The following is a 57,101-nucleotide window of genomic DNA, read 5'->3' on the forward strand; positions in this document are numbered from 1 at the left end:
GTGCCGAAGCCGACGCGCTGACGGATGAGCTTGGCGAGGGGGACATCCTGCTGGCCGACAAGGGTTATGACACGAATGCCATTCGGGCTAAGGCCGCCGAGCGAAAGGCCTGGGCCAACATCCCGCCGAAGAGTAATCGCAAGGGCTCTTTCGTGTTTTCGCGCTGGGTCTATCGGCAACGCAATCTCGTGGAACGGTTCTTCAACAGGATCAAGCAGTTCCGAGGCATCGCAACCCGATATGACAAACGCCCGGAAAACTACCTCGCCGCCGTAAAGCTCGTCGCAACAAGAATATGGTGCCAAAGTTTATGAGTCGACGCCGTAAGATTTGCGCAAGCTCGTGGGTGGCAAAATCCGCGACGAACTGATCGTTGCGAACTGGCCTGATCTCTTCCGCTGTGCCGCCACTATGGCCGCAGGCAAGATCAGGCCGAGCCAGTTGCTGCGCAAACTTGCTTCATACCCGCGCCAAAACGATCTGGCGGTGGCGCTGCGATCTCCCGTCCGCTGGAAGCGCCGATCCACAAAAGCCCATAGCTCAGAGAATGCCGACCGCGGGTTCCTGCATGAGAGGCTTTCGTACGCCTGACGGCACCCGAAACCCTTCACCATTTCGGCCGTTGACTAATCATGGCGGCCGCTCGAAAGCGGACACCGAACAACTGGACGAGGTGGCAGCTTCGCGCGATGTGTGGCCATGACCTTTCTCGCGAAGTCGCCGGTAGTTTTTGTGCGACGCGCGGCCGTGGTATGCTCGCCGACGCGAGGTAGTTGTCATGTCGGATATCACCGCTTGGCTGGCCCGCCTCGGGTTGGGCAAGTACATAGAAGCGTTCACCGCGAACGAAGTCGATTTCGATGCGCTTCGGCACCTCACCGAGGAAAACCTGAGAGAGCTGGGTTTGCCCGTCGGCCCGCGCCGGAAGGTTCTTGCGGCGATTGCGGCGCTGAATACCGACACGCTGTCGCCACCGAGTTCCGTGTCGGCCCCAGCTCCGCCCAGACACGAAGCCGAGCGCCGGCAGTTGACCGTCATGTTCATCGATCTCGTTGGTTCGACCGAGCTGTCACAGCGACTCGACCCGGAGGAAATGCGCGACGTCTTCCATGCGTACCAAAGTGCCGTGTCTGCGGAGATCGCACGCTACGAGGGGTATGTTGCAAAGTTCATGGGCGATGGCGTGCTTGCCTATTTTGGTTGGCCGAGCGCGCATGAAGACGATGCTGAACGGGCCGTGCGGGCAGGCCTTGCGGCGGCGACGGCGACCGCCAGCCTAACGCCCGGATCGTTGGACCAACCACTTGCGGCACGTATTGGCATTGCCACCGGTCTGGTCGTGGTCGGAGACCTGATTGGTGAAGGATCCGCACAGGAGCAGGCCGTCGTCGGCGAGACGCCCAACCTCGCGGCTCGCCTGCAGGCCCTGGCCGAGCCAAACGCCGTCGTGATCGCTGGCGGTACACATCGGCTGGTTATTGGATTGTTTGAGCTGATCGAACTCGGTCTTCAGGAGCTGAAGGGCTACGCAACAGCCGTCCCGGCGTGGCGGGTCATCGGCGAGGCCGATACCGAGGGACGTTTCGATGCGTCGCATGGCGTCTCGACACCGCTCGTGGGCCGATCCAAGGAACTCGATCTACTGCTTCAATGCTGGCAGCAGGTTCGGACAGGAAGTGGCCACGCCGTGGTTCTGTCGGGCGAGCCCGGCATTGGCAAGTCGCGGTTAGCTGCCGCACTGGAAGAGCGATTGAGGGCCGAGCCGCACGCAAGGTTGCGCTACTTCTGTTCCCCATACCACACAAACAGCGCGCTCTACCCGGTGATCGAGCAGCTTAGTCGCGCTGCCGGGCTTCGGCTAGGCGACAGCACGAGTGCCAAGCTCGACAAGCTTGAGGCGCTAGTGCTCCAATCGGCCCCAGACCTGAGTGAAGCAGGACCGCTTTTGGCCTCCCTGCTTTCGATCGACTTCGCTAACCGCTATTCACCGATCCAACTGACGCCGCAAGCGCAGAAGGCCCGTACTCTAGGGGTGCTCATCGAGCAACTTGAGAGGATCGCGGCCCGCCAGCCTGTTTTGCTCGTTGTCGAAGATATGCACTGGATCGACCAGACGACGAGCGAATGGCTCGCCCTGCTGGTCGAACGCCTGCCAGACCTCCCTGTGCTTCTCGTCGTCACCTTCCGGCCCGAGGTCCATCCACCTTGGCTGAAACAGTCGCATGTGACGGCCGTCTCGCTCGCCAGCCTCGGACGAGATGAAGGTGAGGCGATCATACGACGCCTAACAGGAGGCAGGAGCCTACCTTCGGAGGTCACCAACCACATCCTGGCCAAAACCGAAGGCATACCGCTATTTGTCGAGGAGCTGACCAAGACGGTTCTTGAGTCGGATTTCCTCGTCGACGCTGGTGATCACTATCAGTTGTCGCGTGCAACCTGCTCAACTGACGAGGACGTCAATGGCGGTTGGTACTGTGAAGTTTTTTAATCAGGACAAGGGTTACGGCTTCATCTCTCCGGAGACCGGTGGAACGGACGTGTTTGTCCATATGTCAGCGGTGGCCACCGAGAGGCCGCTGCAAGAAGGCCAAAAGGTCAGCTACGAGATTGGCCAGGACCGCAAGACTGGAAAGTCGAGAGCCGAAAACGTCAGGTCAGTCTGAACCGCGTCATCGCTGCGCAAAGCTCAGTTGTTCGGGCGAGAGACTGGCAACAGAGCCATCGCGGTGCCCAACAGATGACCGCTTGGCGACCAGCCTTGCAGTCAGGGCGCCAGGCACTCTTCACAGATCCCACAGCCGTCTGTGTCCATGCTCGTCACTCGGCGCTGCTCTTGACAACAGACGCAACTGACGGTGTTCCGAGAGCTTCTGTCGAACCTGGGCGATATGGTTTCGATTGATGGCCGCAGATAGCTCGAACGTCCGTCGGTTTGGAACAGCCTGCCCCGCCCCCGTTTTCGGGGATGAACTCCAAGCAGTCTGGATGGAATTTACGGTTCATAGAGAGCCCGGCTTCACACAATCGGAGGCAGGATTTAGTGCAGCCGTTACCTTCAAGCCCCACCCGTCGGTCCCGACGGAGCGGTGGACCAGAGACGAAAGTTCACGTGGCTATTCCGTCAGCGCTCAAGAATCACCTTCCAGCATGATCCGCAACGCGCGAATGATCTCCGCGGCATCGAGAAGAGTATCCCTCGCGTCTTCAGGTGAAAGGTCTCGGGCCCGCGACGATGCTATTTGCAAATCGATCAGCACGTCTCGTGCACGACGACTACCCGCGATTTCCGTTTGCCCACGCAGATCGCGGATAGTGTCGACGGACCGGTCAAGAAGACGGCTCATCTCACGCGCGGTCAGCTTCTCTACCTCGTTGGCGGCTCTGATCAATTCGCAGATGAAGGCGTGAATGGAAGACATGGCGGGAAGTGGTCTTGCTATGTCACTTGAATGTTACGTTGGCGAGAGGGGGCCGAATTTGATCAAGGGCGAGCCGCTCAGATCACGAGGTGTCAAACCGCTTCAACAATCTTTCAAGCTGCTCGTTCTGCAATCGCAGCTTTTCCGAGAGCTGCCGTCTGAGCTGCCGGACCTCTTCATCCAAAGCAGCAACTTGCTCGGATAAGCTCGGCGTCGGACGCACAGCGACTGGCGCTTCTTTGGGCTCAATCGCGTCAACCACAGCAACGGGTTTCGCGCTTGTCATCCTGGCGCGCCGCTGCACTGTCTTCGGTTGCGTCGACGGTGCGCGTCCAGCGCGTGAGGGCTCGTTGCGACCGATAGGTTCCTCAACAACGGGAGCTGTTTCGAGTAAACGATTGTTTGCCGATTCATTCGCCACGGTATCCGCCGAGGTAACGGCCTCATCAAGCGGGGCTACTGGCGTTTCGACAATCGGGGCCGGGAGTTCTTCCGGTTTCTTGGTCTCGATCCCGGGCGCGCTTTTTGCTTGCCCGGTGGCTGTCCCTCGAGACGCCAGATCAAGCAGAAACTTCCATGGTGATTTCATAATGCCTCGTCACCCCGGGCGTTGGCGGCCCGGTCCTTGAGATGGGATGACGAAGGCCGATCGCCGAAGCGATCGACCTCTCGCGGAATTCTCAGGCAAGCCCGAGCCGTTTGCGGAGATCGGCATTCTCCGTCCGCAGTTTTTCAGCCAGCGTCTTGCGCAGCCGCGCATTCTCTTCTTCGAGCTGCAGAAGATCGGCGATTTCGTCCAGGGCGGAAACCGGCGCTTCTGCGGACGATGTTGATGCAGAGCGCTTTCCGGTGGCTTTCGCAACGCCCTTGGCCCGGGTCTTGGAAACGGCCGAAGACGGCTCGGCGACCTTCAGGTCAGCCGGCTTTTCCTTGGGCTTCCTGCCTCTCTTGACCTTCGGCGCACTTGCCTCTTGCGAGGCCACGTCCGAAGCAACCTTCTTCGCCCGCGGGCCGCGCTTCTTCGGCGCTGCCACCTCTACCGGCTTGGTTGATTCGGCCACGACAGCGCTGTCGTCCGGCTTGATCTCGTCTGCCATGAGTTTCTTTCCTTCTCTAAGCCTGCATACTTTTCCGATGGGTGGAGCGCAGTGTCAATGATTGCACTGGCCAACGCCGGGCATCGGCAATATCGGTGCTACATTGCGTGGCGCTGTTGCAGACGAACGACCCTGCGCCAGCGCGCATGCGAGAGCGAATGGAAGACAGATGACGAACCGCAAAGACATCGCCGATCGTGTTAGTGCCAAGTGGCGCGATTTCGGTTTTCCGATGGACGATCACCCCGAATTCCAGGCCCTTTTAAAACTCTGGATCAATGGTGACGTATCCATTGACGATATCCGGCGTCGATATGTGAAATTACTCCAGCAGCGCATCCGTAAAGGCAAGCCCGAGTAACCGCGACTGACATCCGCTTTGCCGCTGCCCGCTTCCGTCGGGCGCAGATAACGGAAAGCGCTCTGATCAAACTGGCACCGGCCCGGCGGGGCCGGAATGACGCGCGGTTTCGGCGCATTGGCGTCGGGGCTTCGCCGAACAGGGTCGCTCGTTGGCCCCGTCGAGATGCTATCCTTATGTTGCGGAACCTCCCGCCGCATACGCAGTTCCTTCTCAAGCCATCGCAAGGAGGAAAACCATGGCCAAAGATGATGAGGCGAACGCGGACCTGACCTAGACACCTTCGCAGCAGTCCGAAGGTGTCCGAAAGGCCGCTCAGACCGCAACGGAAACCATAAAAAGGGAAACGCGTGCCGTCGCCAACGCCGCGGCCGACCCCCCCACACAGTCACAAGCTTAAGCGTTCTTCTCGGGGCTCTCGCTTTTACCATTGGCTATGTTATGGGCCGATCGTCGGTTGACACGAGGCGGAGCCATTGGTGGTGAGCAGCGCCAGAACGAGAGAACCATCGCCGGTGTGGCGCGTGATCCCTTGCACCGTATTGCGCGACATATGGAGTTCCCAGACGATCTTCTTCACCGACCAGCCCTGCACATGGAAGGCCCGTCGAACACGCTCAATCGTATCCGCAGCGCCGATCCCAATTCAGCGCGAAACTTCGAACTCGTTGTGGCTCGATGCGGACGCGACGGTCGGGGCGAACCCGGTGGCCGCTATTTTGTCACCAGCACCGGCCGAACCGTAATCCGGGATTGCGCCCTTCATGCCCTTCGGCGTGAAGGGTATAGCCGTTTCGATGACGTCACCGTGATCTCGGACGGCGCCGAAATCCTCAAGCGGCTGCCCCGGGCGATGCCGAAGCCGACAGCCCACATCACCGACTGGTCCACCTCGCCATGAAGATCCAACCCATGCATCAGATCGACCGCTACCCCCCTCCGCCAGACGGGGTCTCCTTGCCGCTTACCGTCATTTCCGCATCGTTGGCGTCGATCGTCGAAACCGAGGCCTCCAGGTCGCCAACGCGGTTGAGTCCTGCGAGACCGACAAAAGCCCCAGCGATGCTCTTTCCGGCGGAGTCGACAACGACCTAGTCCCAACGAGGCAATCGACGAACTGATTCAATCTGCTCAAGGTCTGCAGAATCGCCGCTTGGCGATGTTCATGGAGCGTTGCGGATTCGAAATTCATTCATTAGCCATACGTGAAATACACGGCGAGGTCATGTACTATGTTCGGCGGGAAAATTCATGTTGGGGGACGAAGACATGGAGCGCAGATTATCTGCAATTCTGGCCGCCGACGTGGTCGGATACTCCGCACTGATGGAGCAAGACGAAGCGGCGACCTTTGAACACCTTCGAACCCGACGCACCGAGCTGTTCGAACCAGAGATTGCGCGGCATCATGGGCGGATCTTCAAGCTCATGGGCGATGGGCTCCTCGCGGAGTTTGGAAGCGTTGTCGACGCTGTTGAATGTGCCGTGTCTCTCCAGCGCGGAATGGCAGAGCGCAATACTGCTGTCCCCGAAGAGGACCGATTTGACGTCCGGATCGGCATCAACATCGGAGAAGTAATCGTTGAAGGCGACGACCGGTATGGAGACGGCGTCAACATCGCGGCTAGGCTGGAGCAGCTCGCGCATCCAGGCGGCATTTGTGTTTCAGGTAAGGTGGCAAAGGAGGTCGAGAAAAAGCTTGCGTTTGGCTTCGACTCCGCTGGGCGACAGAAGGTCAAGAACATCGAAGAGGCTATCGACGTCTACCACGTGCGCATCGATGCGCAGCCACACCGACGCGTTCTGCACAAGCACCAGAGCAGGCGGCTATGGTGGTCACTTGGAGTCCCGGCAACCATCATGGCGGCAATGGTGGCGCTATGGGTGACGCTGTACAATCCAGTGACAATGTTCTCTCCAATGTTCTCTCCTGGGCAATCCAGTACGATCCCGACTGTCGCCGTGCTTCCCTTCAAGGATCTGAGTGCCGACAAGAGCCTAGGGTATTTAGGAGAAGGACTAGCGAACGACGTTATTGCTATCCTTTCGCGCTTTTCTGACATTGCAGTGGTATCGCGAACCTCGTCCTTTGCCTACCAAGGCAAGGAAGGTGACATCCGCCAGATCGGGAAGGAACTGAGCGTTGGCTATGTCGTCGAGGGAAGCGTACGCAAGGAAGGCGATAGGCTCCGCGTTGTTGCCCAATTGATCAACGCCAACACGGGCGACCATGTCTGGGCAGACCGCTTCGACAAGGCCGGAACCGATCCGTGGGCGCTTCAGGATGAGCTGACCGGCAAAATCGTCGGGGCGATGACCGGCGAATTCGGAGCCATTCGCAAAGCTGATTACAGTCAGGCTTGGGGCAAGGACAGCACCAATCTGGCCGAATACGACTACTACCTGCGTTCGGAAAGCCAGTTGAACCTTTACACGAAAGAAGGTCTCGATCGATCAGCTGAAATTTCCCGGCAGGGTCTACAGGTGTTTCCTGGCTCCCCGCTGCTGACCGTGGAGCTGGGGTGGGCTCACTGGTTAAAGGTAGGACTGCTCTACAGTTCTGATCCCCAGGCTGACCTTCGGGAGGCAGAGCTGCGGGTTAACCAGGTCCTCGCCGACAAGAACCTAAGCCCGCAGGTAACGAGATTGGCAAACTGGCTCAACGCTTGGCTCCTGACGCTCAAGCGGGACCATGACGGCGCTGTTGCCTCAATGAACAGGGCCATCGCCGCTGCACCCTATAATGCGTTCACCCTCACCGATGCTGGAAGTATCCTTCTGCAGGCCGGTCAGCCAGAAAAGGCGCTGGAACTGACCGACGCTGCTGCTGCGCGGGACCCCGGACTGTCCTGGTTCTTTAACTACGTAAGAGGTTTCATCTATATCGTGCTGGGCAAGAACGAAGAGGCCGTCGAGGTACTGAAGGCCACGGAATTTGCCGACGCTCCGTTGCAGCTAGCCATCGCCTACATGCGACTTGGACGCGAAGCAGAGGCCCGTGCTGCCGTTGAGAAGATGCTGAAGGCAGCTCCGACTGCGACGGTCCAGTCGTGGCGTCAGGCCTGGAACTTCCGAGATCCTTCGATCCTCGATCGGGCCGGCGCTGATCTTGCGCGCGCCGGCCTTCCGCCGAAATAGGTAACAGGCACCCTCGACGCGCCTGCTTTCCACCCACGGGACATGGCTTGGCGGGCAGCGGCCAATGGTCATCTGGGCCGCATAGAGGAGGCGCGCCAATGCGCCGAAACATTCGTGCGGTCTGTCCGGAGCTACTGGCGCGGCGACCCGTCGGCAGGTTCAAGCGAATACGTGAACTGGCTCGTGGATGTCTCGTATTTGCAACGGGAGGTGGACATGGAACGATTGCGTGAAGGCTTGCGTCGCGCCGGGTTGCCAGCCTGAGGATCACTCTCTGGCCGCTCATTGTGGCAAACAGGTCATTCCGCCAGCCATCCCATAATATGCGCGAAGCATGGCATTGAGTTCGTCGATTAAACAGAGCGGCGACCAACGACCGGGGAGGCGCAGAGGCGCACTGACAGGATGCCTGCGTAGGACTGAAATGGGACCGTGCCGATCAGGATGCCCCCGAGCCGGGACAGCCCCCGGACCCAACGCCGGGTCCATGATATGGCTGCGTCTGAGTAGATCGAAGAGGCTAAATCAACTTCGCACAGCTGTGTTCGTAGGTGTGGCCTCATGAATCTGCTGGGCCAGTATCATCGCTTTGGCCGATGCCACAATTGTTGCGATCAGCGGCGTCGCTGATGAGCGATTTTGAGCGCCGGTTCTCTGCGCAACTGATCGTTGCGCAAATTCGAAGAGTTGATCAGGCAGTGACTGCACTTTGCCAGCTTTTCGCCGAACTCCTTCATGCTATGTTCGACATCGCCGACACCCGCGCTGCCAGCGGCTCGACTTTCGCACGCAAAAGCGCCTCGCGCGCGCATATCGGCTAGGAACGCATCCTTCGCCAGCCGACAGTTTTCATAGCGGTAGACCTCGAACCCCAGGAAAAATAGGTCAGAGCTCATTTAGCGTTTCATGCTATATAAGCTTCCTGCTCAGCGACAGGGGAATGATATGGAGAGCGCTCGCGATCCAACAGCTTTCCGAGAATTTGAACATTCCGGTTGGGAAGAGGTCAGCGAAGGATACGAACAGCATTTTGGGCGCCTAACCAGGCAGACAGTGCCCGCTATTTTGGCAGCCGCACGCATCGATAAGGGAATGCAGGTGCTCGATGTCTGCACCGGCCCTGGAATGCTAGCACAGGCCGCGATGGAGCGGGGGGCGCAAGTCGTCGGTCTCGACTTTTCAAGAAAGGTCATCGAAATCGCCGAGCGCAATGTGCCGAGCGTCGAGTTTCAAGAAGGTGACGCACAGGCGTTGCCATTTAATCCAGAGAGCTTCGATAGCGTGATCTGTGGTTACGGCATCATCCATGTTCCGGATCCCCGGAGGGCACTTTCCGAAATGCACCGCGTGCTGAGGCCCACAGGGTATCTCGCCGTCAGCGTTTGGGAAGCGCCAAAGCCGACCAACGGCTTCGGCGTGCTCTTCGGCGCCATCAAGACGCATGGCAATCTTGACGTCCCCCTGCCCCACGGTCCAGATTTCTTTCAATTCAGTGAGCTTCAGAAATTGAGCGCCGCGTTTGAAGATGTCGGGTTTGCGGATGTGCGCGTCAAGATCGTGGATCAGTTCTGGGAAGTAGGCGAGCCGTCGGGTTTGGTAACGGCGATTCTCGAAGGCGGAGTGCGGGCCCGCGCGTTATTGCTGGCTCAAACCCAAGACGTGCGCGACGCCATCTCCGCTACGGTCGCAAATGGCATGGAGCAATTTCACTCCGCCGATGGGTCTTATCGAGTGCCGATGCCGGCCCTCGTGGGCTCAGGGAGGAAGTGATCTCTTACCTCCATTTACGGTTTGTGACCAAGCACAGGTCGAATTTGCTCCGACTGCCGCCATACCAGGAGGCCGTTTGCGCGGGGCGCGCGGATCCTGCACCTTGACGTCGACGCCATCCGCAACACCATCGAACTATCCTTGAGCAGCGGCCAGACGGAAGACCAGCTCAACCGCCTGAGACGATCAAACGCGCGATGTATGGCAGAGCAGGCCCGGAACTCCTCAGAGCACGCATGCTGCCGCTCAACAACGCTCCTCATCACGCAAAGTGAGGAAGACCTATTTAATGTGAGATTCGCCGCATCTTGGTTATAGGCTAAGCTTCGACGTGATCCCTCGGGGGCTTCATTCCCAAGAGATCTGGCGGCCGAGACCTCAGCCTATAGCGCGGCGATCAGGGGTTCTTCCGCAATTTTGGTGCAGGGTCGTGCTGTCATCGCTCATGCTGAACCAGCACTGGTGGCGATCTCCCTCAAGCCCGGGCCAGCACCTTGCTTTTCAGGAGGCTGTATCCCGAGCGCCCGTACATCTGGCGCTTGATCATTTCGAGGCGGTTGATTTGCCCCTCAACCGGGTGGTGACTGGTCTTTCGCTATGTGTAGTGCATCGCGCCGTCGAAATGCAGATCGAACCCCATGCCTGTATTTTCGGCGGGCGCACCTTTTAGAAGAAACGGGAAGCGATTACCCCCTGGATTCCGTGTGTCACGCGCGGCTGCCCGGAGCATGGTGGCTACTCGGCACCCGTATCGGTTAACTCGCCGATCTCCTCGCGAGATGGTTCACCAAACGTGCTGCTTCCTCTGCAACCCCCGCTATGATTCCCGATTTCCGTGTCGAGGCAAAATCGAGGCCGGAAAAATATAATCCGGGAACGAACCCGATCCCGTCCTGGTGAATAGGCTCGCCGCCGCCGTCGATGGTGTCCGGGATTTTGATCCATCGGAAATCGCCTCGGAAGCCTGTGCACCAGATTACCGACGTTATGCCACTCGTCGCCAATTCGATTGAGAGAATTGGTGGATCGACGAGGTTTGGAGCGATTATCTCGGCAGGATCATCCTCGGCAGGCGGCGCGTTCAGCCCGGCGCGCCCGATGTAAGCGTCAATAAAGCGCTTGACGTTGGCTGAGCTCTCGTCAGCAAAACGTATATGCTCATCAAGGTTGTCGCCGAATACCAGGCTGCCATTCTCAACACCCAAGAAGCGACCAAGCAACACGGCACCCTGGGCGCTCAGCGACTGCAGGCTGATCGTATGAGTGGCACCAAGCAGGCCTCGCGCCGGCAGCTTCCCGGAAGGTAGAACGAATTCTTGGCGCGGCAAGTCGAGAAAGCCCGATAGGGTCATCCAATTGAACATGTCGCCGCCGCGATAATGGCGGACCAGACGGCCGGCGCGGCTCGTCGCCAGAAAGACCGAGCGCCCCGCAAGCACCAGGTCCTCGGCAATCTGACCGCCCGACTGGCCGCTGCCGACCACCAAAACAGCACCTTGCTCCAGGTCGGCGGCATTACGATAGGCCGAGGAATCGAGTTGGCGAACTGTTATCGGCAGCTCCGCCGACGCAGGCGGCCGCTTCGGACAATTCAGGCTGCCGCTGGCGATCACGACGTTGCGGGCCCGAAGCACACCGCGTGGCGTCGCCACGAGAAAGAGTCCGTTATCTCTAGACAGTTCTTCTACCGGAGTTTTGGTTATCACCGGCAACTGATGCCGCGCGGCATAGTTCTCGAGATAGGAGACGAATTGGTGCTGCGTGCTGGCACCCCAGGGGTCAGGCACGTCAGGGGGATCACCGGGCAACAGCGAGCGGATGTTCGGCGAGTTCAGGTGGAAGGAGTCCCAGCGTTGGGTCCGCCACGTTTCGCCAATGCGGCCCTGTTCAAGCACCTGATGATCGCGCCCTTGCTGCTTGAGAAAATAGCTGACCCCGAGCCCGGCCGAACCCGCTCCTATGACAACGACATCAAGCGTCCCCGCCATGGACCCACCCCTCCCCAAAGAGACCGCCTCGCAGGCGCCGAAACGTGAGGACCTGGGGCAGCGTTCAGGCGCACCCTACTGGCCGTTTGTTCCGCCATCTGCGTTCCCCCCCGGATATGCTTTGACACACGGATGGCCCCGACCGCTCGATAGTCGGCGAATGAACGATCACGTTCAAAGTAACATGGATGGCGATCAACGCTAAGGACGAAGGGTCGTGCGCATCGTGCGCCGGGGGGCGGCCGCATCGCAAATGTGAAGCAGGCAGAACGTCAGGAGCCGCTGAATGCAGGAAACGCGCTGCTACCGCTAGGCTCGACACAGAACGACCAGCTTCGACTCATGTCTCCCTATTTGTGCTTTAGTGCCCTGCGCAAGGAGCCAAACCGTAGCCGATAACTCCCGGGAGTCAGGCCCGTCTCACGGCGGAACAGACGGCCGAAGAAGCTCGCATCCTCGTAGCCAACGTCGTTGGCAACGGCCTCGATCGGCAGATCGGTGGTCTCCAGTATCTGCTTGGCTTCCTCGAGACGCAGCGCGTGCACATAGTTGAGAGGAGTCATGCCTGCGGCCTTGGTAAAGCGACGGATGAAAGAGCGTTCCGGAAGGCCGGAAAGTGCGACCATCGCGGCGACCGGCGCGTGAGTCTTGTAGTTCATCGCCAGCCAGTGCTGGCATCTGTTGATCACCACATCGGTTGTCTGCCGGAGGCTCACGAGCGACGCGAATGGCTGCTGTCCCATGTCATGCCATTGCAGCATGTAGACCTTGGCGACTTCCATTGCTTCCTTCAGACCGACAAACCGCGCGATCAGATACAGTGCGAGGTCCTGCCAGCTCGATCCGCCCCCCGCCATGACGATGCGCTGCGCTTCGCCGCTCAGCACGAGAGACCGATCCACTCTCACCCGGACGCCCGGATAGTTGTTGGTGAGCGTCGCGACGTAGCCCCAGTGGATTGTCGCATCACAATTGACGAGCAGCCCGGCTTCGCCGAGCAACACCGCGCCTGAACAGGCGCTGGCCAACATCGCGCCATCTTCGTGCGACCGCTTCAGCCATCTCGCTTCAGGTTCATACTGTCCAGTGACGCTTGCGCCCGGATTGACGAAGAAATCCGGAATGCAGACGATATCAGGGCACGGGCATCCGTTGAAATCATAGTCCGGCTTCACCCGGATGCCATTCGCGGCTTCGAAACTCTCGCGGGATCGGGCAACGATGTAGGGCTGCATGCGCTGTTCGCCGGCTTCGCCGCTTACGATGTAAGACCAGTCCCGGCCCGGTGAAGAGAACAGGTCAAACATGCCGAACAACGCCGAAGCGGTGACCTCAGGCACCGCGAGGATGGCAACATTGATGCGGCTCTTTTGATCGAGCATGGCAGAAACGACCGCCTTTCAGCATTTTTGACTTTAGTCCCAAACGTCCGGCGCTACTAGGCTCATACGATGTAGAGGAGGTCTCGACATGACGGATGAAGCACTCCGCAATGAACTGCGCGGCGAACTGCTCGCACCGGGAAGCGCCGCTTACGACGCTGCGCGGGTGGTGTGGAACGGGATGATCGACCGGCGGCCGGCGCTGATCGCCAGATGCCGCAACGCCGCCGACGTCGTCGCGTCGGTAAACCACGCTCGCGCCCGCGGGCTTGCCATTGCCGTTCGCGGTGGCGGACACAATGTCGCCGGCTATGCCGTCTGCGATGGAGGGCTGATGATCGACCTATCTCCGATGAATGCCGTCCGCATCACCTCTGGACTTGACCGGGCGTATGTTGAAGGCGGTGCCACCTGGGGCGACGTCGATGCCGCAACGACGCCTTTCGGACGCGCCACGCCCGGCGGACTGATTTCGATGACGGGTGTTGCGGGGCTTACCTTGTCGGGCGGCATCGGCTGGCTGCGGGGGACCCACGGTCTTAGCTGCGACAATCTCGTTGCCGCCGATGTGGTTACCGCCAGCGGTGTCCTAATCCATGCGAGCGAAACGGAAAACGCCGACCTGCTATGGGCCCTGAAGGGAGGCGGTGGAAACTTCGGCATCGTCGTGAACTTCGAATTTCGGCTACATCCGATCGCCGAAGAGCTGATGTTCTGCGCTCCCGCCTATTCCGAAGAGCGTGCCAACGACATCCTTCCGCAATGGCGTAACTACATGGCCTCGGCACCGGACGAAGTCAGCGGCCTCGCCGAATTTTCCACCATACCCAGTGATCCGGCTTATCCCGAAGAGACATGGGGCAAGCGTGTGCTGACGCTCGCCACAGTCTATGATGGTCCGGCTGAAGAGGGCGAGTGCGTCACCCAGCCTCTGCGCAACATCGGCGAACCGCTACTCGATTTTAGTGGCCGCATGCCATACGGTGTGCTCCAAAGCATCTATGACGGGATTTTTCCCAAGGGTCGCGATCGCTGCTACTGGAAATCGACCTATCTTTCGGGCCTCGACGACGGCGTTATCGCCGATATCACCAAGCGTCTGGCGAAGCGTCCGTCCGAGATGACCTTTGCCTCGATCTGGAAGTTTGGCGGCGCGGTACAACGCATTGCCGCCGATGCCACCGCCTTTGGCGACCGCTCCATGCCCTTCATGCTCAGTCTCGATGCAATCTGGTCCGATCCGGCGGGGGACGATACCAACATCAAGTGGGTTCGCGACGTCTGGCAGGATATGGAGTCCTATTCCACCGGCCGCCTGTATCTGAACTTTCCCGGATTTGGAGAAGGTGAGACTCTGGTTCGCGACGCGTTCGGTGCTGAAACCTATGCGAGGCTTCAGACGGTCAAGCGCGACTACGATCCACACAATCTTTTCCACATGAACCAGAACATTCTGCCGCAATGACGGCTGTTGGCGCATCGTGCCCATTCAGCTCCCGTCGTCTAGCTTCCGCATTCCACCCAAAAGGTCACTTCAAGGATCACCGTTGGGCCGCTTAAAGGATGAGCGCTGCGATTACAGCCTCTTCAAGAAGCTATTGTTGGAAGTCTTCAGGCAATATCTGCGACCTGCTGCTCGTAGTTCCCGACGATACATTATGCGATTATTTTGGGCCACAAAGAGAACAACCTAGGAACACGCCTTGCGTTCACCTCATAAGTGATCGGCACATGGGAGCAAGGCTTTTGGACATCGTGGCGATCTCAGATGTTGTCGACGAGGCTCACGCGAAGATCGTTTATGACGGTGGCAAGGCCTGGTGCTCCAATCAATGGCACCACACGTACCGCCGACAATTTTGGGATGGCGCGGTCAAAGATCGCGAGATTTGTATGTCCATTCAGGCGGGATGGGTAAATTATGCCGTCCGGCATGGATCGGTGCTGATGGAAGGCAAGCGACCACGCCCGCGCAAGAGTTTGGCGAGAAGATTTCGCGACATCTGTTGGCACACCCATCCTGATCGCGTGGTCCGCGCGGAGATCAATAAGACGGAGACCTGCAATTGTCTCGATCTCTGCATAGCGCCGCGTGTAGATCTCCTTCTCCTCGATCGGGAGATCGCCCACAAGACCATCGCGCCTATCACGCAGGACCGCTTCCAGGAAGCAGACCTTGAGTGTGTCGCCCAAATAGACGACGCCAAACCGCCTTCCCGGGTCACGCCGGCGGGGATCACTGAACCGGCTCGGCGTCTTTCCATATCCTAACGGGTCGGGAAAGGCGCTCGCATAGATACGTCCAAATCGACGACCGGCAGGAATGGTTTCGATGTCGAGAAAGGAATTCTCGAAACCCGGAGGCGGCTTGATTGCGGCCATTCAGAGAAAATCACCGCGGGCGACACTCTCAGCCGCTGCAACCACTTCATCGTCCTGACCGCGTTTCAGCGCATCGAGAGCCTTCCGGCCATCCAAAGCGCCATGCGGCGTGACAAGGAAACGATAAACCGCCCATGCACCGCCGAGGATCTCGTGCAGTTTCGGAAGTACGGCATAGGGCCGGCCGTCCCGATCAAGTTGCCATGACGGAAAACGGAAGCCCCGCTTGGCTCCGTCGAGACCAAGAACCTGGCCGTTCTGGCGCTTTGTGTTGACCGTGACACGCGAAACGCCGAGCAGGTCCGCGAACGTTTCGGCGCTCAGCATATCATCCTCCGCGAGAATCTCCGCCACCCGACGCCGGCCGCGCTCCCGTGCAGCAGTCAACGCTGCTTCGAGCTCGTCATCCGGCTCTCGTGCCTCTTCTACCGGAAAAGCATCCTGATGAGACAGTGGTTCTTCTTCAACAACGGAAATCGTCTGCGCTCCGGCCAGCGGATCCACGACGACACGGAAACTGACCTGATGGCCGGCCTTTCGGCTCAGCTTAATCGCCTTTGCGTATTGCCTGATCAACGCCTTCTCGAAATCTGCCTGCCGCGGCAGCTTCATCGAGAGCGCAATGTTGGAAGAACCGTTTCGGGGCTCGTTGGGAACAGTTTTCGTAGTGGTCATGGGCTTCAGCCTCCTGCGCTACAATTTAGGCAAGATGCAGAAGTTCGTCAAGTTTGTAAAGTTCGTAAACATCCAGCAGCATTCGGGCCGTGCAGGTTCGAGTCCTGCCGGGCCCACCATTGCAATCACGAGAAACCCAGCCCCCTGACGGTTCAGTCCGGCAACCACCTGGCGGGCAACGGGCCCGGCGACACCCCAGTCGATCTTGAGATCGCGGCGCATAGGCTCCGCAGCTAGAAGTCTCTGTCCGGCAGCGCCTCCGCTACACCGGCGCGCCGACAGTCGGCGGACACGAACCGTTCGAGCATCTTTCGAAGCTGCGCATTCTCATGTCGCAGCCGTCCCGCCAGGAGCCGCTTTAGTCGGCCGTCTTCGAGCACGGCAAGATCTTCGACCGGAACTTGCTTTGGCGCATCCAGGGTCTTGCTTCGTGGCGGTCAACGGCGCGCCAAAGCCAATGTTTTCGGCCACCGATGGAAATCACCAGCGGCAACCGGGCCACCGCACTAGAACGGCTGTACTAGTGGCGCCCGCATACCCGGTTTGTTACTATAGGTGAAAAGAATCCCGAGAGAGGATGCGGGCGATTGGATGGAGCCGAAACGATAATTGTTGCCGACGACCACCCCGTTTTTCGGGATGGTCTCGGCTCGCTCATCCAGGCGCAAAATCCCGCCGCGACCGTTCACACCTGCGACACGTTCTCGGACGCACTGGCGCTGGCCAGGTCGCTCCCCTCCCCGCCCAGCTTATTCGTCCTCGACCTCTTCTTTCACCGTAAGAGCATCAAGTCTGAGCTGGCGGACTTGCGTCGGGAGTTCCGCCGGGCAGCCATTGTCGTCGTGACCATGTCCGACGACACCGCAACAATCGACGGGGTCATGGCCGCCGGCGTCAACGGCTTCATCAGCAAGTCGGCGCCGCCGCAACAGATTTCTGCAGCCGTCGCTGCGGTGCGGGCCGGCGAAATAGTCGTTCCGTCTCCGGCCAGTGGCCGAGCGCGGGCGGGAGGCATGTCGACCACGCTCAGCGAAAGGCAGCTAGAGGTCCTGCAGCTCATCGCGCAGGGCAAAACAAACAAAGAGATCGCCCAGCACCTCAGCCTTTCGCCGTTTACCGTTCGCCTTCACGTTTCGGCGATGTTCCGAAGCCTCGGCGTGACGACCCGAGCCGCGGCCGTGACCAAAGGCGTTTCTGACGGAATCCTCTGACAGGGCGTCCGCCATTCCCACGAACTCCACCAATCGCGCGGCCGCCAACGGCGACCGCCTGCGATGTCGCAGATCGGGCGCATTGCGCGCCCGTCACCAAGAAAGGATCCACCAATGAAGCGAACTCTCATCGCGGCTGCCGCGATCGCCGCCATCTCGGCGACGCCCGCTCTCGCCAGCACCTGCGCGAGTAATTTCAAAATGGAGGGTGTACCTCTCATCTCCGCGTTGACGTTCCGTAGCGCGCAGACCTTCCCGAAGGTCGCGCCCAAGGCCGCGCTCGCCCAGCTCGCTGCGGCCGTCGCCGCCGAGGGCTTCGACGGTATCGACGTCGACCACCAACTAGGCGCGATATCGGCATTTCAGGAAACAACCGGGACCGGCCAGCCACAGACGCTTCGCATCGTGGTCCGCCGCAGTGGCAAGGGCTCCCGTGTGGATGCGGTCTTCACGGTCCAGCAGGGCCAGGTTACCGGCAAAGACTACATCCGTCAGGCCATGTGCCGAGTCGTTGCGGCTGCCGGTGAATAATCGTTGGTACGTCACGACGAAAGCCGTGCGACTTCAGAGCGGCCCCACTTTCGGGTCCGCTCTGACAGCTCCAGCGTTTCCGTGAGCTGCGCAGCTTTCTCCAACGTCATGGCGGCGTCTTGCCGCAATCCAAGCTGAACCTCTGCATCTGCGAGCAAGACCGTGGCGGCCAGCTGCATGTCGGCCGGCTTCCCCGCCCAATCCTCACTCGCGACAGCTTCGCTCAAACCTGCGCGAGCAGCCCGAGCAACAGCCTCGTTGCCCCGCATCGCATGCAGGGCGGTCACGGCAAGTTTCGTCTGCACCGCAGCATCCCCGCGAAACCGATGCGCCGCACAGCATAGTGCGCCGCCGCCTCGGGCTCGCGGTCGCCCGCCCGGGCAAGCACGTCGAGCTTGATGCACGCGAATTGCTCATCGGCAGTGATCGCCGGCGATGAGCGCTCCGCCTCGGCGATGGCTTCGGCCGCATCCGCCATCCTGCCGGCCGTCAGCGCGTCCATGACCTCGCGCAGCGCTTGCTTGCGCACAAAGGCGTCATCGCTGATCGCTTCCCGCCAGGCCACACGGGCGGCCGGGAAATCCCAGGTGCCATCGAGCACGGCCGCGACCACGGGCTTTGCGTCCTCCGGATCGCCGATCCAGGCAAGCACGCCGGCGCCGTCGATAACATTCGTCGTAGGAACGCCATCGCGGCCGCTGGCCTCAAGCCATTCACGCGTTACCGCGCCCCGCGATAGCCCGGACGTGGCGGCCGGCCGGTCCTCAAGCGCCAGCACCGTTTTGTCGTTGCCCTGCGCTGCTGCGGCCGCAGTGGCTTCCACATCGCGGACCAGCACGGCAATGCCGTAGACCGGCACGCCCAGCGGTTCGGCGAATTTGGCAAGCTCGCCGACTGCGTGCAGGCATCCGACGCAGCCGGCGTTCCACAGCACAACGATGCTGGCCGATCAAAGACGACAGGCCCGAAGGCCTGTCGGTTGAAAACCTTCGCCAGCTTCAAGCCGGGGGCCACGTCGCCCGGCAACAAACGAAACGGCATGAAGCCTCCCTGTTACGCCCCCGGCCCGAAGCATTGTCTATAACGCAGATCGCGGATCAGACTTGGCAAACTCCGATCAGCGGGCCGGGGCCGTCCAGATCGTGGCAGATGCAGCCCGGCCCTTGCGTGGTGCATTGGAAATCGAACGAGCACGAAATCGAAATGCACAACAGCTTCGCCGCCTCGTCCTGCACTTGCAGGCCTTGGACGGACTTCGAAACGCCGCCCGAGACTTTCAAGACCGCCGGATCGGCGGCCGCGCCAATGCCCGGGCCGCGCAGCGGATCGGCGATCACCGCACGATCACGAACGACGCCCTTCGTGCCGGCGACGTGCGGCAACAGCGCGACGTTGTTGACGCTGTAGAGCGGCGCGCTGGATGCGCTCGGCCGCGTGGTCGAGACCGTCCAGGCCTGCCGGTCGAGTTCGACCGCCGCCGCCACGTCGCGGAAGCCGGACGCGAGCTTGTAGCTCACGCGCATCGCCTTCGTGTCGCCCGATGCGCCGATGGGACCGGCGGTCTGCTCGTAGACGAGCACGCCGTTGTTGAGGCTGACGCTCACGCCGGGTTCCAGTGTCGCACGCGCACCGTCGCCCGCGTCGGCCTGGCCGTACTCCACATCGAGCCACGTCGTGCGCCGCTCGCCATCCTTGAGCTTGGCCGCGTTCGCGCAGGTGCCGATCTTCGCCCGCGCGCCATCGAACACGGCGAGCTACATCCGATGGCCGTCGCCGTCGTTGCGGCTCTTGATGCTGAACTTTTCGTTTACGTCCACCGGCGCGTGCCGCTTGGCGGGATCGTAGAGCGCGTGGACTTCGTTCGCCGCCCACATGCTGCCCGGGCTGGACTGCGCCGTCTGCGTCCGCTCCGTGCCGACGCCTGCGATGGCGGCGGAGACGCCCAACGCCATCGACGCGAACACGATCAATCCTGATTTCAACATGACAGTCTCCATTTCGTGATGAAACAACCGTCGCGGATCGCAGGGACTCCCAGGCTGCGAACGTGCCTGTCCGCAAGACCAGCCGATACCTTGGGCGGCGTAAAGTGGGCGTGATGCCAAAGTGCCTGAATGGACAAAACCCGCCGGTGGTGCCGGCCGGGGTTAAGCCTGAATCGACTTCATGCTCGTGCGTCGAGTGCACTCGCAAGGACGACTGACCGCAGTTCAGCCGGACGGACGGGCTTTGTAAGCAGTGGAATATCGGGATCTCCCAGCTCGTCACGGACGCGATCTGCGTCGTGCCCGCTCATCACCACCACCGGGATGTTCCACTGCTGCATATTGCGAACGACTCCGATGCATTCCTTGCCGGTAACGCCGCCGCCAAGGTCGTAATCGGTGATGAGCAGATCGCAGTCCTCGAATGTCTCCGGGATCGTCGTCGAGGTGTCGACCTCGCAGCCCCAACTTTCCAGCAGGCTCGCGGTTGCGCGCAAAACCGCCTCGTCGTCCTCCACCAACAGCACGCGCAAACCGTCCATTGCCGACGCTGGCCGAACCACTTGCTGTTCGCGTTCCGCGAGCTGCGGCTCCGCGATCGGAAGCCCGCTTAAGGCTACACGGGTTCCATGACCAGGTCTCGACGCCAGGGCAACAGCGTGTCCGAGCAGATTGGCCAACCGCTTGACGATTGGCAGGCCAAGCCCGACCCCTTCCACGTCGCGATCGCCGCGCTCACGTACCTGATAGAACTCTTCAAACACGTGCGGCTGATGCTCCGCGGCAATCCCTGGTCCGCAATCCAGGACCTCGACCGACACCGTCTGACCCCGTCGCCTGCAGCCGATAACGACCGGCCGACCCGGCGCGTATTTAATCGCGTTGTTGACCACGTTTTGCAGGATCGTCGCCAACAGGCTTGGGTCGGTTTCGACCCAAACCGTCGACGCGACCGGCCGAAGCTCTACGCCGGCACGCTGCGCCGCCTGGGAGTTCTGGCGGACTACATCGTCAATAATCTGCTGCACGGCAACCGGCTCGACCTTCAGCGTTACCCTGCCGCTGTCCAGGGTCGACACGTCCAGCAGTGACTTGAAGAGGCGCGAAACGCTCTCCAATGACCGGTCGATGTTATCGACCATCTGCACTTCGCGCGGGCCAAGGCCGGCGTCGCGCAAGACCGAGGTAAACAGGCTGATCGCGTGGATCGGCTGCCGCAGATCGTGGCTTGCTTGCGCCAAAAACCTCGATTTGGCCAGGTTGGCCTCCATGGCCGCGTGATAGGCCTTGTGAATGCGCGTGATGAGGGTGAGCACATATGCCGGGACAACCGTCGTCGTCAGGACGAGTGTTAGCACCATGTCCGGGTTTTCGCGCCAGTAACTATTGAAATAGTACGTAATCCCGAGCGCGACGAATGCCGCGGCCGTGGCCCCGATGAGGTAACGAGGGCCGAAGCGTAGACCGTTTGCCAAAGTCACCCATAGCAGAGTCGCGTAGACCGGCAGGGTCGCAGCGCCGCCGACCGCCATGGCCAGCAACATGCAGAAGTAATCGTTCGCCATGCCGAACAGCCGGCGGCCGTGGAACTGCCCGGGCCGTTGGACAATGTCCCGGTACAACAACACGGACACCGGTATATACGCGACCAAATACGCCACAGTGAGCTTGAGCCAGATCTCCGCGCGATCTTCGCTGCCCAGCAGTTTCGGGACCACGTAGAGGCATAAGAGAGGCACGAGAACCAGGCGCACCAACGCCTGCCCGCGCTCGGCGTCGTCGCCACGACTGCGGAGCACGTCCGCGACGCTACCAAATACTCTGCCCTGCCACGCCATCGCCGCTGCAGTCATGCGAACCCCCTCCATCGAGCGAGGCGCATACGCACGTGCTGTCGGCCTGTGGCCCGCCCGAACCTCGCTAGCCGCGGCCGAGGCGGCCGGCACCTAATGAATCGAATTAATGTCCCAAACACCACTAGCACAATCATGGTCAATGCGAAGCGTGCGATCGCCTAGCGCCCTGCGGATGGCCGATGCCTTGCGACGAAAACTTTCCGGCCATTCAGGAGACCAGTCGATGATTTCGATTTTACCGACGGGGAACATCAGCACTCCTTGTCCAGCGCCCGCGGGAGCCAGTTAGCTTGCGACCACGACGCATCCGCTCTTCAGCGGGTGATCCGCCATGGAGGATCGACACGGTTCGGTCCAGCATAGTACAGAATGATGCGGTTGCCGCCCGGATCAAGCAGTTCTGCCTCGCGCCAATGCCAGCTCTTATCCTCGGGACCGCTGACGAACCCAAGACCAGCCTCCTTGAGGTTGCCGACAGTCTCGTCCACGTTCTCGCACTCGAAATATATCGAGGTCCCGCCGCCACCGTTCGCACCCTGATGTAACGAGAAGGTGCTGTCTCCGTCCGGACAGACGAAACGTGCATAGCGAGGACGGGCGTCCACAATGGGTCTGAGTCCGAGATTGCAGTAGAACTGCCACCCCGCATCCAGGTCGGCCATCGTCACGGTCACTTGGTTGAGGCGCATGATTTTATATCTCTCGGCTGCCGAATGGGCCTGCCTTGACTTCTGCTACGGCCATAAATGTTTAAGGCGCGGGTGCTGTTGAATGTCCCGTGCCGAGGTGAAGGTGGCCGCATCCCATCCGGCACGACTGGCCAGCTCGACAATTTCTGGCTGATCGTCGAAGAACAGCGGTCGCTCTCCGGGCTGAAGCTCGAGCGCCAGATTGATGGCTTCGAAGAAGCGTGGGTCTTTCTTCGGCACGCCGAGCTCGGCGCTATAAAAGAGCCGATCGAAGTGGCTTGCGAAGCCCAGCTCGTTCCACAAATATCCCGCTCGATAATGCTCCTGGCCAGTCGCAACGAAGGTTTGTGCCCCACGCCCGCGCAGTTCCCGGACCAGGTCAAACACCTCCGGATTGACGCTCGAATCCTTCTCGAACCAATAGCGCACGAAGTCATCTACCTCGCCCTTGTACCCGGCTCGGGGAAGAACGGCCGTCAGGGCCTCCTTCAGGTCACGGCGTCCGGTGACACATTCGAACATAGGCGAGGCAGCCCGGTTGCCGGGCGTGCCAAAGAACAGGAGCTGAAACGCATCGCGGTCGACGCCCAGGTCGGCTTCGATCGTTGCATCCCAAGGTTTGCGACGGGTAACATCGGCATGCCAACCGTCGATCAGCACGCCGTCCACATCAAAGAAGACCTTCACGTGTTCCCTCACTTTCCACGACAACGAACAGTTGCTATCCGTTCAGTACTTCGCCATCACGCTGACTACAACCCGAAATTAAGCTTCCCGTGGGGGCGAAATCTGACGCTTCAATCGCGAAGGCCATGTCAGGAGGAACCTTATGAAAGACCTCTTTGTGGTGACGCACACCCAGTCTGTCCATCACCTCGAGAACAAGGTGGGCGGCTGGTACGACACCGGCCTGACCCCGCGGGGCGAGATCGATGCCGCGGCAACGGCCGAGCGACTGGCGAGCATGGTCGGTGGCGGCGACGTCGAGATTTTCACTTCCGACCTTCTGCGCGCATCTCAGACCGCGGCGATCATCGCAAAGCGCCTTCAGCGGCCCTTCGTCTCGACTGCAGACTTGCGGGAGATCAGCTATGGCTCAGCCGGCGGCATGCCCAATGACTGGTTGGCCGAGCGCCAGACACCGGCACCCGACGACAACAGAATGGACCATCGCGGCGGCATCGAGGATGCGGAAACCCGCAGAGATATTGCGAGCCGTGTTTACCGGCGCGTGGAGTCCATCGTCGAGCGCCCGTGCGACAGGAAGATCATCGTAACGCACGGCTTTGCGCTGACGTTTGTCATCGCAGCTTGGATCAAGATGCCTCTCGATGCCGCGGGCTATTTGAGCTTTCCGGCTCGATCGGGAAGCATTACCCATTTGCGTCAGGACGATTTCTGGAAGAGCCGATCGGTCGTCAGTCTGGCCGACGTATCCCACTTGAAGCCCGAGGCGACAGATGGCTGACATCCCCATACGTTGTTTCGCAGTGTCCGTCGTGCTCCTGCGCGCCGTCGACGGTCAGCCCGAGGTCCTGCTTCTTCGCAGGAACCACACTCTGGTCGGGGAGTGGTGCCAGATTGCAGGAGCTATCGAGGAAGGTGAAAAGGCTTGGGAGGCCGCTCTCCGGGAAGTCAAGGAAGAGACCGGCTTGGCATGCCGACAGCTTTACACTGCCGACATTTGCGAGCAGTTCTATGAAGCCGACCGCGACGCGATCAGCTTGCTGCCGGTCTTCGTCGGCTTTGTGGAACCTCAGGCGACCGTCGTCATCAATCACGAGCACAGCGCATATCGCTGGGTTTCATTCGAAGAAGCATTGACGATGGTTCCTTTTGCGGGGCAGCGCCATGTCCTCAGGCATGTGAAGGCAGAATTCGTGGAGCGGGAGCCGGTAGGTCACCTCCTCATAAAGGGAGCCTCATGACGGGACTTCAAACGTCGTATTTTCGCCAATACGGACCGATAGCGACGGCAAGCCATCTCAAGTCGAAATCCGGTCAAGGAATTCCTCCATCCCAAGACCGTGTAGGGGCTTTTCCCGTCTGCCGCGAACTCAGGTACCATTCGATTTTGTGCGGCCCATGACTTCCCCTCCTCCCAGGAGAGTACAACTCTTGCAGTGCCTAATCATCGGACCGACTGTGTGAGCAACAAGCATGAAGAGGGCTTACGAAAATTGCTCACACCAAGTGTCACCCGGCAAATCCTCTGTCGGTTCGTCCCCGAACGGCGACCTGAGAAAGCGACAGCGAACGATTGCTCACTCGAAGGCCAGGAAATGAGACGGATTTTGATCGTAGGATGCCCCGGCGCGGGAAAGTCCACGGTAGCAAGACAATTGGCAGAGATAACCGGCCTTCCGGTAATTCACCTCGACCGACATTATTGGCTGCCAAACTGGACCCGGCCGGATAACTCCTCGTGGCGGAGGACGACAGAAAGCCTGGCATCGCAGCCGGCCTGGATCATGGGCGGCAATTACAGCGGCACGCTTGAGCAGCGGTTGCGGTCGGCCGACACGTTAATTCATCTGGATTACCCGACCTGGCTGTGCGTGTGGCGGGTGATAAAAAGAACCGTGAGCGGCTGGGGCCGTAGTCGTGACAACGAACTCGCTCCAGGATGCCGGGAGCGTTTCGATTGGGCGTTCCTACGCTTCGTCATCAACTATCGGAAAGAGCAAAGAGACCGGGACTTGGTGCGTATGTCGGGCTTTTCCGGTCGAATTTTCCGCTTCACGTCTCCGCCTGAGTTATCGGCGTTCGTTGCTGCGCTGAGAGCCGCAGCTCGCAAAACGGCCTGAAACTCGCCTACCGTATATCTGTGCCCCTTTAATGTTCAGGGGCCATTACGAAGAGGCGATCAACCGCACCTTGGCCCGCGCTCGACAGCCTTGAGAGCGGCATAATTTATGATGGGCTCATATGAGCGAACACCACAGTTTCGCCCCCCGCCGCCATTAGGCAGCCACGGCTACCGTTCATTGCCGACGAACACTGTGAGCGCGCGGAGCATTCAATTGCACCATTGCGCTCCTCCTGGCTCGAAGGACCACTGTGATGCCGGATAATCCACCTTCACCACGGACATCACGCCTTTGAACTTGGGTGGCAAAGTGAAGCTCGCTGTGTTTCGCCGCACATCGCCAGCGTAGTTGATCGCGTACTCGGCCGCGCAGTTCCAGCTTCGGTCGTCCGGGTTGATCGCATAGATCCAGAATCCCTTGTCATTCCAGTCCCACCGCACGAGAGGCTCTGAACGAGCTGGCGACGATTGCACAACGAGCATCAGACTGGTGGCCAATGCAAGACGTTTCATTGGGTCTTCTCCGTGGCATGGCGATCGGCGCCCTCATCCGCTGTCAACGCGCCTGAGCTTTCAGCCGCCGGCAGGATGCACTCGGCCGCAGGCCGCGTTGGTCTGTCGAGACGAATGATGCGATCGGCCATCTTGAGGGTGCTCGGTCGATGTGCAACGATGATCCGCGTCATCGGCAAGGTGCGCACGGCCCCGTTGATGGCAGCCTCGTTGGTCTCATCGAGGTGGCTCGTGGCCTCATCCAACAGCAGTATGGCTGGGCGTCTATACAGGGCTCGCGCCAGGATGATACGCTGCCGCTGCCCACCAGATAGCGAGCATCCCATATCCCCCACGCGTGTCTCGTAGCCCATTGGCATGAGCAAGATCTCGTCGTGGATTGCTGCCGATCGCGCGCAATGTTTTATCCAGTTGCGATCGGCGGCTGGGTCAAAGGCGCAGATATTGTCGGCAATTGAACCCGCGAAAAGACGATCTTCCTGGAGCACGCAGCCGATATGGTTACGATAATTTGCGACCCCTATGGAATTCAACGATGCGCCGTCGAACAGGATCTGACCTGAGGTTGGCTGTATCAGGCCCGCCATCAATTTCAGAATTGTCGACTTGCCTGATCCTGATGGGCCGCTGATCGCCACGCACTCGCCCGCGCCGATGACCAAGTCGAGGCCTGAGAGTACGTTTGTTTCATTGTCGCCATAGCGAAACTGAACTTCCTTGAACTCCAAGCTGCCTGGCTTGTCGTCACGATCCGTCATGTTGATGATCGCCCTCCGCTCCTCCGGGGATTCCAGTGCGATCTCGGCAACACGTTCGGCATGAAGCCGCAGCATCGCGAACTGTGCGCAAGCGTCAATAAAGCCCTCAACACGTATCGCGAACTGATCTTTGTATGCGAGGAAGGCCACCAACATTCCAACGGAAAGGCTGCCGTGTAAGATCGCGTTTGCACCGAGGTAGACGATCAATATCCGGTCAATTCCGACGAGTGCGCTTCTCAACGCCGTAAACGTCGCATCGAACCTTTGGACCCGCAATTCGGCATTCACCCGATCGACGAGATGGTTGACCCAGGTAACTCGCCTGCGCTCGGAGAGATTGAGCGCTTTGACGCTGGCCATCCCCCGTGCAGACTCCATGAAGTGGGAGTTTTCTCTGGCGGTATGAACAATCACCTCTTCCGAAATCGATCGATAGGACGCGTGGAAAACCACGCGCATCGCCACATACAAGGCGGCCGAAGCCAGCGCCACGGCCAGGAGTCCTCCACCGTAGGCCCACATCAAAAGCACCAGCGCCATCGACATCAGACCATCGAGGAAGGCCTGAACAACGTTCGCCGTCAGGGTTCGTTGCAAGGCATCGAGAGATCCGAAGCGCGATACGACATCGCCGACGTGTCGTTTCTCGAAGAAAGCGAGCGGCAACTCCATGAGACGATCAAACAGCGCCACTTTCCATTGGAGGATCAGACGTGAACCTATGGACACCGTTGCCCACGCTCGCACTAGTCTCGCGGCGACCTGCATCGCCAGCAGAATGCACAAGGCCAGGATGATGACCGTAAGCAGATCTTGATCGCCAGCGACGACAACTTCATCAAGAATGAGTTGAAAACCGGCGGGTACCGATACGGTGGCGACTTCCAACAGCAAGGATATCGCTAGCAGCTGCAGCGCAATCCGGCCAATTCCAGGTGTCTGTCGAAGGAGCGACCCTAGCTTTAAACGCGGGCGATCTTTCTTTTTTTCAAAGCTTGCGGTGGGCCAGCACTCGAGCGCCACCCCTGTGAAATGTTCCGACACCTCATGAAAGGTGTATTTCCGTCGACCAATCGCAGGGTCATGAACGGTAATCGTCCCACGCCCCACCTGCGTCAGGACGACAAAATGATTGTGGTCCCAGTGGAGAATACAAGGAAGCCGCAACTGTTGGAGATTGCCAAGATCCAGACGCAGCGCCCGAGTTGCTAAATTCAATCTTGCGCCCGCGTGGACAAGGTCCTTGAGCGTATTGCCCTTGAGGGACACTGAAAAATGCTGGCGAACCGCCGCTACGTCCATTCGGCGGCCGTAGTGGCTTGCGATTGTTGCGAGACAAGCCAAACCACACTCGGCGGTCTCGCTTTGCAGAATAATGGGCGTCGCGGCGCCGGCGCGTGTGGGCAGGACCTTTCTAAAATCGACAGGTCGCATCGCTAGGGCCGATCCGTAGGAGCGACGATAGAGCCACGCAAGCTATAGATTGGCTGCAGCAGCCATTGATATAGCGGACGGGATTCCGCCAGTATGTGGGCCTGAACCTGCATCCCTGCCTGAAGGGGCTCTTTTTTGCCGTAGGCGATGACGAAGGCCTTCTCGGGTTCCACGGTGATGCGATAGGCCGATTGGGGTTTCGACGCGATGGCACCATCAGTATTGAACTCCGTCGCTTCGTTCGGGTGCAGTGTCGTACGCGAGATCAGTACGACTCTGCCTCGGTATTGCCCGAATTTCTGATAGGGAAACGCTTCGTACCGCAACAGCACGGGATCTCCCTCTCGTACGAAGCCGATCGCGTTTGTCGGCGCGAGTAGTTGTATGGTGAGCGGATGATCATCAGGAACGATCGTTAGCAGGGGCGTGCCTGCCCCCACCGTTTGTCCTGTCTGGGTGATTATGCTCGTGATCGCACCATCGCGCGGAGCGGTGATCTGCAGTTCCTGCCTGGCCTGGCTTTCGGAAATCTGCTGATCGATATCGAGTATTTGTCGCCGTATGCTCGCAACCCTTTCCGACGCTTCGAGATCAAAACCGAGAAGTTCGTTTCGATGTTCCGACAAACGGCCGGCGAGTTGCAGGCGGTCCCGACGCAGAGCCTCGAGTTGGGTGCGCTGCTGGTTATAGGCGAGCAGACGGGCCTCGTATTCGCGCGAGATCGATACGCCACTGGTGACCAGGTGCTGCTGGCGTTCAGCAAAACTCCGCATGGTATCAGTGAAGTTCTCCAGGAGCGCGATCTGGGTTTCTACTTGCGACATCTCCTTCTCGACGCTTGATATCCTGTCGCCCAAGGCTTTCTTGGACATCGCGTCAGCCGCGGCCTGACGCAGCGTCGCAGCATTCAATTCGCTACGTTTGTTTCTCAGCAACCCGACAATCGCATCCTGGGTATTGCCTAGTGAAGTCGTGCTATCGATGCTGAGCGTGTACAGGACTTCGCCTTTGCGCACCGATTGACGCTCATGGACATCTAGGCTTTTTACCCAGCCCGCCTGTGGCGCGACGAGGCGTGTCACGCCCCCCACGGGCAGAACGACGCCCGCAACCTTCACGCGGCGCGTATACTGCGCGTAAATCATCAGAAGGACCGCAAAGGCCACGAACATCAATGCGACCATAGATACCGCAGCGAGAGAGAGCCGCCCCTGGTCGTTAGTCGGGCGACCCAACCATGAAAGGTCGCGCGCGTTGAAAGACTCTGGTCGAAAGAGAGCAGTTGGTTCCATCAGCCACTCGGGATAGCTAGGCGGCCCCGCTCTGGGGCGCGGCCCGACGCGCATTGCGACGGGCCGACCAGGATTAATCTGAAGACCTATTGAACGCAGCGGCAGTCACTGATTGATATAAAACTCGTGCGTGCTGCTGCTGTATCCAACTGTCAAGCCGCCGTTGACATGCCCACCGCCCCACGTGGCAATAGCACCATAAGAGCCAGTAGCGAAGCGGAACTCGCCCATCTCGAAGTAAAGGCCGCCGCTAACCGCATCGAGTTCCTTCTCGTTGAGTTCTCTCAGGCCGGAAGCTTCTGCAGTAATTGAATCGTAGTCCATCTTTTCCTCCATCGATAAACGCGTGGCGGATGCAATCTGATGGCGAAGCCTAGGGAAAAGAAGCTGTCAACTTTGACAGGGTGCAGGGCCTAAAGCGTGATGAGACCGAGCGCAATCGCTCGTGCGCAGGCAGCCTGCCGCCCATTCACTTCCAGCTTGCGAGCAGCCCCTTGCAGATGAAAATTGACGGTCCTTTCACTGACGGAGAGTATCGCGGAAATGTCCCACGATGTCTTGCCGAGCGCGGCCCACCGTAAGACCTCCCTTTCTCGTTCGGTCAAACGAGGTCTGGCTTCATCCCAACCCTGTAGGCGCCGGGCGGAGACATGGAGGCAACTGGCAACGTATGTCATCGGCGCGATCGTGCAAAACAGATCGCGCAGATCAAACGTGGCATCGGTCGTGAACGTCATAAAAGCCCAACTAACGCCCGGAGACGAGATCGGCACGGTGATTCCGGCCCGCAACCCATACTCTCCAGCCCGGCGCAGGATTTGGCCCGCCTGCTTACCAATCATCTTGTCGGTGAACCCCACTTCACCGCGAACGTTCCATGCCGTGCTTGGCATTCCCGCTCTCACATGCATTACGCGGGCATCTCGCGAGGCGATTTCCGGGTCGCGGAGTGCCTCGTATCCTTCGGCCCATTCGGAAGTGAAATCGTTGAAGGTAAGAAAATCAGAGCGATCACGCCCATGCAGATCCTGCAGTTTAACCGCGTAGGCTTGATGACCAAAACCAGTGGAAGTCGCCCAAGCCTTCGATTCGCGAACGAGCTCTACAAATGAACTGGCGCGAAGAATTCGTTCAACCTGATCCCAGTACTCCATGGGTCGTTCCTTATTTGGTTCGCCCTCAGTATCCAGCCCCGCGCGAAACGGCCAAGGCGTCGCAATCTGCGAATGTCAGATCAGGGAGTTTTTTGGCAAGGAACCGTCCCATGGAACACATCGCTCGAATTGGTATGGATACGTCCAAGCATGTTCTTCAGCTGCATGACATCGCCACTCCCCCTGCTCCGTCAGGGGAACGCAGTAATTGGAACTGCGAGCGCCGCGCCACCGCATCAGTTCGGCGCGTTGCCGCAAGACGTGTCGGTGCCTACGCCTCGGCTCGTCCGATTCTCAGGGGCATCTTCAGAGATACGCGATAGCGCGTCGGCTCAATATAACCGGCGGTCAACGATGCGCCCTCTGGAAAATGCGTTTTGACCCGATGGGCGACATTGGCAAGGCCAATGCCGAGGCCGTCGCCGGTCTTGTCCGAGGCGGCAACGTCGTTTTCGACGGACAGATAGAGCGTCTCACCGACCCAGCCCGCACGGATGTGAATTTCGACCTCGTCGGCAGAACCGCCGACGCCGTGCTTTACCGCATTTTCGACCAACGGCTGCAGGATCAGACTTGGAACCATCGCGCTCTCAAGCTCGGTAGGGATGTCGATCCGAACAATCATTCGATCCGAAAACCGCTCTTTCTCGATATCGAGATACTCTTTCTGCAAGGCCAGCTCGTCAGCAAGCCGCAATTCGCGCATCGGATCGAGTTGCAGCGTTGACCGCAGAAAGGCCGAGAGCGACATGATCATCCGCTCGGCCCGTTGCGATGCCCCCTCCTCGACCACGCCAGTGATTGAGTTGAGCGTGTTGAAGAGAAAATGCGGGTTTATCTGATACTGCAAAGCGCGCATCTGGGCGGCGAGCGCCTCTTCGCGCGAGGCAATCAGTTTCAGATCCCGATCGCGCACGTCCATGTGATTGAGCAGCGCCACGAAGAGGAACGACCAGCCGAAGAAGATCGACATGCGATAGCAGACCGCATAGCCGTAATCCATGATGTTAAACGGCACGACAACGGGCGACATGATCAGCGCATAGAGGTAAGAGTCCAGCAGGGACATACCCAGCGAACTGACCAGGGAAAGCAGCAGACACGCGAGAGTCTGCGTGGCGTAGGGTTGATCTCTCATTCGGCTCAGCAGTTGCGCAAACAGAATGGCCAGAACGACGAAAACCGCTTCAAGGACAAGCTTCCCAAGAAACGGCTTCAGCGGATTGTCACCGATTATCAGCCAGATCGGACTGGTGATCAGCAACTCGGCGGCCGCATAGATCAAGGCCAGGCGCAGGGTCGTCGCACGAAATCTACCGTCCAGGAAGCTATCGGTGGGAATGGCGATGTGCTTCATGCAAACTCTGTCGTGTTGAATTCAGGTGGTTTTGTCCGAGCGGCGGAGTCGCCGAGGTGACAAACGTCTGGGCTAAGGAGAAAGCAACTGAAAGAAGATATAATGCATTTAAATCGCGTATCGAATTGCAAACAAAGTCGGCCGAGGTCGATCACGGCGCGCGGTAGAGGCCGTCCGCTGAAAACGTTGGGTCCCCGGAAGCCATCATCGCCATCAGGAGCGAGGCAAGTATCTTCAGATACCACACCCAGAACGGCTATCCCGAACGCACCGTGGAGCGGGTCCGCCAGCCCCCTGCGGGCGGTAACATACAACTCTCCTTCACTTGAACTTTGTCCGAGAGATGGACAGCGACGCATCAGATAGCTCGACTTTGCGCACGAGGACCACTAGGACAGATGTCCTAATGTGCTACGAGGTGAAGACATGGTAGAGGTTGACGGCACTCGCGATTCCATTCGCGCAGTGCGGCGTTACTTCAGGGTTTTACCTTGCCGTTTCAAATCGAAAATTGTCTTATGGCCGTTGGGTTTAGACGATAAACGCCGTACGATTTTCCGCTAACGATTTCAGCGCGCCACTTTTTGCCGGGCCATTTGCAAGACCGAACTTCGTCGGCAGCTTAACCAGTTTGCGACCAGCAATAGTCGACGAGCGCTATTCTAGAACACCCGGGCGTGCCAGTGCGGCCCAAACCACAGCGTCGGCCACCCCTTCCGGCGCAATTTCCCCGATGGCACCCGGGCTTTGAAAGCTCCCTACTCTGCCTGGTGTGAAGTCGTTAGGTCAAAGGCCCGTGTCGTATTTACCGCTAAGCCCTCAAGTGAAATTGCAAAGCAAAAACCGCATAATCTGCCCCGGTTACTGTCGTTTTGCATTTAGCCGGGTTCATCCTCAATTTCTGTGATTCAGCGGCAGCATTCTCGCCCTCATCAGTTCTGGACCGGCGCGACCGTACATTGCTCGCTTCAGCATCTTGACGCGGTTGATCTGCCCTTCGGCTTGACCGTTGTTCCACGGGAGTTCGATTGCATTTTTTACGGCATCAACCGGCCTGAACATTCTGCACGATGGCGGGTTTACCCGCGGCTATTGAGGAGGATGACGCCAACGCCCATTCCGCCCCGGCCGACGCGACACGCCAGTCAGCGGAGCCCAACGCCCCGTCAACCCGATCGACCATCGGATTTCGCCTTCCGTATCCAAACAAGCACGCCGCCCCCTTTACGCCAGAAAGCGGTGCGGCTTTCCATGTGACAACGGCGTTATCAGAATGATAAACGTCAATTCGGTTGCAATTGGGAATCGCGGAAGAAGAACTGATGCTCACTGGTCGGACCGGCTTAATGCGCACCATTTCGGATTGCGTGCTCCGGCGAAATTCGTCACCCACCAAAGCTTATGGCTTTGCCGCGACCGCTGTTCTGATTGCCTTTCTCCTTCGCTATTTCCTCATGGGTGTTCTGGATGATCGGGCAATCTACATTCTTTTCGTACCCCCCGTTCTCCTTGCAGCCGTTTGTGGGGGTTTTGGTCCAGGAATGCTGGCTGTCATCGCGTCCATCGGTTCGGCAGCCTATCTTAGGTCACTCACTCCCGGCGGGATCCAAATACCTGAAATGGTTGTATTTGCCGCCGTGGGGGTTGCAATTTCCCTTTTGGGAGAACTGCTCCGGCGCGCTCAACATGACTTAACATCCGCTGATGAGGCCTTGACTATAAGGGAGGCGCACCTCCGGTCGATCCTCGACACTGTTCTCGACGCCACCATCGTGAGCGAGCAAGACGGTACGATCGTGTCGTTCAACGCCGCGGCTGTCAGACAGTTCGGCTACGCCGAAGATGAGGTGATCGGCCAGAACCTGAGGATGCTGATGCCGCAACCCTATCGCAAGGAACACGACGGCTATCTCGAGCGGTACCTCTCTACGGGCGAGAAGCGCATTATCGGAACCGACCGTGTGGTTGTCGGTCAACGAAAGGACGGATCCACCTTTCCCATGAAACTTGCCGTCGGGGAGATGAGATCGGGTGGTCGAAGGTTTTTCACGGGTTTTGTACGCGACCTGACCGAGCGTGAAGAATCGGCCGCTCGCCTGCAAGAGGTTCAGACTGAGCTGGCGCGACTGGCCCGCCTCAATGAAATGGGCGAAATGGCCTCCACGCTCGCCCACGAATTGAACCAGCCGCTCTCCGCTATAGCCAACTATGTCCACGGTTGCGGACGGCTGCTTCAGTCATCCGAAAGCCCGCGCGACATCCAGATACGCGATGCCCTCAAGGAAGCCGGAGAACAGAGCCTACGTGCGGGGCAGATCATCAAGCATTTGCGGGAATTCGTCACAAAGGGCGAGACCGAGAAGTCGCCTCACAACCTGCGGCAACTGGTCGAAGAGGCCGGCGCGCTTGCATTGGTCGGATCGCGCGAGAAAGGGGTGCGCACTGTATTCGACTTTGTATCTGGCGCCGACCACGTCATGGTTGACCGAATACAGATACAGCAAGTGCTGACCAACCTCATGCGCAACGCCGTAGAGGCGATGAAAAATTCACCCAGGAAGGAACTTTTGGTCACCATTCAGCGCTTGGGCCCTGCAGAGGTGATGATAGCTGTCGAAGACTCCGGCCCTGGCATACCTGAGGAAATTGCGGCTGACTTGTTTAAGCCGTTCACAACGACCAAAGCCGGCGGAATGGGCATTGGCTTGTCGATCTCCAAGCGCATTGTCGAGGCGCATGGTGGGGACCTAACCGTGTCCACCGGGGGCTTGGGTGGCGCATGCTTCCGCTTTACCCTGCCGCAATACAACGAGGAAGAAAATGCCGATTGACGACTTCACCGTGCATATTGTCGACGACGAAGAGGCGGTCCGGAAATCGCTTGCCTTTATGCTGACGATGAACGGATTAGCCGTCCGAGTGCACGAGTCCGCCACTGCGTTCCTTTCCGTTGCTCCAAATCTGCGGCAGGCCGTGCTCATTACCGACATGCGCATGCCCGACCTGAGCGGACTGGAGCTCATTCGCCGTCTGGCAGCCCTCAAGACAACGATCCCGTCGATCATGATAACTGGGCATGGGGATGTGCCGATGGCGGTGGAAGCGATGAAAGCAGGAGCCGTCGATTTCATTGAAAAGCCTTTTGACGACAACACCATTGTTGAGGCGATCCGGCGCGCCTCTGAGCGCCTGAGCGATGGGTCGTCGCCGATTGAAAGCGGTGAAGACATCCGGGCGCGCATCAGCATCCTCAGCGACCGCGAGCGCCAGGTTCTGACCGCCGTCGTCGCCGGACAGCCGAACAAGGCGATTGCGTTTGCCCTCGACATTAGTCCGCGCACCGTTGAAGTCCACCGCGCGAACGTCATGGCGAAGATGCAGGCCCGCAGCCTCCCAGAACTTGTAAGGATGTCACTCGCAGCAGAAGCCGCAGACTAATCGCGGCATCGTCTTGATCTGGAACAAAGCCCGGCCTGCCCGTCTGTGCGAAGTTTGAGGAACCATCGCGCCTCGAACCCACGGAACCACAGTGTCCAGTCCGCCCCCTGTCGTCACGATTGCGAACGACGAAGCCTTGCTCCGCTCCCTGGTCTTCGCGATGGAGGCGCATGGATACCGGGTCGAGCAGTTCGGATCATGGATAGCAGCAAAAGAGCGAAGCTTGGTGGCCGAAATCCTGGTCCTTGACGGATCGCTTCCGGCGCTGGACATCGAAGCATGTTTGGCGTTGGCGGCCGGCAAAAGAGTGGTATTGCTTGCAGATGAAGACACCGAACAGGTGAGACCTGAGAACATTCTCGTCCTTCACAAGCCACTCTCCGGTTCTGATGTCATCGCGGCCTTGGCCGCATTACGTAGTAATGCGTAGTGGAACGAACGAATTTCGCGCGTGGCCAAACCTCGTCATGATCTGACCGTCAACAAAGGGTCGGTCATATGCACGCTTCTACCGCTTCCATCGCCTCCTTCAGCTTCAATGCCGCCGCCGGCCTTGATGGCCGTTCGTTCGCTCGGCCTCGCGCGATCTCATTCTACGAGGCAGAAACCGAAATCTACGCCCAAGGCGAACTGGCCGGCGCGCTCTATCGGATCGAGTATGGGGCTGTTCGGATCTTCCGCCTTCTCGCCGACGGCCGCAGGCAAGTGGTTGCGTTTCACATTGCGGGAGAAACCTTCGGCTTCGAAGCGCGGACCATGCGCAGCTTCTTCGCTGAAAGCATCGTACCTACAGGTCTGACAACGGTCACCATCGAAGAAAAAGGCCGCAGTTCTTCTGAGTTAATGGCACTGGCGCTTGAGAGCATGGTGCGGGCGCAGGAACATCTTCTGGTCGTCGGAAAGCAGAGCGCACTTGAAAAAGTGGCCGTCTTCCTCGTTGACCTGTACGACCGTCAAGGCGCAGATGGCACGATCGACCTTCCAATGACCCGAACCGACATCGGCGACTATCTTGGCATGACGATCGAGACGGTTTCACGGAGTTTCTCCAAGCTGCGCTCCATGGGGGTAATTCGACTCAAAAGCGCACGCGCGGTCGAGGTGTTGAACGTGACAAAGCTACGAATGATGATCGAATAGGCGGTCTAACTGGACCCGCGGCCGCGATACTCCGCACAAGACCCGACTGAAGACATCTGAGACCTTTATTGATCTCGCGCAAAGAAGCTTTGTTCGATTGAAATAATGTGCAAAGGCAACTTCTATCGTCGATCCGCCGTAAGTTGCCGCTCCGCAATACGCTGACGCGTTCGAGCCGCATGCCCTGCCGCGGCTGGACCTCTTACGTCACGGCGCACGAAACCTTTCACAAGGTTCGCGCCCCCCGGGAAGTCGGCTTTTCTTCAGATACGGCAGTGTAAAGGCCTCACTTCTTTCGCTTATATGCACGATCATCGTCGTGGTTTCGACTTCTTCGATCATCTCGCTTCGAAACATTCGGTCGATCACGCTGTCTGCGGAGAAAGTCGGCAACTTCTGGATAGAGCGCCTACTTGCCTCGCGAGAAGTCAAAGGCAACTTCGCCGATGTTCGTCTCTCGCTGGCCCGTTTTGCCACGATGGTTAGCGAGACCGAATTTGAGGCGGAAACTCAATCCCTTGACGCGGCGAAGGCCAAACTCGCAACATCGATTACAAAATATCAGGCGGGCGTCTTCTCGCCGGTCGGGCGGTCGCTCATCACCGATATCAGCAGGTTGACGAGTAGGTATCTCGCCCAAGCGGACCGCTACATCGACCTCGTTAGAGCTCATGACATCGAGCTCTTGATCGAGGATAGCAATCTTTTTCTTGTAGTGCGCCAGGAACACCCTGTGCGGCGATGTCACGTTGTTTAACCCGAAGCCAGAAGGGCATTTGCCAGCGAACTTACGCCGTTGCGCCGGTCACAGCTTTCCACTGCGCCAATGCGCGGATGCGATGAATGTGGGTGGCAAGGGCGGAGCGTTTCTGATGCGGCGGCACGAAAACATTTCTGACTGCGGAAAAGACCGCGATGAAACGTTGCAAGCCGCCGACCGATCGAAATCGCTGCATTATCCGCTCTCGTTTTCGAAGCGGCACATGAGAATTCTCCGCGCAATAGTCGGCGAGCTTCTGCATGGTGGCGAGCTGCACGCCCTGGGTGCCATCCTCAACCAGTTCCTGGTTCGGCCATTTGGTCGATTGAATGCGCTGCTTGAGATCAGTAAGAGCCTGCTCGCTAGCGTGAAACTGGAACGGCCGGATGGTCTGTAGCTGTGTTGTCTGCGTCTGCGCGCTCAGAGTGTACGGTGGCTTTCGTGCTGGCATGAGAGTTCGACAGCGTTTCCGCCTCAGCGACCGCAGCCTGCAGAAAAAGCCCAGTCAATGCGGTGGCAGCGATGACGCTATGTCTGCTGGTGAACTGAGAAAATAGTGACATACTGTTAACTCCGTTAGGGTGGCCGCCATTGAGCGTGTCCAATTGGCTGAACTGGAAAGCGAGGACGCGGACGCCAAGAGCCCGTCCGCGTCCTCCGAGCGCAATTCCGGCAGGAGGAAGCCTGCAATTGCGCTAAGACTGGTTACCGAACGGACTTGAAGCCGTCGCGGAGTTCCTGAGCGAACAGCATGGGTTGCTCCCACGCGGCAAAGTGGCCACCCTTCTCCACCTTGTTGTAGTGGATGAGGTTCGGATAGGCTTTCTCCGTCCAACTGCGCGGTGCCTCATACTGCTCACCAGGGAAAACGCTAACGGCAACGGGGATGGTGACCCCCTTGGTGTTGAAGAACCCGCCTTTATATTCCCAATAGAGGCGAGACGCGGAAACGCCCGTGTTCGTCAGCCAGTACAGGCTGATGTTGTCGAGAATCTCGTCACGAGTCAGTTCGCCCTTGGAGCTAGTCTCTCGATCCAGCGCAATTGCCACGGCTTCAGCGGGCTGGCCATCAGCGTCGTTGTGGTCGAGAAGCCAAGCCGCGAGACCGACAGGCGAATCCGCGATTCCGTATAGCGTCTGCGGACGCGTCGCCATCAGCCTTGCATAATCGACCTGCTTGAAGGTTCGAACCAGTTGCTGGTAGGCGCGGTTCTCTTCCTTGGACAGGCCCGATGGTGCCGGCGCACCGGCAAGAAGGGCCTTGTCTACGTCAGCGGGAACGGTCGCGGGCATATTGGTGTGCACTGCCAGCAAGCCCTCTGGCTTTTGCAGGCCCATCTGGTCGACGACGAAGGCGCCCCAGTCGCCGCCTTGTGCCACGTAACGCTTGTACCCAAGCCTTTGCATCAGTTCATGCCAAGCGCGGCCCATGCGCTCGGGACCCCAGCCGGTCTCAGTAGGCTTTTCAGAGAATCCATATCCAGGCATCGATGGGATTACGACATCGAATGCGTCGGAGGCTTTGCCACCGTACGCCGTCGGGTTGACCAACGGGTCGATAATCTTGAGCTGTTCGAAGACGGAGCCGGGCCATCCATGGTTGATGACCAGGGGAAGAGCGTTCTTGTGTTTCGAGCGCACATGAATGAAATGGATGTCGAGACCGTCGATCTCGGTGACAAACTGGGGATACGCGTTCAGTTTCGCCTCGCCCTTGCGCCAGTCGTAATCCTTGGCCCAGTAATCAGCAAGTTTGCGCATCGCCTTGAGCGGAACGCCTTGCGAGGAATCCTTAACCGTTTCCTTTTCCGGCCATCGCGTCTCAATGATGCGCTGACGCATCTCCGCCACCTGGTCGTCGGGAATTTTGACTGTGAAGGGGCGGATCTCATCCGGCGCCGCCATTGCCGACGGCGGCTGAAGGCCAATCGCGCTCACCATTGCCGCAACGGCGAACAGTGCGCCACGAGTAGCGATCGATCCAAACACTGAAGTGCGATATTGCGTTGCTGTCTTCATCACTTGCTGTCCTTTCGACATAAAGTCGTTTGTGGTTCGGGCTGCCGAGAGGATTTGGCACCTGGCAAGTGTACGTCGTATTTCCTGTTACGTTCAGAAGTGTAACAAATTGCTGGTTGGTGGGCGTCGGATACAGAGCGGGACGCCGGGCTCACGCGTAGAATCTGCGTTCCCGAACCTTTCTCAGATGCTTTACCTCCGCTGTGACCGGGAACGTTAAAACCCAAAGCTCGACGACTGGAGAAGTTTGAGAAATGAAATGGACAGCGGCCGCATTTTTCCATAGGTCGACAGTGTAATCGTGCCGGCGAAGCAATTTATCCGATCCGACGTAAAAGGGTTTGCGAGTACATGCTGGTCGACGGCATCTCGGACGACCGGAACAGAGGCAGCTACTTTGGCGCTCACTCGTTCTCGACCATCGGGAATTTCATAGGACCAACGCTTGGCGGTGCCATGCTTGGCGCGTCTGGTGGACCTGGCATGTTTCTCCTCTTTGCCGGGTTTGCGGCTATCAGCGCGATTCCGTTCGCCATTGGCACACGCATGCCGCCACCGAAAGCAGCGACACGGCGATCCGCGGCCGGTGCGCCGGAAGCATCTATTGAGCCGTATTTGCGTGGCGCGCATCTTGTCGCATGATCGTTGACGTAGCTGCGAGAGCCAATGAAAACCGGCGTCTCACGAACTTTGGCCTGTATGCTTCAGACGCGCCTGGACGATTTCCGGTCGCCGCGCAAAACGGTCACGATAGATCGATGGGCTAACCCCATAATATCGACCAAACTGAAGCCTCAGGTTTTCCGCGCTTCCGAGTCCCGCTATCCGCGCAATGTCATCAAGCGCGGAAGGGCTGCTCTCGAGCAAGTTGCGCGCTTGCTCAAGCCTTTCCCTGAGGATCCATTTGTGCGTGGGCAAGCCGGTCAATGAGCAAAAGCGGCGCTGAAAGGTGCGTTCGCTCATGCCGGCCTGGCGGGCCAGGGAACTGACCGTATGTGGGTGTTGCAGGTTGGCCTGAACATGGTCGAGAATCGATGACAATCGATCCGCCTCCCGCTTCATGGGCACGGGACGCTCGATGAATTGGGATTGTCCACCCTGCCGATGGCTGTACATCACCAGGCGGCGGGCCACCATGTTGGCGAGCTCTGACCCAAAATCCGAACGGACGATATGCAGGCAAAGATCTATCCCTGCCGAGCTGCCCGCTGAAGTGAGAATGTCACCCTCATCTATATAGAGACAGCTCGCGTCGATCTCGATGGCGGGATAGCGGCGGGCCAGTTCCTCGGCGAAACGCCAATGCGTCGTGGCACGACGGCCATCGAGCAAGCCGGCCGCTGCAAGCACGAAGGCACCCCCGCAGATGGAAACGATGCGGGCGCCGCCCCGATGAGCACGGACCAATGCGTTGCAGATCTGATCCGGTACAGGCGCATCGGGTCCGCGCCAGCCGGGGACGATGATCGTTCCGGCCCGGTGCAGATCGGTCTCAGTGCCTGTTGCTGCGATCGTCAGCCCACCGCAGGCATGAAGAACCTGATCCTCCAGCGAGACCGATTTGAACTGATACCAGTTGGGTCCCACTTCAGGGCGGTCCAAGCCGAAGACTTCGGCCGTGATCCCGAACTCGAAGGTACAGAGGCCGTCATAGACGAGGCTGACGACACGCCTGTTTGCAGGAAAACGTGGGCTCTCATTTTTTGGCATGAATGCCGTCTTATCTGGCATTTCTGCCGGTGGCAACGTGGGCTGTCCGCATGCGACACGAACACTCTCAACTACTACGGAGAAACCGGATGAGCCGCGATACCGACTTGCTGGACGCAATACAAACCTATTTCGATGCCCTCTACGCGTGCGATCTCTCACTCTTTGATCAAATCTTTCATCCGGCCTGCAGCCTTTTCGACGTTGACGAAGGCGCAATCACCGTCGATCCGATAGCAGACTATCGCAACGTCATTGCAGAACGTGAGTCGCCCGCGAGCTGCTCGCAGGAGCGCGAAGACGAGATCATTTTGATCGATTGGCTTTCGCAGGCTGCCGCCACGGTGAAAGTCAGGCTGCGGATCCACGCGAACGTCTTCATCGACCATCTTTGCTTCGTGAAGGGCATTGATGGCTGGCGGATCGTCGCCAAAGTCTGGCACCTCGAAAGTGTGCGGGCATCGTCGTAGCGCCAAGATAGAGGCAGGAGAGTAAGAACGTGATTTTATCGTATGAACAACAGTCGCCATCGATCGATCCCGAGGCCTGGGTTGCGCAGGACGCAACGGTCTGCGGCGATGTTACGATTGGTGCGGGCAGCAGAATCATGCATGGTGCTCGCTTGGTGGCGGAAGCCGGCGGCTCCATCCGCATCGGTAGGAATTGCATCGTGTTCGAGAATGCGGTCATCCGAGCCACCAGTCGGCATGACTGCTCCATCGGAGACCATTGTATAGTCGGTCCAAACAGCCATGTCGTTGGAGCCCAAATTGACGACGAAGTTTTCGTCGCCACTGGGGCAGCCGTGTTTCACGGCGCGCAGATCGGACAGGGGTCGGAAGTCCGCATCAACGGAACCGTGCATCTGCGGACGCGGTTGGAACCGGGCTCGACCGTTCCAATCGGGTGGGTCGCTGTCGGTGACCCAGTGCAAATTCTCTCGCCGGAGCAGCACGAAGCTATCTGGGCGCTCCAAAAGACACTCGATTTTCCGGGTTTCGTCTACGGCGTAGATAGAAGCGCACCCGACGTGATGAAAACAATTACGTCACGGTTGTCCGATGTTCTTGGAGTTCATCGAGCCGAAAACCGTTTTTAGACGCGCGAAAATCTCGGATCGGTTTGGGGGCCTCCGTTCAGAATTGTGGCAGGATCGTCCCCTGCCCCATCTGAAGGATCGTGTCGGGCTCTCCACGAGAGTATGCCGGACGTGCCGGGACCGCTTCATGACATTCGGTAACCAGGGGCGCCTCCATCGGAGGTCTGGTAAGGGCCATCTCACGGCTAACGGCAATGGCTGCTTTTCAGCAGGTAGCGCTGCTGTTTAGCCCATCGCGGTCCTAGACGTTGGGCCTTGAGCGATCGCACCCTTGAAGGCATTGATCCGTTGCAAGATCAGATCGCGATAGGTTGCCGCAGAGATTCCTCGGTCTTCGACGCGAGTAAGGCCGCGCGAGACCGGAACTAGCAGATCGCCCTGCTGTGTTCCACGAAGGGCATGTATGCTGCTGGCATCACCGCCTTGTGCACCAAGGCCCGGAGCCAGAATGATGGAGCGCGGGAGAAGCATTCGCAGCCGCCTTCCTTCATGCGGAACCGTCGCTCCGATAACGGCACCAATCGGGTTCAAACCTTCAGGGTCTGGGGCAAGACCTTCGATGAGATCGGCAACGTGATCGGAGATCAGTCGGTTCCCCGTCCTCTTGTCCTGCAGCCAGCCGGCGCCGGGATTGGATGTCCGGCAGAGCACAAAAAGCCCTTTGCCGTAGCGCTTTGCGGTTGCGGCAAAGGGCTCGAGCGTGTCCGGGCCCATCAGCGGATTTACCGTCAAGCAATCCGCTTCGAAGTCACCGCTTCCGCCTTCGGACGCCGGTGTCAGATAGGCGTGGGCATAGGCGTTAGCGGTTGCTCCGATGTCGCCCCTTTTGGCATCCAGGATCACGCCCATTCCGACGGCCTTGGCCCGCTTCATGCCCAAGGAAAGCGCCGTGAGACCAGAAATACCGCACGCTTCGAAATAGGCGCTTTGAAACTTTACAAATCCAACCTGTCCCTCGATGGCGTCCAAGACAAAATCGACGAAGCGGCTAATCCAGGGAATGCCGTCATCCTGCTCAAAGAAAGCAGGCATTTCCACCAGCGAAGGATCAATGCCAGCAACGAGCTCGCTGTATTTAGCCGTATTCTGCTGAACTAATTCTACCCATGGAATTGACGACATTGCTTGATTCCTGTTGTCGCGAAGATCGTTGCAGCGGGTTCACCCTGACGCGCAAGCATAATATGCCTTCAGGCGGCGCATCAACTTCAACGTGCGTCAGAGAACGGCTGAAATCTCACCTGAGAGCAGGCGGAACGGAAAAGCCAGTCGACCGAGGATCCGCATGTGATCAGTTCATCGTATCCGACCCAAGTTTTGATGAGTTGCATCAATACCAACGGCGACGCGGATCCGAACCGCCCGGGCCTGCGTGCCCCTTTGCTGCGCCGCCCCCGCCGCCGATTTCGACACATCCTCGTAAAGATCGGCTGCCCGCTCGCGCGCTTGATCCAACACGCCGTTCGTTCGATCCGCAAGCAGCTTGTTGACCTTTGCCACTTCATGGCGAAGCGTCGCGATCTGCTTTTCCAGGGCGTCCTGGGTATCGCCGACAGCCGGAGCGGCGGGCTTCGAGAGCTTGGCCATTCAACGCATCCTTAAAAAGGCCTTGTACAATGCACGTGTCGCGGACAAATCCTTGGCCCGTTGCGAATGAAAAGGTCAGTTCCAGAACCTTTTCATTTGGTCGTCGCCCGGATTAGCGTTCCCAGCGGCCTTCGTATTTGAACTCAGGGGCCGCCTTGAGCTGATCCTTGGTCGCGTCCATCACCGCCGTCCACTTCTTGTCGTTTTCGACATAGGTGATTTTGACGGCCTTCGGGCTCACGATCACGTAGCGATCACCCATCCCGAGAAACCCGCCGACCGACACGATGTAACCCGTCAGCCGATCTTCCGACAGGATCAGATCCTTGATTTCCCCGATCGTCTCGTTGGCATTGTTGGTGACATTGAGATTGACCAGGTTATAGCTCAACACATCGGTCGGCTTGGCGGTAACGAAGGTTTCCGTGGTGGCGGTTTCCGCCGTCTGCGCGGCAGCCGCTCCAACCATCATCGTTGTCGCTGCAAGAGCAATAAGAATGCGTCGCATGGTCCCACTCCTTTGATGATGTTCAGGAACCCGAAAACGCCATGACGGTTGTTAAAGTTCCAACGTCCTCAGTGAATTACGGATGATTTGCGCACCCGGTAGTTCGACCAAGAACCACGGAGGGTGCGCAACTGCTTGTGCGTCGATCACGCACCACGGACCAGTGGAAATCCAACCCCGCCGACGGCGGGTTTCGATTATGCCAGAGAGGACCCTTACCAATCATCCTGTTTGCTGTACCAGTCGTCAATGTCGCGCTTGGCGCGGTCCTTCTCAAGACCATAGCATTCCTGGATTTTTCCTTCGAGCTGGTCGCGTTTCGATCCTTCGGAACGATCAGCCGAACGACGAGGCCCTTGGGGTCCCAGATGCGAATGATTTCTCCGCGGAACTGTTTTTCGACAGCGAGCTTGCCAAGCTTTGTCCTGCGCGACTGCAGGCCCTCCTCGCTCGGTCCAGACCAATTCCAGCGTTTCGCAACGATCTATTCATTCGATGTCGAGTCGGCCGCTGTCGGTCGACAACGCTTCATATTTGGCGGCGCTCGTTGCAAACCATGCACGACAAGAGCAAGACCGGTTATGGCCGTCCGTGACACCCATAGGTCGCACCTCATATCGTCACGCGATGCCCCCGATCTGTTTCCCCAGCATAGGGTAACAACAATGTGGTGAGCAGCTCCTGCAGGGTTGCTCTGCCCTCCCCGCTGTCTGACCCACCCAATCGCGGGCGCCGAAAGGCGACTGACGGGGCCACTAGGTTCCAGTACATCAGGGTCCGGAGGGGATGGGCAACCGGACCTGGCGTAAAAACTGCGGGCGTGAGATGTGGTTCCACAGGCGGCCCTCTGAGCGCGGTCAGAGGCATGCGTCAAAGGTTCTATCTCGGGGATTATCGATGAACTCAGCCGGGCCCAGCGGAGGAGGGATCAGCGGCGAACCCAAGCACGACGGAGAACGCCATCTTTTGTGCCTACCACAAGGGTCCGGAACTCTCGTGAAATTCCCAGTAGCCGAACCGACTTTCACCGTTCGGGGCGGAATGGCTGCGCGGGGGGCAGGATGATTGGGCACCCTAGAGTGCGGCAGGTGAACGCACTCGTTGAAGAGGCGATCTCGTACGTGACTATGCCTGAGGCGGACCCGAGTTCCTCATCTGCGACCGACAACCAATGATGCCGTTGATGCCTGGATCACGGGAACGCGGTCCTTCTCGTGGCGAAGCCGGGCCGGCTGCCGGGACCTTTCGGAAGAGACTGGGCTCCGAATGATCGCGCGAGCGTTGTTCGTCCAACTCCGGTCAAGACGAGCTTGACAGCGTTCCTGAATAGTCGAACGTGCAGGCTCAACCGGAAGCTGGCCGTGCAGCAATTCGAGTACAAGATCTTCATCTTGTTGACCGCCGTGGTCACCCTAACCTTTGCGTGGGTGCTATGGCCATTCTCCGGCGCGATCCTTTGGGCGATTGTACTCGCCGTGCTGTTCGCGCCGGTGAACCGCCGCGTCGTCGCAAGTATGCCCGGCCGGAACAACGTCGCCGCGTTGATCACTTTGTTGATCATTCTCGTGATGGTGATCCTGCCCTTTTTCCTCATAGCGAACCTTATATTCCGTGAGGCTGCCTCCGTTTATAAGGACATCGCGTCGGGCCAGATCGTTCTAGAAATCGACGTCCAGGGGCTGCGCGACCTGCTGCCAGGCTGGTTGAACGGCCTGCTCAGCCGAATAGAACTCCCCGATGCTGGAGCGCTGCGCACGCGGTTACTGAACACGCTACTGGAGAGCGGCCAGTTCTTGGCGGGTCAGGCGATCAACATTGGGCAGTCGACCTTCCACCTCGTGGCAAGTTTTTTCGTAATGCTCTACCTGCTCTTCTTTCTGATACGCGACGGGCGAGCGTTGGCCCACCTCATCGGCGAGGCGATGCCGCTCAGCAGCATGCGGCGCCGGGCGCTGTTTAGTCGTTTCGCCGTGACGATCAACGCCATCGTCAAAGGCAGCATCATCGTGGCGCTCGTGCAGGGGACCCTTGGCGCCCTGATCCTCGGGGTCCTCGGCATCAGAGCCCCAGTACTGTGGGGCACGGTGATGGTGATATTTGCACTTCTGCCGGTTGTCGGGACCAGCCTTGTGTGGGGACCCATCGCGATCTACCTGCTGGCTTCAGGGGCGCTGTGGCAAGGCACCGTGCTGCTCATCTACGGTTTTCTGGTGATTGGTCTGGTCGATAACCTTTTGCGACCTATTCTGATCGGCAAGGAGACTAGGATCCCGGACTACCTGGTGTTAATTTCAACGCTTGGCGGCATCGCCGCTTTTGGTCCTAATGGCATTGTTATCGGTCCGGTGGTTGCTGCGCTGTTCCTGGCGGTGTGGTCTTTGCTTCCAGCTGCGATGCGCGAACAAGCAAACCGCGACGGCGACGACGACGGACATCCAAATTAAGAGCTTGGGTCTACGCGCTTTGGCTTACTCGGTCAGGTCAGATTTCGGAGAGCGTTTTGAACTGTGGAGCGTGTTCTGCTGAACCTCCGCTGTCATTGCTGCCTGGCTTCGATCCGGCAAGCGTGGTCTGGCGCACGCGACATGATCCGCCCTGCCTCTCACTGCCAGTCGATACATTCGGACATAGCGTTTGTCGGCTCCAGTATCGGTCCGTTCGCGCTTGGTCATGGACTCCCCCAGGTTGTCCCACCCAGACGCCGCCCTTTACAGTCCGATCTGGACCAACGCCGTCTTGAACGCGCACGATTTCGCGCTCGCGCTGACCGCCTTCATACTGTTGGTCGTATGGAAAGTGCAGCCCTGGATCATGGTATCCGCCACGGTTGCAGTAGGAGCTTCGTTGCAACTGTCGTTCTAAAGCCGCTCGGCAAATATCATGCGCCATGGTTCGGACTTATCGGAGCGCCGCCTCCAATGCTGACATCGCATAACCGACTGGTTGGAGGTTCGAGTCCTGCCGGGCCCGCCACACCATCTACGCGGATGTGTCTGCGTTCTCAAGACACTGCCGTCAATCGAATTTGAGCGGTTTGCAGGTGTGTAAATTTATCCGGTGCGCTACATAGCTTCTTGATTCAAGCAAGCGACGAAGCTCATGTCCCGAAATTCCCAGTTCCCAATCGCCGGAGTCGGTGCCTCTGCCGGTGGCGTCCCGGCATTGGAGGACTTCCTCAAACCGTTTCCGGCCGATCCGGGCTTGGCCTTTGTCGTTGTCACGCATCTTAATCCCGCGCGCGAAAGCCGCCTGCACGAGGTTCTGCAGCACTACACCTCGATGCCAATTTTGGTTGCTCAGCACGACCTGGCGATCGAGAAGAACAACGTCTATGTCATGCCCTCCGATGCCATCCTGACGGTCCAGGATGGCCGCCTGCAGTCGAAGCAGCCTGATCTTGTCCATCGCGAATCGCAAACCAATCGACGTCTTCCTCGCCTCTCTCGCGCAAGACCGCGGCGAATATTCGGTCGCCGTGGTTCTTTCGGGTGGTGATGGCGATGGCACGCTCGGCGCCAAGGCGGTGAAGGAAGCCGGTGGTTTAACGCTGGCGCAGACCGCGGATGGCGATGGCCCGCGCAACCCCGACATGCCCCGATCCGCAATCGCCAGCGGCGTCATCGATATCGCAGTGCCGGTCAATCAGATGGCCGACCGGCTGATGGCGTTCGCACGCAGCTTCGACATGCTCGACAGCGTGGCGCAACACGGCGGCGCTGAAGACGGGATGGATCAGGAAACGGCCCGCCGCGAGATTTGCACGGTGCTGTCAGCTCATTCCGGCCATGATTTTTCCGGCTACAAGACCAAGACCTTCTTCCGCCGCGTCCGGCGCCGGATGCAGGTGCGGCAGTTGCAAACGTTAGCCGGCTATATCGAGCTGCTTCGCTCGGAGCCCGACGAGGTATCCAACCTTTTCAAGGACCTTCTGATCAACGTCACCAATTTCTTCCGTGATCAGGACGCCTTTCGCCTGCTCGAAGAGCAGATCATTCCGAAACTGTTCGAGGGCAAGGCCGCCAATGATGCCGTCCGCATCTGGGTGCCCGGCTGCGCCACCGGCGAAGAGGTCTATTCCATCGCCATCCAGATCAAGGAACATCTGGACAAGGTGAGCACTGCGCCCAAGGTGCAGATTTTCGCAACCGATATCGATGAGCCGGCGCTGGCGGTTGCCCGCGCGGCGCGTTATCCCGCGACCCTGCTCGACGGGCTGTCGGCCGAACGCCGCCGGCGCTTCTTCAAGCCGGATGGCGCAAGTTATGTGATCACGAACGAGGTCCGTGAGCTGTGCATCTTCTCGCCGCACAGCCTGATCCGCGACCCGCCGTTCGCGCGCATGGACATGGTCTCCTGTCGCAACCTCCTGATCTATCTTGGGCCCGACGTGCAGCGGCAGGTCATTCCGATCTTCCATTATTCGCTGCGGTCCGGCGGCTATCTCTTCCTCGGAAGCTCCGAGAGTATCGGGCAATATGGCGAACTGTTCGCCACCCTCGACAAGAAGCACCGCGTGTTTCAGGCGCGCGACCTGCCGGTCAAGATGCCGCGCGTTCCGTCGCTCTTCGGGCGTGAGCGGTCCACCGTATCTGATGACACGATGACGGTCGGCCCCCGTGAAAGCGGCCATTCGCTCAAGCAATCGGTCGAGGCGAGGATCATCGAGCGCCACGCGCCGCCCCATGTGGTCGTCAATGCCGATGCGGATATCGTCTATTATTCCGCAGGCACGGGGCGGTTTCTGGAATTACCGCAGGGTGTCCCGAGCCGCCAGCTTCTGACCCTTGCCAGAAAGGGCCTGCGGCTCGACCTGCGTTCGGCGTTACGCGAATGCATCAGTTCGCGCAAGCCTGTCAGTCGCGTGAACATCGTTCTCGACCCCGACGAAGATCCGCTGCAGTTTTGCGGCATCACAATCGAGCCGATCGATGGTGGTCGCGAACAGCTCTTCATCGTCGTCTTCCGTTCTGAGGAGACAACTGAGACGAAGGGCGACAATGCGTCGGCAAGTGCCGTGGAAGGCAACCACGAACTCGAACGAGAATTGCGTGATACGAAGGAACGCCTGCAATCGACGATCGAAGAATATGAGACGGCGCTGGAAGAGCTCAAATCGTCCAACGAAGAACTGATGTCGGTCAACGAAGAGGTGCAATCGAGCAACGAAGAGCTGGAGGCGTCCAAGGAGGAAACCCAGTCCTTGAACGAGGAGCTGAACACGATCAATGCCGAGCTGAACGGCAAGATCGAGGAACTGGACCGCGCCAACAGCGACCTTCGCAACCTGTTTGACAGCACGCAGATCGCGACCATCTTTCTCGATCGGCAACTGGTGATCCGCACTTACACGCCCTCGGCCGCCACGTTTTTCAACCTGCGCCCGTCGGATGTGGGTCGACCGCTGACGGAACTCTCCAGCCGCCTCGAATATCCGAGCTTCAAGAACGATATCCAGGGCGTTTTCGACAGCGGAGAGCCGGTTCACCATCAACTCGCGCGCGACGCCGACGGCAAGCATCATCTCGTCAGAATCATCCCCTATCGCGCAAGCGGCGAAGATATCGACGGTGTCGTTGTGACACTGGTGGATGTCACCCAGCTTGCCGAAGGGGAAGCCCACAAGCAGGTGCTGATCTCCGAGCTGAACCATCGCGTCAAGAACATGCTGGCGGTGGTGGCGGCGATCGCCAAACGGACCATAGCCCGCTCGTCGTCTATGGAAGCGTTTCAGGCCTCGTTCGAGGGGCGCCTTGGTGCGCTCGCACGGGCCTATACCAGCCTGTCCAACGAAGCGTGGAAAGACGTGTCCATCCGGGAAATCTTTGCTGGCGAATTGCAGGCGTTTGGGCACGACACCTTCACGCTTGAGGGCAGCGATTTGCGGCTGACTCCACAACAAGGCCTGTCCCTGGCCATGGTCGCGCACGAGCTCGCGACCAACGCCACCAAACATGGGGCGCTTTCCAAAGAAAACGGCAGGATCTCCATCCGCTGGTCTATTCAAGAAAATCAGTTGCAGGTGGACTGGCGAGAGCGCGACGGCCCGACCATAGGCGAGCCGAACGCGACCGGCTTCGGATTCGAACTGTTGCGCGGCGAGATCGAATATCGCCTGCAAGGAAAGTTGGAAACGCATTTCGATCCGGCGGGTTTGACCGTTTCGTTCACCATTCCGTTTGAGAGATAGCTCGTGCCCCGCCCCTTCCGCATTCTGATCGTCGAAGATGAATTTCTTCTGGCGGCGGATCTCATGCAAAGCCTTGAGGCAGCGGGCTACGCTATCGCCGGCCCGGCGCCGTCGGTGCGCGTCGCGCTTGAAACAATCGCCGCCGGTCCTCCCGACGCTGCCATTCTCGACATCCAACTGACAGACGGCAAAAGCTTTTCCGTGGCCCGCAAGTTGGCCGAGCTTGGTCGGCCGTTCGTTTTCTTGACAAGCTTCAGCCGAGACGCTCTTCCCGACGATCTTGAGCAGGTACCCCACATCTCCAAGCTCGATCCGCTTAGCGATGTGCTCAAAGCCCTCCAGGCTGCGCTCGACGACGAGGAGAAACCTACCGACGATACGGCCGGGAGGAAGCGATAACCGACACCGCTGCGCGCGATACCAAACCGCGAGGGTCAATTCCGGACGATACAGTATGCGACGTTTTTGGCCCAGAAGGTGAACAACTAAGCAACAAGCCTTTCGCTAACCTCATGGAATCTTCCAAATCGGCCTATGCGGTGAGCGGACGAATCGCTGGAACGAGCATGGATCCATTCACGTCAGCAAGTCGACCGTGGAGGGGACAGCCGCGTCGCGTCCCCGAAGGAGCAGCCGCTACACCACATCCAAGTCCAAGCTTCGTTAAGTTGACGATGCCTACCGGATCTGATCAGGCTGGCGCAGTCCGTCTCGTACCCGGGGGCTGTGTGGAGACGCAAAATGCGGACGAGATAGCCATCCCAGCGTTCTGGACGCATACCTCCCCATCGGCAATCCGGGTACGTCCTTCCTGAAGGACTCGCCATCATTTCGATGGTGTTTGAGAAGATTGTGACTGCTGGGAACGCGAACAGCGACTTAAGGAACCTGGCGCATTCCCCCCATACGCCGCCGGCAGGCGGCGGCGATACCCGAGTGGTGGATTTGTTGCCCGAGCTGTGGACGTGGGCCGGCGCACTGAGTTCCTAACGGCGGGCAAGGATACTCTGTTTGATCAAGCACGCATTACGTACCGAAAGGATAGGTATCTGGCACTTGACCGATACCGGCATCACCGCTGTCATGAGGCGTAACAGGGGACGTGTGTTCGAACCAGACGTATGCGTCGAACTGTTGAGACAGCGCGGCGCCCATATAGTGGCTTAGGCGTTCAGTCTCGGGTCGATAGATCACTCCGATAAAGCGCTCCAGAAGTGGCATTCGAAGCGCCTCTGCTGCGACGTCGCTGCGGTGGAAATCCAGCAGAAATGACCCCCGACCGCTTTGATGGCACATGGACTCGACGCTCTCGGGCTGCGAGGGGTTTATTTTTTTGATCTCCATTTCGCCATCCCAATCGGAGGCGCAGGCGACCGTGCCTGAATGGGTGCCGAAGCCGATCAGCGCTGCATCGCCATAGCGCTCGCGGCACAGCTGACCGATGTTCACTTCGTCACGGACAGCTCCCATATCTGTGTGGCGCGCGTCACCGATGTGTGAATTGTGCGCCCATACGACCGCCTTCGAGTCTGGTCCGCCAACGTTCAGCAGTTGCTGCAGCGTTTCGAACATGTGCCGGTCGCGCAGGTTCCAGGTCTCGGCGCCGCCATAGTACATCACCCGGTAGTACTTCTCGGCCGATGCGATCAGCCTTGCACTTTGCTGCGCATCCAGCAGGTCTCCGTCTTCCTTGGAGAGCGAGCGCTCGAGCAGTTCGCGGCATTGCTTCACCACCGAATCTTCGCAATCCTTGTAGCCGGAGCGCAGCGCGGCGCGGCCATATGTGGCTGGCTCATTCTGCCAAGGCGTGAGGCAGCCATAGCGCTCCCGGGCAACACTCGCGGCATGCGGGTCTACTTTATCAAGATACGACAACACCGCAGCGATCGATCCGCTCATGTTGTAAAGGTCGAGGCCGTAGAAGCCGATCATGCTGTCTGGATCCGCTCTAGCGGAATTGTACCCACGCAGCCAGTCGATGAAGGCCGCGACATCGGTGTTGCGCCACATCCACTGAGGAAAGCGTTGGAACGGCGGTGACAGACCAGCTGGATGCGGCTTGCCTCGGACATGGCGATTGAGATAAGCAGCGTCCGGCCAGTCCGCCTCGACCGCAACGATCGTGAAGCCATGCTCCTCGATCAAGCGCTTCGTGATCGCAGCGCGGGCCCGGTAGAATTCCGACGTTCCGTGACTTGCCTCACCCAAGAGAACGACACGTTTCCCGCCAAAGCGATCGAAGATCGCGCCAAAGTCCGGATCATCGATCGGCGGAAGGTCTTCTGCTTCCTCGGCGATCAATTGGGGAACGGATATCCGGATCTGACGCATCAAGGGCTTGACGTCGTGATCGATCCAGCCTTCCTCGCCGATTAGGGGCACAAACATCACGCCACCTAAATCCTCTTCTTCGAACTTGTTGCCGGCGACGCGCGTGATGCGAAGCAGGCGCTGCTTGCCCCCTTTGTCACCCACCGGGATCACCAGACGTCCGCCAAGCTCCAATTGCTCCTGCAAGGACACTGGAACGGAAGGCCCGCCTGCCGCCACGACGATTGCATCGAAAGGTGCCTTCTCGGGCCAACCCTTGGTGCCATCGCCCACTTTTACGGTCACCTTGCCATAGCCGCAGCTGTGGAGGCGCTCCCCAGCCTGCTCGGCGAGTTCGCCATGCCGCTCGATGGTGAATACCTCATCGGCAAGCTCGGCCAAGATGGCCGCCGAGTAGCCCGAGCCGGTACCAATTTCCAGAACGCGATCGGAAGGCTCTATTTCCGCTGCTTCTGCCATCCTGGCAACGATGAAAGGTTGCGAAATCGTCTGGCCACTCCCGATGGGCAACGGGCTGTCCTCGTAAGCGAACTCCTCGAAGCCTTCGGCCACGAATGCTTCGCGGGGAACTTGCCTCAAGGCTGAAAGGACCCGCGCATCGCGCACGCCTCGCCGTGCGATATGTGCTTCGACCATACGGTGTCGGGCATGTTGATAGTCGAGCATCATCGTCCATCCGCGCGGCGTTTGTGATGCTCGCTTTCCTGATTTGTGCCCCTAATTATCTGCCGGTCGTCCTTGTGTGTCAGATCGACCCCTTCGTCGCCACGCTTGCCCCGTCCACGGCGCACTTCCCGCCCCGGTTTCGATCGCTTCAGTTCCTCCTCGGCGTCAAAATCGTCGCCAGCCTTGCTGGTCTCTTCCCGCTTTTCGATTGTGCGACGCTGTTGCTCGTGAGTTTTGCTGCCGGCCATGTCACACTCCTATTTGTCCGTGCGCCAGTCTGATCCGGATCACCCCGCCTTGCGGGGTGACGTTGTTCTCACATCACCTTCAAACGTATTGTCGCCTCCAGGCTCTCGTCATCAGATCGGGCAAGCTGTCGGTCCGGGCCTCCATGATTCGTCCAGCCAGATGTTGGCCGTCTGGATCGATTTGTCGGATACGTCCAGTCCTGTTGCGCGCATGGAGGTCTCCTTGCGTCTAGCCCTTGCGCTTACGAACTCATAATTGAGGGGGAAGTTCCGGAACCACGGCACCCTGAGGTTTCGTGGAGATCACGGCGTCAGGCTGGGCCGAAACCCCTTTCCACTGACACAAGGAGGAGTGCGGGCAGGACGGTAACTGGATCAAGACGGAACAGAAACAGGCCCACTCGGCAAGTCGTCGCCCCTAGCCAAAATGCAGCTTGCATCAAAGCAGGTTTTAGACAGGGCACGGCGGCCGTTGAGGCCGCCGTGCCCTGGATGCCATTCAGTGCCAATATGGCTGTACGCCATAATAATCATAGGCCTGATCCCTCGCCAGAATACCGTCATCCTTCGTCAACTCGTTGACAGAATAAGACGGTGCGGCTTCCAGCTTTTCCTTGCTGAACGGCACCACATAGCCGCCAGCATCGACGTCATAATCTAACGAAGACCAAGGCACGGCGTGATACTTTTCGCCGATGCCGAGAAAGCCTCCGAATCCGACGATGGCAAACATGATGCCGCTTGAGGTCTTCTCAAGCATGACGTCCTTGATCTCGCCAATCCGCTCGCCATTGGTGTTGTAGACATCGGCGCCGATCACGCGCGAAGCCTGGATGGCATCCGTGTGTCCGCTTGCAGTAGGCATGACAACCTCCATCGATTTGTTGGACATGATGAAAATGAGGGGCCCGGCCGATTGTTCCCGATTGTGATCTCACCGCCGCAAAGTTCTGGCGGCGCCATTGGGAACACATCGCGTTCAGACGAATTGATGGTTGACGGTTTTTGAAAGAGAACCAACGATGAACACTTCCGCACCTGAGCCGAACAGTCCGCAGCCGGATAATCCCAATCCAGCGCCGGTTCATCCTCCTGTCCCACTAGAAACACGCAATCCAAAGAGCCGCCTGGCATGCCATCCCAGGCCCAACTTCCCCGTGCCATCTGGTTCACGGATGCTTTGTTTGGCAGCAACCACATTGTTGTGCTGGCCAGGAGCGCTTGGCGTTGCGGCCGCTCAAACATCCAATGGCAATGGCGATTCCGACCGGTCCAATCCTTGTCAGGTTGAGCCCGGAAACCAGAACGAAGGGACCGAGCGCAATAATGAGGGAGAGGCCCGTCCGCGACCGTCGCTGGAGGATTGCAACGGCGTGCTCACTCTGCCCAGGACCGGTGACCCCGAAATTGAGGAGCGGCCCTCCGACACCGGCACCACCCCGGTCATTCCTCCAGGCGCTGTGCCGGGGCAACCGCCGGACTAGTCTTGCCACTTTAATCGTCTGAGAACGGGAGGATTTCATGGCTCGGAAGAAAAGATGGTCCGCCGAAGTGACCGAGCATAGCGACGCTCTCGAACTGGAGCCGCTTGTCTTCGAGAAGGACGACCCGAAAGAGATCGCAGCATCGCTTAAACGTTCGGCGGACAAGAGCGAAAAGCGCAAGGCGGAGCCGTTTCGCTCCGCCATGTCCATGTTGACCTTCTACATCAATCGGGCTGGCAAGAACCTTCCCGCCGACCGCAAGAAGGTGCTGGAGGAAGCCAAAGACGCGCTTCGCCACCTCTATGGAAGATCGGCAGACGACTAACGCCTCCGCCCGGCCAGCTTATAAGGCGCGCCATCGGTCAGCGCATGGCACCTTCCTGCCCTGCGCAGTGCGCGACGGTGGATGACGTCTCCTGCTCAATGCCATGAGCCGATGATGCGCGTGCCAGCGACCGATACGACCAGAGGGGACACGCCAAACATCGCGACATTGGTCCAGACGGGGTACGTGCCGAGTTCGAACAATTCAGACAATCGCTCGATCCCAGCCGCCATAGTGCTCCTCGCTGCGCGTCCCACGCGGCAGGCTGAGACCGATCAGAACCAGTCCGATCGCGGGGTCAGCGATCATCGCCGCACCCGTCCCGCCTTCAAGTAGGAAGGGTGTCGCCACAACCCAGGCTCCGAGGGCCACATTGAGGAAACGCACCGGCCGCACCACCTCGGCCATGGCGGTGACCGCGACCATGATGACCAGGCAGCCGACGATGTGGTCGCTGAAATAGAGCGGCGGTTGCGTGGCCAAAATCGGCGGCGTCGCCATCAGGAGTATGCCGAGTAGCACGCTGGCCGCCAGGGTCCATGGGAAAGTCACGCCGCCAAAGACAAAGTCCTTGAGGAACTCGGAAACGGGCCGATCGAGATCCGGCTCAGGAGTCTGGTTCTCCGAAAGTGCTGGCCCGCCCATCCAGAAAGTGCGCCAGAGCGGTTGGCCGGCCCGCCTCGCGCGCCAAAGATACTGGACTGTCGCCAGGACCTCGTCGACGGAATACGGGATGAGGATTACCGTCACGGCCGCCTGGATAATGCAGAGCGTGCAGAGTGCGCCGATCAGCGGCGGCTGGATGATGATGAAGGAGACGCTGACCACTCCCAGCGGGATGATGAGCAGGCCGAACAGGAAAACCATCCACGGCATGGTGCGCCAGCGACGCCGGTCGCCGATGGCGCCAGCGAGGACGTCGAGCCCGTAGGCGAAGGCACCGAGGCCAGCATCGGCGATGGGAAATCCTTTCGACACCCAGGACGTGACGACCGCCTCGCTGCCGTTGCGCACGGACGGCTCGTCGGTACCGAAGAACGGGTCCCACAGGCCGTCGATATGGCCCATCTGGTAGGCGGCGAGATAACGCGACACGAAGAGACCGACGAAGGCGAGCGCGACGATCGGAATGCGCTGAGTGAAGGAGGACGGCGAATAGCTCCAGCCGAGCGGCCGGTCGTCGTCCTCCGCAAGCGCGCGGCGACTGATGCCCGGCGTCGGCGGGATCATCACCGCCAACGCCACCACCAGCATGCCGACCAGCGTATCGATGCCGTAGGCGGCCGGGCTCGTGGTCCAGAACACCAACGGCGCCAGCATTACCCAGAGACCTGCCGCGGCGGTGATCCACTGGATCCACTGCCATCGACGCGCCATTCCCGCCAGTGCCAGGATGGTAATGAGAAGTCCCGAGAATATCTCACTGACACCGAGCCAACTGTTGCGGCTCTCTGGTTCCGCAATCACGTGGCCGAGCGCGGGAGGCAGTGCCATGGCTATCGGATCAAGGAGGCCCAGCGTCATCGGCGACGTCACCAACCAGAGGCCCAGGACCGCATTCGCCATCGGCGCCCACAGGGTCCGCAACCGATGACGTTCAACGGTCTTGTCGACATCCTCCGGGCTGCGCTCGGGCTGCTCCTTCAGGCGTTCCCTGGCTTGATCGAGTTCCGGCTCGGAGGCAGCTACGGCGGAGGAGTCGAGCTTGTTCTTCTCGTACCAATCGGTCGGATCCTGCTTGAGCCTGCCGATCATCTCCGGAAGTGTTTCCGTCAGGCTGTGCTTCGGCTCC

General features: G+C 59.1%; 56 protein-coding genes and 3 pseudogenes (1 of these 59 running past the window's edge). 28 read left to right on the top strand and 31 right to left on the bottom strand.

Annotated features, from left to right (window positions below; all coding sequences use genetic code 11):
• From BLU35_RS25080 to BLU35_RS25095, 4 genes and pseudogenes are all read left to right on the top strand, one after another.
• On the top strand, window positions 1-314 hold a 314-nt coding region (locus BLU35_RS25080), incomplete at its 5' end, for a transposase (protein WP_143032985.1).
• Window positions 315-327: 13 nt separating this feature from the next.
• Window positions 328-519, top strand: a pseudogene (locus BLU35_RS25085) (Tn3 family transposase); the annotation flags it as partial.
• Between the two features lie 259 nt (window positions 520-778).
• Window positions 779-2,491, top strand: a complete 1,713-nt coding sequence (locus tag BLU35_RS25090; RefSeq protein WP_093234930.1) for an AAA family ATPase — start codon at window positions 779-781, stop codon at window positions 2,489-2,491.
• Window positions 2,463-2,666 carry a cold-shock protein gene (locus BLU35_RS25095; RefSeq protein ID WP_093234931.1) on the top strand — a complete coding sequence of 68 codons (204 nt, stop codon included), beginning with the start codon at window positions 2,463-2,465 and terminating at the stop codon, window positions 2,664-2,666. The genes BLU35_RS25090 and BLU35_RS25095 overlap by 29 nt, the downstream gene beginning before the upstream one ends.
• Before the next feature lie 465 nt (window positions 2,667-3,131).
• Here the strand turns inward: BLU35_RS25095 and BLU35_RS25100 are convergent, their stop codons facing one another.
• From BLU35_RS25100 to BLU35_RS25110, 3 genes are all read right to left on the bottom strand, one after another.
• Window positions 3,132-3,422: a hypothetical protein gene (locus BLU35_RS25100; RefSeq protein ID WP_093234932.1), complete on the bottom strand. Its 291-nt coding sequence runs from the start codon at window positions 3,420-3,422 to the stop codon at window positions 3,132-3,134.
• An 82-nt stretch (window positions 3,423-3,504) separates the two neighbouring features.
• On the bottom strand, window positions 3,505-4,011 hold the full coding sequence (locus BLU35_RS35190; RefSeq protein ID WP_143032986.1) for a hypothetical protein: 507 nt from the start codon (window positions 4,009-4,011) through the stop codon (window positions 3,505-3,507).
• A 91-nt stretch (window positions 4,012-4,102) separates the two neighbouring features.
• Window positions 4,103-4,519: a hypothetical protein gene (locus tag BLU35_RS25110; RefSeq protein ID WP_093234934.1), complete on the bottom strand. Its 417-nt coding sequence runs from the start codon at window positions 4,517-4,519 to the stop codon at window positions 4,103-4,105.
• 169 nt (window positions 4,520-4,688) lie between these two features.
• Here BLU35_RS25110 and BLU35_RS25115 point away from each other — a divergent pair, with 169 nt between their 5' ends.
• The 6 genes and pseudogenes from BLU35_RS25115 to BLU35_RS36295 all read left to right on the top strand — a co-directional run.
• Complete coding sequence (locus tag BLU35_RS25115; protein ID WP_093234935.1) at window positions 4,689-4,880, top strand: hypothetical protein; 192 nt, start codon at window positions 4,689-4,691, stop codon at window positions 4,878-4,880.
• A gap of 457 nt (window positions 4,881-5,337) precedes the next feature.
• On the top strand, window positions 5,338-5,781 hold the full coding sequence (locus BLU35_RS25125; protein ID WP_143032987.1) for a hypothetical protein: 444 nt from the start codon (window positions 5,338-5,340) through the stop codon (window positions 5,779-5,781).
• Between the two features lie 368 nt (window positions 5,782-6,149).
• Window positions 6,150-8,018, top strand: a complete 1,869-nt coding sequence (locus tag BLU35_RS25130; protein WP_093235003.1) for an adenylate/guanylate cyclase domain-containing protein — start codon at window positions 6,150-6,152, stop codon at window positions 8,016-8,018.
• Between the two features lie 629 nt (window positions 8,019-8,647).
• Entirely contained in the window at window positions 8,648-8,839 is a 192-nt protein-coding gene (locus BLU35_RS35205; RefSeq protein WP_143032989.1) for a hypothetical protein, read from the top strand.
• A gap of 124 nt (window positions 8,840-8,963) precedes the next feature.
• Window positions 8,964-9,788, top strand: coding sequence for a class I SAM-dependent methyltransferase (locus tag BLU35_RS25140; protein ID WP_176907423.1), 825 nt, complete (start codon window positions 8,964-8,966; stop codon window positions 9,786-9,788).
• A 72-nt stretch (window positions 9,789-9,860) separates the two neighbouring features.
• Window positions 9,861-10,063: pseudogene (locus tag BLU35_RS36295) on the top strand (ISL3 family transposase); the annotation flags it as partial.
• A 480-nt stretch (window positions 10,064-10,543) separates the two neighbouring features.
• Here the strand turns inward: BLU35_RS36295 and BLU35_RS25150 are convergent.
• Together BLU35_RS25150 and BLU35_RS25155 are read right to left on the bottom strand one after the other, a co-directional pair.
• Window positions 10,544-11,776 carry a flavin-containing monooxygenase gene (locus tag BLU35_RS25150; RefSeq protein ID WP_093234939.1) on the bottom strand — a complete coding sequence of 411 codons (1,233 nt, stop codon included), beginning with the start codon at window positions 11,774-11,776 and terminating at the stop codon, window positions 10,544-10,546.
• Between the two features lie 350 nt (window positions 11,777-12,126).
• Entirely contained in the window at window positions 12,127-13,158 is a 1,032-nt protein-coding gene (locus tag BLU35_RS25155) for a GlxA family transcriptional regulator (protein WP_093234940.1), read from the bottom strand.
• Window positions 13,159-13,246: 88 nt separating this feature from the next.
• Here BLU35_RS25155 and BLU35_RS25160 point away from each other — a divergent pair, with 88 nt between their 5' ends.
• A complete protein-coding gene (locus tag BLU35_RS25160) occupies window positions 13,247-14,623 on the top strand; it encodes an FAD-binding oxidoreductase (protein ID WP_093234941.1) in 1,377 nt (458 codons plus the stop codon).
• A 299-nt stretch (window positions 14,624-14,922) separates the two neighbouring features.
• Here the strand turns inward: BLU35_RS25160 and BLU35_RS25165 are convergent, their stop codons facing one another.
• A complete protein-coding gene (locus BLU35_RS25165; RefSeq protein WP_093234942.1) occupies window positions 14,923-15,540 on the bottom strand; it encodes an RES family NAD+ phosphorylase in 618 nt (205 codons plus the stop codon).
• Window positions 15,541-16,215: an XRE family transcriptional regulator gene (locus BLU35_RS25170; RefSeq protein WP_093234943.1), complete on the bottom strand. Its 675-nt coding sequence runs from the start codon at window positions 16,213-16,215 to the stop codon at window positions 15,541-15,543.
• A gap of 587 nt (window positions 16,216-16,802) precedes the next feature.
• Here BLU35_RS25170 and BLU35_RS25175 point away from each other — a divergent pair.
• Together BLU35_RS25175 and BLU35_RS25180 are read left to right on the top strand one after the other, a co-directional pair.
• Window positions 16,803-17,426, top strand: coding sequence for a LuxR C-terminal-related transcriptional regulator (locus BLU35_RS25175; RefSeq protein ID WP_093234944.1), 624 nt, complete (start codon window positions 16,803-16,805; stop codon window positions 17,424-17,426).
• 114 nt (window positions 17,427-17,540) lie between these two features.
• Complete coding sequence (locus BLU35_RS25180; protein WP_093234945.1) at window positions 17,541-17,957, top strand: hypothetical protein; 417 nt, start codon at window positions 17,541-17,543, stop codon at window positions 17,955-17,957.
• Window positions 17,958-17,968: 11 nt separating this feature from the next.
• On the opposite strand, the gene BLU35_RS25185 is transcribed toward BLU35_RS25180, so the two are convergent.
• The 7 genes from BLU35_RS25185 to BLU35_RS25215 form a co-directional block, all read right to left on the bottom strand.
• Window positions 17,969-18,262 carry a hypothetical protein gene (locus BLU35_RS25185; protein ID WP_143032990.1) on the bottom strand — a complete coding sequence of 98 codons (294 nt, stop codon included), beginning with the start codon at window positions 18,260-18,262 and terminating at the stop codon, window positions 17,969-17,971.
• Window positions 18,241-18,891, bottom strand: coding sequence for a hypothetical protein (locus BLU35_RS25190; RefSeq protein ID WP_093234947.1), 651 nt, complete (start codon window positions 18,889-18,891; stop codon window positions 18,241-18,243). Before BLU35_RS25190 ends, BLU35_RS25185 begins: the two co-directional genes overlap by 22 nt.
• Before the next feature lie 163 nt (window positions 18,892-19,054).
• The gene (locus BLU35_RS25195) at window positions 19,055-19,705 is read right to left on the bottom strand and encodes a hypothetical protein (protein WP_093234948.1); all 651 of its coding nucleotides are present in this window, start codon (window positions 19,703-19,705) and stop codon (window positions 19,055-19,057) included.
• 6 nt (window positions 19,706-19,711) lie between these two features.
• Complete coding sequence (locus tag BLU35_RS25200) at window positions 19,712-19,942, bottom strand: hypothetical protein (protein ID WP_093234949.1); 231 nt, start codon at window positions 19,940-19,942, stop codon at window positions 19,712-19,714.
• 179 nt (window positions 19,943-20,121) lie between these two features.
• Window positions 20,122-21,795, bottom strand: coding sequence for a hybrid sensor histidine kinase/response regulator (locus tag BLU35_RS25205; protein WP_286161613.1), 1,674 nt, complete (start codon window positions 21,793-21,795; stop codon window positions 20,122-20,124).
• Window positions 21,796-22,112: 317 nt separating this feature from the next.
• Complete coding sequence (locus BLU35_RS25210) at window positions 22,113-22,487, bottom strand: VOC family protein (protein ID WP_093234950.1); 375 nt, start codon at window positions 22,485-22,487, stop codon at window positions 22,113-22,115.
• Between the two features lie 45 nt (window positions 22,488-22,532).
• A complete protein-coding gene (locus BLU35_RS25215) occupies window positions 22,533-23,174 on the bottom strand; it encodes an HAD family hydrolase (RefSeq protein WP_093234951.1) in 642 nt (213 codons plus the stop codon).
• A 142-nt stretch (window positions 23,175-23,316) separates the two neighbouring features.
• On the opposite strand from BLU35_RS25215, the gene BLU35_RS25220 reads away from it, so the two are divergent.
• The 3 genes from BLU35_RS25220 (at window position 23,317) to BLU35_RS25230 (ending at window position 25,294) form a co-directional block, all read left to right on the top strand.
• Complete coding sequence (locus tag BLU35_RS25220; RefSeq protein ID WP_093234952.1) at window positions 23,317-23,955, top strand: histidine phosphatase family protein; 639 nt, start codon at window positions 23,317-23,319, stop codon at window positions 23,953-23,955.
• Window positions 23,948-24,415 carry an NUDIX hydrolase gene (locus BLU35_RS25225; RefSeq protein WP_093234953.1) on the top strand — a complete coding sequence of 156 codons (468 nt, stop codon included), beginning with the start codon at window positions 23,948-23,950 and terminating at the stop codon, window positions 24,413-24,415. Before BLU35_RS25220 ends, BLU35_RS25225 begins: the two co-directional genes overlap by 8 nt.
• 219 nt (window positions 24,416-24,634) lie before the next feature.
• Window positions 24,635-25,294 carry a P-loop NTPase family protein gene (locus BLU35_RS25230; protein ID WP_286161614.1) on the top strand — a complete coding sequence of 220 codons (660 nt, stop codon included), beginning with the start codon at window positions 24,635-24,637 and terminating at the stop codon, window positions 25,292-25,294.
• Between the two features lie 212 nt (window positions 25,295-25,506).
• Here BLU35_RS25230 and BLU35_RS25235 read toward each other — a convergent pair whose 3' ends face one another.
• The 6 genes from BLU35_RS25235 to BLU35_RS25260 all read right to left on the bottom strand — a co-directional run bounded on the left by BLU35_RS25235 (window position 25,507) and on the right by BLU35_RS25260 (window position 31,807).
• Entirely contained in the window at window positions 25,507-25,809 is a 303-nt protein-coding gene (locus BLU35_RS25235) for a hypothetical protein (protein ID WP_093234955.1), read from the bottom strand.
• Window positions 25,806-28,004 carry a peptidase domain-containing ABC transporter gene (locus tag BLU35_RS25240; RefSeq protein ID WP_093234956.1) on the bottom strand — a complete coding sequence of 733 codons (2,199 nt, stop codon included), beginning with the start codon at window positions 28,002-28,004 and terminating at the stop codon, window positions 25,806-25,808. Before BLU35_RS25240 ends, BLU35_RS25235 begins: the two co-directional genes overlap by 4 nt.
• A gap of 2 nt (window positions 28,005-28,006) precedes the next feature.
• Entirely contained in the window at window positions 28,007-29,296 is a 1,290-nt protein-coding gene (locus BLU35_RS25245; protein WP_176907425.1) for an HlyD family secretion protein, read from the bottom strand.
• A 105-nt stretch (window positions 29,297-29,401) separates the two neighbouring features.
• Window positions 29,402-29,620: a bacteriocin gene (locus tag BLU35_RS25250; RefSeq protein ID WP_093234958.1), complete on the bottom strand. Its 219-nt coding sequence runs from the start codon at window positions 29,618-29,620 to the stop codon at window positions 29,402-29,404.
• Between the two features lie 89 nt (window positions 29,621-29,709).
• Window positions 29,710-30,450 carry a helix-turn-helix transcriptional regulator gene (locus tag BLU35_RS35210; protein ID WP_143032992.1) on the bottom strand — a complete coding sequence of 247 codons (741 nt, stop codon included), beginning with the start codon at window positions 30,448-30,450 and terminating at the stop codon, window positions 29,710-29,712.
• A gap of 271 nt (window positions 30,451-30,721) precedes the next feature.
• Complete coding sequence (locus tag BLU35_RS25260) at window positions 30,722-31,807, bottom strand: sensor histidine kinase (protein ID WP_210185157.1); 1,086 nt, start codon at window positions 31,805-31,807, stop codon at window positions 30,722-30,724.
• Between the two features lie 1,346 nt (window positions 31,808-33,153).
• On the opposite strand from BLU35_RS25260, the gene BLU35_RS25265 reads away from it, so the two are divergent.
• The 5 genes from BLU35_RS25265 to BLU35_RS25285 all read left to right on the top strand — a co-directional run bounded on the left by BLU35_RS25265 (window position 33,154) and on the right by BLU35_RS25285 (window position 37,142).
• Window positions 33,154-34,638 carry a PAS domain-containing sensor histidine kinase gene (locus BLU35_RS25265; protein WP_286161615.1) on the top strand — a complete coding sequence of 495 codons (1,485 nt, stop codon included), beginning with the start codon at window positions 33,154-33,156 and terminating at the stop codon, window positions 34,636-34,638.
• Window positions 34,634-35,245 (top strand): response regulator FixJ, encoded by a 612-nt coding sequence (gene fixJ, locus BLU35_RS25270; protein ID WP_176907437.1) that lies wholly within the window; start codon window positions 34,634-34,636, stop codon window positions 35,243-35,245. The genes BLU35_RS25265 and fixJ overlap by 5 nt, the downstream gene beginning before the upstream one ends.
• 91 nt (window positions 35,246-35,336) lie before the next feature.
• A complete protein-coding gene (locus BLU35_RS25275) occupies window positions 35,337-35,675 on the top strand; it encodes a hypothetical protein (protein ID WP_093234961.1) in 339 nt (112 codons plus the stop codon).
• 68 nt (window positions 35,676-35,743) lie between these two features.
• Window positions 35,744-36,385 carry a helix-turn-helix domain-containing protein gene (locus tag BLU35_RS25280; protein ID WP_093234962.1) on the top strand — a complete coding sequence of 214 codons (642 nt, stop codon included), beginning with the start codon at window positions 35,744-35,746 and terminating at the stop codon, window positions 36,383-36,385.
• A 193-nt stretch (window positions 36,386-36,578) separates the two neighbouring features.
• Window positions 36,579-37,142, top strand: coding sequence for an MCP four helix bundle domain-containing protein (locus BLU35_RS25285; RefSeq protein ID WP_286161619.1), 564 nt, complete (start codon window positions 36,579-36,581; stop codon window positions 37,140-37,142).
• Between the two features lie 31 nt (window positions 37,143-37,173).
• Here the strand turns inward: BLU35_RS25285 and BLU35_RS36870 are convergent, their stop codons facing one another.
• The 3 genes from BLU35_RS36870 to ftrA all read right to left on the bottom strand — a co-directional run bounded on the left by BLU35_RS36870 (window position 37,174) and on the right by ftrA (window position 40,895).
• Complete coding sequence (locus BLU35_RS36870) at window positions 37,174-37,596, bottom strand: epoxide hydrolase N-terminal domain-containing protein (protein WP_176907427.1); 423 nt, start codon at window positions 37,594-37,596, stop codon at window positions 37,174-37,176.
• Window positions 37,597-37,850: 254 nt separating this feature from the next.
• Window positions 37,851-39,164, bottom strand: coding sequence for an epoxide hydrolase family protein (locus BLU35_RS25295; RefSeq protein ID WP_093234964.1), 1,314 nt, complete (start codon window positions 39,162-39,164; stop codon window positions 37,851-37,853).
• 681 nt (window positions 39,165-39,845) lie between these two features.
• Entirely contained in the window at window positions 39,846-40,895 is a 1,050-nt protein-coding gene (gene ftrA / locus BLU35_RS25305) for a transcriptional regulator FtrA (RefSeq protein WP_502688176.1), read from the bottom strand.
• A gap of 68 nt (window positions 40,896-40,963) precedes the next feature.
• Here ftrA and BLU35_RS25310 point away from each other — a divergent pair, with 68 nt between their 5' ends.
• Both BLU35_RS25310 and BLU35_RS25315 read left to right on the top strand, forming a co-directional pair.
• Entirely contained in the window at window positions 40,964-41,344 is a 381-nt protein-coding gene (locus BLU35_RS25310) for a nuclear transport factor 2 family protein (RefSeq protein WP_093234965.1), read from the top strand.
• A gap of 29 nt (window positions 41,345-41,373) precedes the next feature.
• On the top strand, window positions 41,374-41,973 hold the full coding sequence (locus tag BLU35_RS25315; protein ID WP_093234966.1) for a gamma carbonic anhydrase family protein: 600 nt from the start codon (window positions 41,374-41,376) through the stop codon (window positions 41,971-41,973).
• A gap of 225 nt (window positions 41,974-42,198) precedes the next feature.
• On the opposite strand, the gene pyrF is transcribed toward BLU35_RS25315, so the two are convergent.
• From pyrF to BLU35_RS36310, 4 genes and pseudogenes are all read right to left on the bottom strand, one after another.
• A complete protein-coding gene (gene pyrF / locus BLU35_RS25320; protein WP_093234967.1) occupies window positions 42,199-43,095 on the bottom strand; it encodes an orotidine-5'-phosphate decarboxylase in 897 nt (298 codons plus the stop codon).
• 174 nt (window positions 43,096-43,269) lie between these two features.
• On the bottom strand, window positions 43,270-43,560 hold the full coding sequence (locus tag BLU35_RS25325) for a hypothetical protein (RefSeq protein ID WP_176907429.1): 291 nt from the start codon (window positions 43,558-43,560) through the stop codon (window positions 43,270-43,272).
• A 112-nt stretch (window positions 43,561-43,672) separates the two neighbouring features.
• Window positions 43,673-44,068, bottom strand: coding sequence for a PRC-barrel domain-containing protein (locus BLU35_RS25330; RefSeq protein WP_093234968.1), 396 nt, complete (start codon window positions 44,066-44,068; stop codon window positions 43,673-43,675).
• Between the two features lie 215 nt (window positions 44,069-44,283).
• Window positions 44,284-44,385, bottom strand: a pseudogene (locus BLU35_RS36310) (CsbD family protein); the annotation flags it as partial.
• 1,044 nt (window positions 44,386-45,429) lie between these two features.
• On the opposite strand from BLU35_RS36310, the gene BLU35_RS25340 reads away from it, so the two are divergent.
• The 4 genes from BLU35_RS25340 to BLU35_RS25350 all read left to right on the top strand — a co-directional run bounded on the left by BLU35_RS25340 (window position 45,430) and on the right by BLU35_RS25350 (window position 50,654).
• Window positions 45,430-46,512: an AI-2E family transporter gene (locus BLU35_RS25340; RefSeq protein WP_210185158.1), complete on the top strand. Its 1,083-nt coding sequence runs from the start codon at window positions 45,430-45,432 to the stop codon at window positions 46,510-46,512.
• A gap of 655 nt (window positions 46,513-47,167) precedes the next feature.
• Entirely contained in the window at window positions 47,168-47,563 is a 396-nt protein-coding gene (locus tag BLU35_RS36320) for a chemotaxis protein CheB (protein ID WP_286161616.1), read from the top strand.
• Entirely contained in the window at window positions 47,466-50,255 is a 2,790-nt protein-coding gene (locus tag BLU35_RS25345) for a CheR family methyltransferase (protein ID WP_286161617.1), read from the top strand. The genes BLU35_RS36320 and BLU35_RS25345 overlap by 98 nt, the downstream gene beginning before the upstream one ends.
• Window positions 50,256-50,258: 3 nt before the next feature.
• Complete coding sequence (locus tag BLU35_RS25350; protein ID WP_093234969.1) at window positions 50,259-50,654, top strand: response regulator; 396 nt, start codon at window positions 50,259-50,261, stop codon at window positions 50,652-50,654.
• A 627-nt stretch (window positions 50,655-51,281) separates the two neighbouring features.
• Here BLU35_RS25350 and BLU35_RS25355 read toward each other — a convergent pair.
• The 3 genes from BLU35_RS25355 to BLU35_RS25365 all read right to left on the bottom strand — a co-directional run bounded on the left by BLU35_RS25355 (window position 51,282) and on the right by BLU35_RS25365 (window position 54,365).
• Window positions 51,282-53,252, bottom strand: coding sequence for a protein-L-isoaspartate(D-aspartate) O-methyltransferase (locus BLU35_RS25355; protein ID WP_093235009.1), 1,971 nt, complete (start codon window positions 53,250-53,252; stop codon window positions 51,282-51,284).
• On the bottom strand, window positions 53,252-53,500 hold the full coding sequence (locus BLU35_RS25360) for a hypothetical protein (protein ID WP_093234970.1): 249 nt from the start codon (window positions 53,498-53,500) through the stop codon (window positions 53,252-53,254). The genes BLU35_RS25355 and BLU35_RS25360 overlap by 1 nt, the downstream gene beginning before the upstream one ends.
• A 499-nt stretch (window positions 53,501-53,999) precedes the next feature.
• Entirely contained in the window at window positions 54,000-54,365 is a 366-nt protein-coding gene (locus BLU35_RS25365) for a PRC-barrel domain-containing protein (RefSeq protein WP_093235010.1), read from the bottom strand.
• Window positions 54,366-55,021: 656 nt separating this feature from the next.
• Between BLU35_RS25365 and BLU35_RS25370 the strand changes: the two genes are divergently transcribed.
• Window positions 55,022-55,309: a DUF3175 domain-containing protein gene (locus tag BLU35_RS25370; protein ID WP_093234971.1), complete on the top strand. Its 288-nt coding sequence runs from the start codon at window positions 55,022-55,024 to the stop codon at window positions 55,307-55,309.
• Window positions 55,310-55,513: 204 nt separating this feature from the next.
• On the opposite strand, the gene BLU35_RS25375 is transcribed toward BLU35_RS25370, so the two are convergent.
• Window positions 55,514-57,101 carry the 3' portion of an NAD-dependent epimerase/dehydratase family protein gene (locus BLU35_RS25375; RefSeq protein ID WP_093234972.1) on the bottom strand. 959 nt of this gene lie beyond the right edge of the window, so the window shows 1,588 of its 2,547 coding nt (coding positions 960-2,547); its start codon lies beyond the right edge, outside the window; the stop codon is at window positions 55,514-55,516.

This window comes from Sinorhizobium sp. NFACC03, assembly GCF_900103435.1.
Classification (GTDB): Bacteria; Pseudomonadota; Alphaproteobacteria; order Rhizobiales; family Rhizobiaceae; genus Ensifer.

Bases quoted from the DNA above. Each gene is read 5' to 3' on its own strand.
- BLU35_RS25090 (WP_093234930.1), top strand. From the start codon at position 779: ATGTCGGATATCACCGCTTGGCTGGCCCGCCTCGGGTTGGGCAAGTAC.
- BLU35_RS25095 (WP_093234931.1), top strand. From the start codon at position 2,463: ATGGCGGTTGGTACTGTGAAGTTTTTTAATCAGGACAAGGGTTACGGC.
- BLU35_RS25100 (WP_093234932.1), bottom strand. From the start codon at position 3,422: ATGTCTTCCATTCACGCCTTCATCTGCGAATTGATCAGAGCCGCCAAC.
- BLU35_RS35190 (WP_143032986.1), bottom strand. From the start codon at position 4,011: ATGAAATCACCATGGAAGTTTCTGCTTGATCTGGCGTCTCGAGGGACA.
- BLU35_RS25110 (WP_093234934.1), bottom strand. From the start codon at position 4,519: ATGGCAGACGAGATCAAGCCGGACGACAGCGCTGTCGTGGCCGAATCA.
- BLU35_RS25115 (WP_093234935.1), top strand. From the start codon at position 4,689: ATGACGAACCGCAAAGACATCGCCGATCGTGTTAGTGCCAAGTGGCGC.
- BLU35_RS25130 (WP_093235003.1), top strand. From the start codon at position 6,150: ATGGAGCGCAGATTATCTGCAATTCTGGCCGCCGACGTGGTCGGATAC.
- BLU35_RS35205 (WP_143032989.1), top strand. From the start codon at position 8,648: ATGAGCGATTTTGAGCGCCGGTTCTCTGCGCAACTGATCGTTGCGCAA.
- BLU35_RS25140 (WP_176907423.1), top strand. From the start codon at position 8,964: ATGGAGAGCGCTCGCGATCCAACAGCTTTCCGAGAATTTGAACATTCC.
- BLU35_RS25150 (WP_093234939.1), bottom strand. From the start codon at position 11,776: ATGGCGGGGACGCTTGATGTCGTTGTCATAGGAGCGGGTTCGGCCGGG.
- BLU35_RS25155 (WP_093234940.1), bottom strand. From the start codon at position 13,158: ATGCTCGATCAAAAGAGCCGCATCAATGTTGCCATCCTCGCGGTGCCT.
- BLU35_RS25160 (WP_093234941.1), top strand. From the start codon at position 13,247: ATGACGGATGAAGCACTCCGCAATGAACTGCGCGGCGAACTGCTCGCA.
- BLU35_RS25165 (WP_093234942.1), bottom strand. From the start codon at position 15,540: ATGGCCGCAATCAAGCCGCCTCCGGGTTTCGAGAATTCCTTTCTCGAC.
- BLU35_RS25170 (WP_093234943.1), bottom strand. From the start codon at position 16,215: ATGACCACTACGAAAACTGTTCCCAACGAGCCCCGAAACGGTTCTTCC.
- BLU35_RS25180 (WP_093234945.1), top strand. From the start codon at position 17,541: ATGAAGCGAACTCTCATCGCGGCTGCCGCGATCGCCGCCATCTCGGCG.
- BLU35_RS25200 (WP_093234949.1), bottom strand. From the start codon at position 19,942: ATGTTGAAATCAGGATTGATCGTGTTCGCGTCGATGGCGTTGGGCGTC.
- BLU35_RS25205 (WP_286161613.1), bottom strand. From the start codon at position 21,795: ATGACTGCAGCGGCGATGGCGTGGCAGGGCAGAGTATTTGGTAGCGTC.
- BLU35_RS25210 (WP_093234950.1), bottom strand. From the start codon at position 22,487: ATGCGCCTCAACCAAGTGACCGTGACGATGGCCGACCTGGATGCGGGG.
- BLU35_RS25220 (WP_093234952.1), top strand. From the start codon at position 23,317: ATGAAAGACCTCTTTGTGGTGACGCACACCCAGTCTGTCCATCACCTC.
- BLU35_RS25225 (WP_093234953.1), top strand. From the start codon at position 23,948: ATGGCTGACATCCCCATACGTTGTTTCGCAGTGTCCGTCGTGCTCCTG.
- BLU35_RS25235 (WP_093234955.1), bottom strand. From the start codon at position 25,809: ATGAAACGTCTTGCATTGGCCACCAGTCTGATGCTCGTTGTGCAATCG.
- BLU35_RS25240 (WP_093234956.1), bottom strand. From the start codon at position 28,004: ATGCGACCTGTCGATTTTAGAAAGGTCCTGCCCACACGCGCCGGCGCC.
- BLU35_RS25245 (WP_176907425.1), bottom strand. From the start codon at position 29,296: ATGGAACCAACTGCTCTCTTTCGACCAGAGTCTTTCAACGCGCGCGAC.
- BLU35_RS25250 (WP_093234958.1), bottom strand. From the start codon at position 29,620: ATGGACTACGATTCAATTACTGCAGAAGCTTCCGGCCTGAGAGAACTC.
- BLU35_RS35210 (WP_143032992.1), bottom strand. From the start codon at position 30,450: ATGGAGTACTGGGATCAGGTTGAACGAATTCTTCGCGCCAGTTCATTT.
- BLU35_RS25260 (WP_210185157.1), bottom strand. From the start codon at position 31,807: ATGAAGCACATCGCCATTCCCACCGATAGCTTCCTGGACGGTAGATTT.
- BLU35_RS25265 (WP_286161615.1), top strand. From the start codon at position 33,154: ATGCGCACCATTTCGGATTGCGTGCTCCGGCGAAATTCGTCACCCACC.
- BLU35_RS25280 (WP_093234962.1), top strand. From the start codon at position 35,744: ATGCACGCTTCTACCGCTTCCATCGCCTCCTTCAGCTTCAATGCCGCC.
- BLU35_RS36870 (WP_176907427.1), bottom strand. From the start codon at position 37,596: ATGCCAGCACGAAAGCCACCGTACACTCTGAGCGCGCAGACGCAGACA.
- BLU35_RS25295 (WP_093234964.1), bottom strand. From the start codon at position 39,164: ATGAAGACAGCAACGCAATATCGCACTTCAGTGTTTGGATCGATCGCT.
- ftrA (WP_502688176.1), bottom strand. From the start codon at position 40,895: ATGCCAGATAAGACGGCATTCATGCCAAAAAATGAGAGCCCACGTTTT.
- BLU35_RS25310 (WP_093234965.1), top strand. From the start codon at position 40,964: ATGAGCCGCGATACCGACTTGCTGGACGCAATACAAACCTATTTCGAT.
- pyrF (WP_093234967.1), bottom strand. From the start codon at position 43,095: ATGTCGTCAATTCCATGGGTAGAATTAGTTCAGCAGAATACGGCTAAA.
- BLU35_RS25325 (WP_176907429.1), bottom strand. From the start codon at position 43,560: ATGGCCAAGCTCTCGAAGCCCGCCGCTCCGGCTGTCGGCGATACCCAG.
- BLU35_RS25330 (WP_093234968.1), bottom strand. From the start codon at position 44,068: ATGCGACGCATTCTTATTGCTCTTGCAGCGACAACGATGATGGTTGGA.
- BLU35_RS36320 (WP_286161616.1), top strand. From the start codon at position 47,168: ATGTCCCGAAATTCCCAGTTCCCAATCGCCGGAGTCGGTGCCTCTGCC.
- BLU35_RS25355 (WP_093235009.1), bottom strand. From the start codon at position 53,252: ATGCTCGACTATCAACATGCCCGACACCGTATGGTCGAAGCACATATC.
- BLU35_RS25360 (WP_093234970.1), bottom strand. From the start codon at position 53,500: ATGGCCGGCAGCAAAACTCACGAGCAACAGCGTCGCACAATCGAAAAG.
- BLU35_RS25365 (WP_093235010.1), bottom strand. From the start codon at position 54,365: ATGCCTACTGCAAGCGGACACACGGATGCCATCCAGGCTTCGCGCGTG.
- BLU35_RS25370 (WP_093234971.1), top strand. From the start codon at position 55,022: ATGGCTCGGAAGAAAAGATGGTCCGCCGAAGTGACCGAGCATAGCGAC.